The sequence below is a fragment of the Caballeronia sp. AZ7_KS35 genome, assembly GCF_023631045.1.
GTDB lineage: Bacteria > Pseudomonadota > Gammaproteobacteria > Burkholderiales > Burkholderiaceae > Caballeronia > Caballeronia zhejiangensis.
In genome coordinates this window covers 1-41,277 of the sequence record NZ_JALQDV010000005.1, presented here as the reverse complement: position 1 = coordinate 41,277, position 41,277 = coordinate 1, and the positions used below count along the sequence as shown (strand labels likewise).

Sequence of the window (41,277 nt, the reverse complement as noted above, 5' to 3'; positions counted from 1 at the left end):
TTCGTGCTGACCTGCCAGTGCCATCCGGTGAGCGAGCGCGTGGTTGTGAGCTTCGACGAGCGGTAAGCGACGTCCCGATTCATTAGAAAGTCGCGCATCGCAACGATGCGCGTGAAGCCGAAGCGATTCCAAATCTATTCAAGCGCCGAAGTCGTTAGCAATGCAACTATTGCGCGGCTTCGCTGCGATCGATCATTCTCCACATCGAGACTTGTCATGACTGAAGCCTTCATTTGCGACGCGATTCGTACTCCATTCGGCCGCTACGGCGGCGTTTTCAAGGACGTCCGCGCCGACGATCTCGGCGCCGTGCCCATCACCGCGCTCATGAAGCGCAACGCGTCGGTGGACTGGACGCAGATCGACGATGTGATCTACGGCTGCGCGAATCAGGCTGGCGAAGATAACCGCAACGTCGCGCGCATGTCGAGCTTGCTCGCGGGTTTGCCTATCGACGTGCCGGGCTCGACGATCAACCGTCTGTGCGGCTCGGGCATGGACGCGGTCGGCAGTGCCGCGCGCGCGATCAAGGCCGGCGACGGTTCGCTGTATCTTGCGGGTGGCGTCGAGAGCATGACGCGTGCGCCTTTCGTGATGGGTAAAGCATCGAGCGCATTCTCGCGTTCGGCTGATATCTTCGATACGACCATCGGCTGGCGTTTCATCAATCGCGCGATGCGTGTGCGATATGGCGTCGACTCGATGCCGGAGACCGCGGAGAACGTCGCGGTCGATTTCAACATTTCGCGCGATGCGCAAGATCGCTTCGCGCTGCGCAGCCAGCAGCGTGCGGCACGCGCACAGGCCGATGGCACGCTCGCACAGGAAATCGTCGCGGTGAATGTGCCGCAAAAGAAGGGCGAAGCGATCGCGATCGATCGCGACGAGCATCCGCGCGAGACCTCGCTCGAATCGCTCGCGAAGCTGAAGGGCGTCGTGCGTCCCGACGGCAGCGTGACCGCGGGCAACGCATCGGGCGTGAACGATGGCGCATGCGCGCTCATCATCTCGAACGAGGATGCTGCGAGGCGTCATGGACTCACGCCGCGAGCGCGCATCATCGGCATGGCGACGGCGGGTGTCGAGCCGCGCATCATGGGCATCGGTCCCGCGCCCGCGACGAAGAAGCTGCTTGCACGTACAGGCCTCACGCTCGATCAGTTCGACGTCATCGAACTCAACGAGGCCTTCGCATCGCAAGGCATCGCGGTGCTTCGTCAACTGGGCCTTGCCGAGGACGATCCGCGCGTGAATCCGAATGGCGGCGCCATCGCGCTCGGTCATCCGCTCGGCGCATCGGGTGCGCGCCTCGTCACCACCGCAATGTACGAACTCGAGCGCCGCAACGGGCGCTATGCGCTATGCACGATGTGCATCGGCGTGGGTCAGGGCATCGCGATCGCAATCGAGCGCGTCTGAGGGACCTGGCGACATGACACAGGCCATTCAGACATCGGCGATCGTCGGCGTGATCGGCGCCGGCGCGATGGGCGCGGGCATTGCCCAGGTCGCAGCGCTCGCGGGGCACACCGTGCTGCTTTACGATCTCGATGCGAAAGCGCTCGACAAGGCGCGCAATGCAATCGCGGCGAACGTGCAGCGCCTGATCGACAAGAAGAAGCTCGAAGAGTCCGCAGGACAGCAAGCCATCGATCGCGTGCGCGTCGTTACGAGTCTCGCTGACTTGCGCACGGCATCGCTTGTCATCGAAGCCATTGCGGAACGTCTCGAGCTCAAGCGCGCGCTGTTCATCGAGCTCGAAAGCATCGTGACGCACGAGTGCATGCTCGCGACCAACACGTCATCCATTTCGATCACGGCGATCGCGGCGCCCTTGAAGCATCCGTCGCGCGTGGTCGGGATGCACTTCTTCAATCCGGCACCGCTGATGGCCCTCGTCGAAGTCGTGCACGGACTCGCAACATCCGATGCGGTCGCACAAACCGTGCATGCCACAGCCGCGGCATGGGGCAAGACGCCGGTACATGCAAAATCGACGCCGGGATTCATCGTCAATCGCGTGGCTCGGCCGTTCTATGCGGAAGGCTTGCGCGTGCTCAACGAGCAGGGCGCTGACGCCGCTTCCATCGATGCCGTCATGCGCGATTCGGGCGGCTTCAGAATGGGTCCATTCGAGTTGATGGACTTGATCGGCCACGACGTGAATTTCGCCGTGACGCAATCGGTGTTCAACGCGTACTTCAACGATCCGCGCTTCACGCCTTCGCTGATTCAACAGGAATTGGTGAACGCGGGCTTTCTTGGTCGCAAGACCGGCCGTGGCTTTTATGACTATGGCGCTGATGCCGCGAAGCCTGTCGCGCGCATCGAAACGAATGCTCATACGCCTTCGAAGATCGTGCTCGGAGAAAGCGTGCCTTTATACGAACGCCTGCAAGCGCGCATCGCGCCGGCGAGCGTCGCTAGAAACGACATGCCCGGGCTGATCGCACAAATCGATGATGCGTATCTTTTCCTTACCGATGGACGCACGGCGACGGAACGCGCGCATGCGCTTGGCATCGACAACATCGTGCTGATCGATCTCGCGCTGGACTATGCGAACGCGCAAAGCGTGGCGCTCACGCACGCGCGTCAATGCTCCGGCGAAGCCTACGCTGCGGCAGCCGGCGCATTGGCGCAAGCCGGTTATGCAGTCGTGCCATTGAACGATGTCGCCGGAATGACCGTGATGCGAACCGTCGCGATGCTCGTCAACGAAGCGGCCGACGCCGTGAATCAAGGCGTTTGCACGAGCGCCGATCTCGACCTCGCGATGGAGAAGGGCGTGAACTATCCGCTCGGACCGCTCGCGTGGGGCGAACGCATCGGCATCGGCCGCGTTCACGACGTGCTGCTTCATCTCGCTGCGCATTACGGCGAAGACCGTTATCGCGCATCGCCGCTCATCGCGGCATTGCGTTATTCGGGCCAGCGCTTTCACTGAAGCGAAGACGCATCATTCATTCATCGAGCATTCATGCAGGAGACAACCGTGGTTCAATCCATTGCACAGCAAAGCGAACTGGAACCGATCGAGCGCGCGAGCCGGGACGAGCTTCAGGCACTGCAACTCGAACGCCTGAAGTGGACGTTGCGTCACGCCTATGAAAACGTCGCACACTATCGCCGTGCTTTCGACGCTGCGGGCGTGCATCCAGACGACCTGCGCGAGCTATCCGATCTCGCGCGTTTTCCGACCACGACGAAAACCGACCTACGCGACAACTATCCCTTCGGGCTCTTCGCCGTGCCGCGCGATCAGGTCGTGCGCGTGCATGCATCGAGCGGCACGACGGGCAAGCCGACGGTGGTCGGCTATACCGCGAAAGACATCGACACGTGGGCCAACGTCACGGCGCGTTCAATCAGAGCTGCTGGTGGGCGCAGAGGCGACACGCTGCACAATGCGTTCGGCTATGGTCTCTTCACCGGCGGTCTCGGCATTCACTACGGCGCCGAACGTCTGGGCTGCATGGTGGTGCCGATGTCAGGCGGTCAGACCGAAAAGCAGGTTCAACTGATCCGCGATTTCGCGCCGAAGATCATTCTCGTCACGCCGTCGTACATGCTGAATCTGCTCGATGAAATGACACGACAGGGCATGGACCCGGCGAACACGTCGCTCAAGATCGGCATCTTCGGCGCCGAGCCATGGAGCCAGGGATTGCGCAGCGAGATCGAAACGCGTGCGGGCATACAGGCACTCGACATCTACGGCCTCTCGGAAATCATGGGGCCGGGCGTTGCGTGTGAATGCATCGAGACGAAGGATGGCCCGACGATCTGGGAAGATCATTTCTATCCCGAGATTATCGATCCCGTGACGGGCGAAGTGCTTCCGGAAGGCAGCACGGGCGAACTGGTCTTCACTTCGCTCACGAAGGAAGCGATGCCGATGATCCGTTACCGCACGCGCGATCTCACTTCGTTGCTGCCGCCGAGCGCGCGCTCGATGCGTCGCCTCGCGAAGATCACGGGCCGCTCGGATGACATGCTCATCATTCGCGGCGTCAATGTGTTCCCGAGCCAGATCGAAGAGTTGATCCTTGCGATTCCGCGCCTGAGCGGCCAGTATCAGTTGTGCGTGTCGCGCGACGGCCACATGGATTCGCTGTCCGTCTCAGTCGAAGCACGCCCGGAAGTCTGCGCAACGCTGAACGAGAGCGACCGCGCCGGTCTCTCGCGCGAACTTCAGCATCGCGTCAAGACGATGGTCGGCGTATCGACGCAAGTGCGCGTGCTCGATTCCGGCGAACTGCCGACGACGGCAACCGGCAAGGCCAAGCGCGTACTCGATCTTCGTCCCGTAGCGGCATAACTTTCCGCATCGCCAAGCGCCTCGCGCTCTGCGAGGCGCAATTCATTTCCAACAATTGGAACGCGCGTTCCGTTTTCGGTGCGGCCCCGCATTCTTCTGCAGAAATCATTCCGCAAAAACCCTCGCAACCGTTTGCGAAAATTGTTTTGTAAGCTTCAGTTGTGTCATCGTATCGAGTGCATTTGCGTCTGCGGGCGCAGTGTCGTCGCATAGCATTCGAATAACGAACAACGAACGGGGCAGGCGAAACCTAGATGTGGATTGTCAGACTCGCGCTGAAGCGCCCGTACACATTCATCGTCCTGTCGTTGCTCTTGCTGATCATCGGTCCGCTCGTCATCGTGCGGACGCCGACCGATATCTTTCCGAATATCGATATTCCGGTTGTCAGCGTCATCTGGTCTTATACGGGCCTGCCGCCCGATCAAATGGAGCGCCGCATCACGCTCAACTACGAGCGCGGGTTGTCGGTGGCGGTCAACGACATCGAGCACATCGAGTCGGAATCGCTGCCGGGCATTGCGGTCATTCGCATCTACTTTCAGCCTAATGCGAATGTCGATGAAGCTATCGCCGAGATTACCGCGCTCTCGCAAACGCAATTGCGCTCGCTGCCGCCCGGCATCACGCCGCCGAATATCTTGCGCTTCAATGCATCGACGGTGCCGATTCTGCGGCTCGCGTTGTCGTCGTCGGAACTCAGCGAACAGCAGCTCTACGACTTCGGCAATAGCTTTCTGAAGACGCAGCTCGCGACCGTGCAAGGCGCTTCGGTGCCATTGCCTTATGGCGGCAAGCAGCGGCAGATCATGGTCGATATCGATTCGCGCAAGCTGCAGGCGAAGAACCTCGCGCCGACCGACGTGGTCAATGCAATCAGCGCGCAGAATCTGATTCTGCCGACGGGCACGACGAAGATCGGCGCAACGGAATACTCGGTCGGCCTGAACGCGAGTCCGGGCTCGATCGAAGGACTCAACGACATACCGATCCGCACCGGTCCTGGCGGCACGATCTATATCAAGGACGTCGCGCATGTGCGCGACGGCTTCCAGCCGCAAACCAATATCGTGCGGGTGGACGGCACCCGCGCTTCCTTACTCACGATCAACAAGAGCGGCAATGCATCGACGCTCGATATCGTCGCGCGCGTGAAGAACCTGTTGCCGACCTTGCGCGGCATGGTGCCCGAGTCGCTGAAGATCGAGCCCGTTGCGGATCAATCGCTCTTCGTGCGCGCGTCGGTGTCGGGCGTGCTGCGTGAAGCGGTGATCGCAGCGGGCCTGACTGCGCTGATGGTGCTGCTGTTTCTGGGAAGCTGGCGTGCGACGCTCATCATCGCGATCTCGATACCGCTTTCGATGCTGACGTCGATCGTCGCGCTCTCCGCGATCGGGCAGACGATCAACATCATGACGCTCGGCGGCCTCGCGCTCGCGGTCGGTATCCTCGTCGACGACGCGACAGTTGCAATCGAAAACATCAGCCAGAATCTGGAGCAGGGCAAGGAACTGGAGCATGCGATTCTCGATGGCGCGCAGCAGATCGCCGTGCCGACGCTCGTGTCGACGCTCTCTATCTGCATCGTGTTCATTCCGATGTTCCTGCTGACGGGCGTCGCGCATTACCTGTTCGTGCCGATGGCCGAAGCCGTCGTGTTCGCGATGCTCGCGTCGTACTTCTTCTCGCGCACGCTGATCCCGACGCTTGCGAAGTATCTGTTGCGTCATCACGAGCACATGGGCGGCGATGTCGAATCGATGAAAGGCTCGCGCAATCCGTTCGTGCGGATTCATCTCGCATTCGAGCGTCATTTCGAGTCCGTGCGCCATCGCTATCGACGCTTTCTCGAAGCGCAGCTCGCGCAACCGGGTCGCTTCGCTTCGTTGTTTTTGCTGTGCTGCCTGCTGTCGCTCGGGCTTGCGCCGTTCCTCGGGCGCGACTTCTTTCCGTCGATCGATTCAGGCGTGATCGCGCTGCATATGCGCGCGAAGACGGGCACGCGCATCGAGGAAACGGCGGCGCTGACGGATCGCGTCGATGCACGCATCAGGCAACTGATTCCGCGCGGCGAGATTCGCTCGATCATCGACAACATGGGCTTGCCGGTATCGGGTATCAATCTCTCGTACAACAACACGGGCACGGTCAGTTCCGCCGATGCCGACGTGCTCATCAGCCTCAACGAAGATCACGCGCCGACAGAAGGCTATATCCACGAGTTGCGAAAGCGCCTGCCGCAGGAGTTTCCCGGCGTGACGTTTTCATTCCTGCCCGCCGATATCGTGAGTCAGATTCTCAACTTCGGCGTGCCCGCGCCGATCGATATAGCGATCACCGGACGCGATGTGCGCGGCAATCGCGCGCTGGCGAATCGCATGCTGGAAAAGATTCGCCGCGTGCCGGGTCTCGTCGATGCGCGCATCCAGCAGCCATCCGATCTGCCTGCGATCAACGTCGAGGTCGATCGCACGAAGGCGTTGCAAGCGGGCTTCACGCAGCGCGATGTCGCGAACAACCTGCTCATCACGCTGTCGGGCAGTCAGCAGACGACGCCCACGTTCTGGCTCAATCCGGTGAATGGCGTGAGCTATAACGTCATCACGACGGCGCCGCAATACGACATGAACTCGCTGCAATCGGTGGCGAACATTCCGGTGACATCGTCGAGCGGCAAGACCAATATTCTCGGCGCGCTCGCAACGCTTTCGCGCAGCGCGCGCGATGCGGTCGTCTATCACTACAACGCGCAGACCACCATCAATCTCTATGCGACCACCGAGCGGCGCGATCTCGGCGCAGTGGCGGACGACGTGCAACGCATCATCGACGAAGCGCGCGGCGAGTTGCCCAAAGGCTCGACGATCGAAATGCGCGGCCAGGTCGAGACGATGAACGGATCGTTTTCGGGTCTCGCACTCGGCCTCATTCTCGCGGTTGTGCTGGTGTACTTGCTGATCGTCGTGAACTTCCAGTCGTGGCTCGATCCGTTCATCATCATCACCGCATTGCCGGGCGCGCTCGCGGGCATCGTGTGGACGTTGTTCCTGACGCATACGACGTTGTCGATTCCCGCATTGACCGGCGCGATCATGTGCATAGGCATCGCGACGGCAAACAGCATTCTCGTGGTGAGCTTCGCGCGCGCCGCGCTCGCCGAACATGGCGACGCAGTGCGCTCCGCGCTGGAAGCGGGCTATACGCGTTTCAGGCCGGTGCTGATGACCGCGCTCGCGATGATGATCGGCATGGTGCCGATGGCGATCGGGCTCGGTGAAGGCGGCGAGCAGAATGCGCCGCTCGGGCGGGCGGTGATCGGCGGCCTGATGGTCGGCACCATCGCAACGCTGTTCTTCGTGCCGGTCGTGTTTTCGATCGTCTATCGGCGCATGGAAGCACGCGGCAAGGGACCGGGCGCGGCGGCACGGAAAGCGGCGCAATAAAACAATCGAACAGCGGGCGGAGCAAGAATGGAAGAGCAGTTGTCGCAACGATCGGGCAACAGGCGGCGAGGGCGCTTATGGCTCGTGATCGCGCTCGTGGTCGTCGTCGCGCTCATCGCGCAGGGAATCCTGTCGCGCCGCGCTGCGCACGCGGAACTCGAACGCGATGCGAACGAGCACGGCTTGCAGACGGTCGAGGTCATCAAGCCGACGCGCATGAAGGCCTCGCAGGATCTCGTGCTCGCAGGCGATATCCGCGCGTTCTCCGATGCGCCGATCTTCGCGCGCACCAATGGGTATCTGAAGCGCTGGACCGTCGATATCGGCACGAAGGTGAAGAAGGGCCAGTTGCTCGCGGAGATCGATGCGCCCGAAATCAACGATCAGCTTCGTCAGGCGCGCGCCGATGCGCAAACCGCGCGCGCGAACTATCTGCTTGCGAAGACGACTGCGGAGCGCTGGGCGCAGATGCTGAAGAACAACTCGGTGTCGCGCCAGGAGACCGATGAAAAGAACGGCGACATGCTCGCGAAGGAAGCGGCGCTGAACGCGGCGCAGGCGAACGTGTCGCGGCTCGAACAACTCGTGTCGTTCCAGAAGATCTATGCACCCTTCGATGGCGTCGTCACCGCGCGCAACACCGATGTCGGTCAGTTGATCGACGCCGGCAGCGGCGCCGCCGGCCGCGAGCTCTTCCACATTCAGGATGCGTCGACGTTGCGTGTGTTCGTCGATGTGCCGCAAGCGTATGCGCGGATGATCACGGTGGGTTTGCCCGCGGAGTTGCTGCTCAACGAAGAGCGCAATCGCAAGTTCGACGGCGTCACGGTGCGTACCGCGGGCGCGGTCGATCCCGTCGCGCGCACGATGCGCGTCGAAGTCGATGTGAAGAATCCGGCGGGCGAATTGCTTGCGGGCGCGTATGCGCAAGTGCGCTTTCGTCTCACGAGCGCGAGTCCTTCATACACGCTGCCCGGCAATGCGCTGTTGTTCCGTCCGGATGGCGTGCATGCCGCGAGCGTCGATGCGAACAACCGCGTGAAGCTTCTGCCGATCACGCTCGGCACCGACTACGGCACGCGTGTGTCGATCGCCTCCGGATTGAATGGCGATGAGCGCGTGATCGTCAATCCGCCCGATTCGATCATCGATGGCGCGGCGGTGCGTATCGGCCGCGCGGGTTCGAGCGACGCCGCGAGCGGTGGTGCAGCGAAGGCTGAAGGAAGCGAGTCGTGATGAGGCGCGCATCGCTCGAATTAGTTGCATACCTAACTATCGCGGCATTGGGCGGCTGCGCCGTCGGGCCGGATTACGTGCGGCCCGAAACTTCTACGCCTGCTGCGTACAAGTCGCAGATGCCGCTCGATGCGCCTGCGTCGGCATCGCAAGACTGGAAGCCTGCGCAACCCGCCGATGCGAAGCCGCGCGCGCCGTGGTGGGAAGTCTATGGCGATCCGCAATTGAACGCGCTCGAAGAACGTGTCGCGACAGCGAATCAGACCGTGGCCGCGGCCGCCGCGCGTTTTCGTGGAGCGCGTGCGGCGGCCGCGCAGGCGCGTTCGGCGTACTTTCCGACCATCACGGCGAATGCCGCATTCAATCAGTCGCGGGTATCGTCGAACGTCCTGTACAAGTCGAGCGCGGGCGTGACCGTGCCCGACTATCTGATCGACGCACAGATCTCGTGGGAGCCGGATCTCTGGGGCCGCATCTCGCGTGCTGTCGAAGGTGGCCGCGCAGAAGCGCAGGCGAGCGCCGCGGATCTGCACAGCGCGATTCTGTCGATGCAGGCCGAACTCGCGACCGACTACTTCGATTTGCGCGGCATCGTCGAAGAAGAACGGCTGTTGCAGGCGACGCTGCAAGCCTATGAGAAGGCGCTCGCGCTCACACGCGATCGTTTTGCGGGCGGCGTCGCGGCGGAATCGGATGTCGCGCAGGCCGAAGAGCAACTGCGCGCGACGCAGGCGCAATTCATCGATCTGGAGACCACGCGAACGAGCCTCGTCAATGCGATCGCGATTCTCGTCGGCGAGAGTCCGTCGAGTTTTACGCTCGATGTCGCGCCGCTCAACGAAGCGCATTCGCCGCATCCGTCGGCGGCGCTCGCGGTGCTGCCGCCCGGCGTGCCGTCCGCGTTGCTCGAGCGCAGGCCGGATATCGCGGCGGCGGAGCGGCGCGTGGCCGAGGCGAATGCGCGCGTCGGCGTGGCGACGGCGGCGTTCTTTCCGAACCTTCTGCTCGCCGCGACGGGCGGTCTCGAGGCGACGCGCTTCAGCTCATGGCTCGAAGCGCCGAGCCGATTCTGGTCGCTCGGGCCACAGCTCGCATTCACGGTGCTGGACTTCGGCGGTCGCGCGGCGGCTCGCGATGCGGCGCGCGCTGACTACGACGAGAAGGTCGCCGATTATCGGCAAACCGTGCTGACCGCGTTCGGGCAAGTGGAAGACAACCTGAATGCGCTGGAAGTGCTGCGCCGCGAAAGCGAAGCACAACGCGATGCCGTCGATGCCGCCCAGCGCGCGCTCGGCAAGGTCAGCAATCGCTACGAGAACGGCGCGATCACGTATCTGAGCGTGGTGGTGACGCAGGCAATCGTGCTGTCGGATCAACGCACGGCGGTGCGTATCGAGCGGCGCCGCATGGCGGCGAGCGTCGCTCTCGTGAAGGCGCTGGGCGGAGGGTGGACCACCGCCGAATTGCCGAGTCCGGAGGAAGTGTCGCGCCGCGATTGAATTCTGTGCTATGCGCGATGCATGCAAAATGCCATCGCGCATAACGTATGCAAAATGCAATTCGGCGCGCAGCACTCCGCGTCAGACGAATAGAAATAAGCCGCACGCGATCAATGCCGCGCTCCAGATCCAGTCGACGTTGATCCATCCGCTGCGTAGAAAGCCGAGTCCGCCGCGTTCCTGAAGGGACATCGCGAACATGGAGATCGTCGCGATGACGGCGAGCATCGCGCCGGTATGCACGGTCAACGCGAGTGCGCTGGCTTCGAAAGCCGTCTTTGGCATCGCGCCCGTGCACAACGGCAAGAGCGCCGGCACCAGCATCAAACCTGCGCCGTGCGCGCTCGACATCATGAAGGACCATAACGCGAGACCGGCCAGCCCGGTACGCATGCCGACGGTCGGGCGTCCGCGATGCCCGCGCCACGCGCTCCACACGCCCCAGCCGATCAGCAGCGCCCCGCAGCCGCGTGCGAACAGGTCATGGCCGATCGCCGCGCCGAGCGTGAGCGCGCCCGCGAGCACGAGCGCGACCGACGCCGCGTGGCCGAGCGCGATCGGCACGAGCGATACGAGCGCGACGCGGCGGCTTCGCGCATACAGGCCGAGCGCGACGGCGAAGAGCCATCCCATCGCGGGATTGAGACCGTGAAACGCGCCCAGGCCCGCGGCGGTGAGGAGGAGCGCGGGCGATGCGGCGTCCATGCGAAGTGTCTCGCGGCGGATCAGGGATAGCAGTACGAATCCGACGAGCAATCGCCCCCTTGCAGCCGGATCTGATGCGGCCGATGTCCCTTGGGCCAGTCGATGAAAAACTTGTCGTCGACGGCGAGGCCGCCGTTGGGATCGGCATCGAGCTTTACCATCCAGCCGTCGATGCCTTCGGGATAGAACTGCGCATCGACCGCGCCGTACAGCGAATTCGTGAAGTAGACGCGGCGGCCGTCGCGGCTCACTTCGACCATCTGCGGGCCGCCATTCAGCGCGCCGTTCTTCGCGCCCGGATGCGTCGCGCGCGCGACCACGCCGCCGATACGCACCTTGCCCGTCAGTTTCGGCGCGAAGGGATCGGAGACGTCGTATTGCAGCATGTCGCCGGTGCCCCAGCACGACACGTACAGAAAGCGGTCGTCCATCGACAGATCGATATCGGAGACGAGCGGCGGCACCGCATTGAAGCCCTTCAATAACGGCGGCAGCTTGTCGGCATCGGCGGGTTCGGCGGGAATGTCGATGATCTTTTTCACCGCCCACTTGTCCTTGTCGCGATACCAGGTCCAGATCGACGACGACAGATCCTTCAGACTGATCACGCAGTTCACGAAACCATATGCCTTGGTCGGATCGTGCGCGGGACGCAGTTCGAAGACGAGCTGATATTCGTCGCCGAAATCGATCTCCTGAATGTGCTTGCGCTTCGTGAAGTCCCAGAAATGCAGCTTGCGCCCGTACTTCGCGCCGAGCAGCAGATCGGGCACGAGGCCTTCCTCGAAGGTATCGGGCGTGCCCCATTCGCTCGTGACCATCGTGTCGTAGCCGAGATGCCACCAGCCGTCGTACGCGAGCTGTTGCGGTCCGCGATCGACTTCCCATCGGCCGAGCGGATCGAAGCTCTGCTGATCGAGCATCAGCACGCCGCCGGGCGCCTTGCCTTCGGCGTTGCCGAGCGCGGTGATATAGATGCCGCCCGGCCCGCAATGCACGGTATGCGGCCGCGTATAGCCGGTCTTTTCCGCGAGTTCCGCGGGCTCGATCGTCTTCACGATCACCGGCTTCTTCGGATCGGGCTTCGTGTCGATGATATGCACGCGCGACGAACGCAGCCCCGGCACGACGAGATAGCGCCGCTCCATGTGCGGATGCGGCGCATTCGGGCACAGGCACGACGAGCATGCGTTCCAACCGAAGTGATGCAACTCGTCGCCGACATCGGGCATCGCGATTTCGCCGACGATCTTCGTATAGTCCGGCGAATCCGGATCGACATCGACGACGGCGATCTTGTCCGGCGACTTGCGCTCGGGATCGAACGTCGCGACATAAGCCAGCGTTTCGCGCGGCGCTTTCGCTGCGAGCCGCGGGGAAGGATAGAAGCTCGGATCGGGTTTCCACGTCGCCATCTGCGTCTCCCGGTTGATTTCGTGGATCTTCAAACCAAACGTGCTAAAGCACTATAGGACATGGGAACACGTCATGCTTTCGATGACTTAGCTGCTTTCATGCGAAGCATGCGCGCGCGGGGCGTGATTCGTCGCGCGAAACAGCGCCTAAAATACAGGCATCGCCTGTCGAAGAAAGGAGGTAGCGATGGCCGAGCCAATGATCAGCCTGATGGCGGGACTCGTCCTGGTGCTATGCGTCGCGGTGGTTATCGTGATGCATCACCGGCATCCGCATATCCATACTCCGAAAGCACGTTGGCTGGATACGCATCCGCCGCGCGACTGGCGGCACAGGCATTGAACGTGCAGTGAGATGCGAAGTGTGAAGCGCGAAATGTGAAGCGCGAAGTGGAGGGATGAAGCGCCGGCATCGACCGGCGCTTTCTTTTTTGCGCGGCGCGAGAAACGCGTTAGCGTCGTGGCCCTTTCATCGCTTCGGCTTCCATCGCGGCGTGCCATTCCTCGCTGTTCTCGATCGGGTCCATGCCTTCGTCGATGAACGCGGACGCGCGCTCTGCCGCCGAACGCGTTTCCTCGTCGGTTTCGTCGTCGGCGGGGCCGTCTTCGTCGCCTGGCGGCTCCAGCATGTCCTGCAGCATCGCCTCGAGTTCCGGCGTGTCCCACGGCTCGTCGCGCTGCTTTTTCTTCTTGATGTAATGCCGCACTTCGGCATCTTGCTCGGGTGTCAGCGGAAGTCCGCGGAAGGTGCGGTTGGCGTCGAAGTCACTCATGTTCGCTCCTCGCGCGCATAGCTGTGATGCGGTTTCAGGCGACTCAAGTGTAACCCCGTTCTTCTGCAGGTAAAAACGCGCAGCGATCAGCCGAGCGGCGGCAGGCGTCTTTCGATCGGCGTTGCCTTGATGATGGCCGTGCTCGTCGCGGCGCGCTCGGTGACGCGCGAAAGGATGTCGTCGAGATGCTCGATCGAGCGCAGATAGAGGCGGCATACGAAGCAATCGTCGCCCGTCACCTTGTCGCATTCGACGAACTCGGGAATGCGCCTTATCGCTTCTTCGACGAGATGCAATTGCCCCGGCAGCGGCTGCACGCGCACGATCGCCTGCAGCGTGTAGCCGAGCGCGCGCGGATCGATATCGACGGTGAAGCCGCGAATCACGCCTTGCGTCTCGAGGCGCCGCATGCGCTCGGCGGTGCTCGGCGCCGACAGGCCGACGCGCTTCGCAAGCTCGCTCACGGCGATGCGTCCATCGCTCGCAAGCACGGCGATGAGTTCGCGATCGATTGCGTCGATGCCCGCGTGCGGCGGGTTGCTCAGGTGTTTTCCCATGATGGCCTTCGATTCAAAGGTCGAAAGATGCGTGAGCCTAATTTTAGGCATGGTTTCGAACGATGCGCATCGATAGACTTGAAGCCATCGAAACTTGCATGACGGGCGCGAAATGAATAGCGAAAGAATCGATGCGCGGCTTGGCGGCGCATCGCGTGCGAATGAACTGCGTCGCGGCGCGATCGAGATGTCGCTCGCGATGCTGATGTCGGGCACGATCGGCTGGCTCGTGGTGTCGTCGGGGCAGACGCCCTGGAACGTGGTGTTCTTCCGCTGCGTGTTCGGAGGCGCGACGCTCATCGCCGTGTGCGCGGCGCTCGGCTTCTTGAAGAGGCGCTATTTCTCGTGGCGCATGATCGGCCTCGTCGCGCTCGGCAGCGTGGCGATCGTCGGCAACTGGCTGTTGCTTTTCGCCGCGTATTCGCGCGCGTCGATCTCGATGGCGACGACCGTTTACAACACGCAGCCCTTCATGCTGGTCGCGTTGGGCGCGCTCGTGTTGCGCGAGCGCGTGTCGGTATCGACGATCGCATGGCTCGGCGTCGCGTTCATCGGCCTCGTGATGGTGGTGCGGGTCGAGCCGTCCGTGCTCGCGATGCCGGGGCAGTATCTCGAAGGCATTGCGTATGCGCTCGGCGCGGCTTTTCTGTACGCGATATCGTCGATCGTCACGAAGCGCCTCGCGGCCACGCCGCCGCATCTGATCGCGATGCTGCATGTGTTGTTCGGCATCGCGATGCTCGCGCCGTTCGCGCGCTTCGATGCGATGCCCGCGACGATCGGCGGCTGGACCGATCTCGTCGTGCTCGGCGTCGTCAACACGGGACTGATGTACGTGTTGCTGTACGGCGCGATCCAGAAGCTGCCGACCGCGACGACGGGCGCGCTGTCGTTCATCTATCCGGTGGTGGCGATCGTCGTCGACTGGCTCGCGTTCGGGCAACGGCTCGCGTGGCTGCAAGTGGCCGGCGCGGCGCTGATCCTGCTCGCCGCGGCGGGCGTGAATCTGCAATGGCGGATCGTGCCGCAAAAATGGCGCGCGAACGACTGACGCGCACTCGTATAGAATGGCGCCCCTTTCCGACTACATCGAAATCCCGCGCCATGTGGTTCAAGAATCTTCAGCTTCACCGTCTTCCCGCACACTGGTCCGTCACGCCGCAGCAGATGCAGCAATGGCTCGCGCCGCTCGCGTTCACCGCGGCGTCGAGCATCGAGAACGAGCGGCGCGGCTGGGTCTCGCCGCGCGGCGACGATGATCTCGTCTACACGGCGAACCGTCAGATGCTCATCGTCTATCGCGCGGAAAAGAAGCTGCTGCCCGCATCCGTCGTCACGCAGTTCGTGAAGGAACGCGCCGCCGAGCTCGAAGAGCAGCAGGGCTTCAAACCCGGCCGCAAGCAGATGAAAGAGCTCAAGGAACAGATCACCGACGAACTCCTGCCGCGCGCCTTCAGCATCCGCCGCGATACGCGCGTGTGGATCGATCCGGTGAACGGCTGGCTCGCGATCGATTCGTCGTCGGCGACGCTGTGCGACGACATCATCGGCTTGCTGGTGAAGTCCGTCACCGATCTGCCGCTCGCGAGCGTCCGCACGGCGCGCTCGCCCGTTTCGGCGATGACCGAATGGCTGCTTTCCGGCGACGCGCCCGCGGGCTTCACGCTCGATCGCGATACGGAACTGCGCTCGACCGGCGAAGGCAACGCGACCGTCCGCTACGTCGGTCACGCGCTCGAAACGGAAGACATGCGCCGCCATATCGAAGCGGGCAAGCAGTGCATGCGTCTTGCGATGACGTGGGACGATCGCGTGTCGTACGTGCTGACGCCATCGCTCACATTGAAGCGCGTGAGCGCGCTCGACGTCATCAAGGAAGCCGCCGATCCGACCGCGTCGAACGACGACGAGCGCTTCGAATCCGACTTCATCCTGATGACAGGCGAACTCGCGCGCATGCTGTCGGCGCTGACCGAGGCGCTGGGCGGCGAAGAAGACCTGCGCGCCGCCGCGTAGGAACGAGCGTCAGGCGGACGGCGCCGACGCGAACGCGTAGCCGTTCTTGCCGTTGCGCTTGACGGTGTACATCGTGTCGTCGGCAGCGGCGACGAGCCGCCAGTAATCGTCGACACGATCCGGAAAACTCGCGATGCCGACGCTCGCGCGCACGATCGACAAGCCCATCTGCGCGTCGGTTTCCGCGACGCACGCGATGATTCTCTGCGCGATCACCGCGAGCTCGCCATCGCTCGAAAACTCGCGCACGAGCAACGCGAATTCGTCGCCGCCGATACGCGCGACCAGATCGCCGCCGCGCACCGCCTGACGAAAACGCCGCGACACCGCAATCAGAAACTCATCGCCGATGCGGTGGCCGTGCGTGTCGTTGACGCGCTTGAAGCCATCGAGATCGATATACAGCACCGCGATGCGCGACGCCCCGCGCGCGCCGCTCGCGAGCGCATTCGCCGCTTCTTCCAGCGCCGCGAAGAGCTTGCGCCGGTTGGGCAGGCCCGTCATCGGATCGTGCAGCGACGCCTGCTCGAATTCATTCGAAATCCCGAGAAGCTGCCGATTGCGTTTTGCATACATGCCGAGCGCGGTGATGAGCACGCCGAATACGATCGCCGACAACGCGATCAGCGTATGCGACACGCTCAGGATGCGCTCGCGCACGTCCGCGCTCGTGCGATCGCGCTCCGCGCGCCACCAGGCGTAGGCCGAATCGAGCGCGGAGCTGGCCTCGCCGAGCGCGGCGGAAGGCGAGAGCACGGCGGAAGGCAGCGACGGCGCCGACATCGGACTCGACGACACCAGCGCATGCAGCGCCGCGAGCCGCCCGGCCAATTCGATGCGCGCCTCGCGATACGCGGCCTGGCGCTGCGTATCGCTCGCGGGCGTGTTCTGCAGGGAAAGCGCGGTCGCGCGGGCGGTATCGGCGCGCTCGACCGCTTCGAGCACGAGCCCGACGTACTCCTGCTGCAGTTGCGCCGAAAAGATCGCGCGCACCTGCAACGCCAGGAACAGCAGCCCGATCAGCAGACACAGCAAGGCCGCGCCAGCGAGCGGCGCGGGGCCGGGCACGCGCAGGCGCAAGCGCATGATCGCGTGCCGCGCACGGCTCGCCAGCGTCTCCTCAGGGACGTGAATACTCCTCTCGCTGACGGGTCGGAACATTGTGTCGATAGCTCACTCGATGGAAGAACGCGCCCACGCGCGCGAACAGTCCGCCTTCGGACTGCTGCCTTGCGTTCGCGCGCGCCTGATGCCTGCGTGCCTGCGCGTACTGATCGGCGCGATTGCTCCGATCGACGGCGGCACGCTGCGTCGCGGACGGCGTGCCGCGGCGTTGCGCCTGTTGCGCCAAAGGTTGCGCGGAAGCCGTCGCGAGCGCCGCGGCGGCGGCCGCGCCCGAGCCGTCAGCGCCAGCGTTGGCGACGGTGGTTTCGTCGGCGGGATCGGCGGTGGGTGCGTTGTCCGCGAGCGATGCCGTGTCGATGGGCGCGGCCGTCGGACCGTCGTTCGACGAGTACGGAATCGCGCTGCCGGGCGCGGCGGTCAAGGGCGTTTCGACGGCGCCGCCCGATTGCGTCTGCGCGGTAATCACCGGCTGATCGATGCCGAGCGTGCGGCGCGCGCTCGCCATCGCCTCGGCATAGACGCGCTGATCGTGGTTGAACCACATGCCGTACGCGACCGTGCCGAGCACGCCGATGCCAAGCGCGCTCGCCGACGCCATCCACAGCGCGAGACGCCCGAAGCGCAGCGGCGCGCGCATGGGGCCGGGTTCGTCGTCGTAATCGATTGCAGTCTCGGGCAAGTGAGTGACAGTGGGATCATTCGCAGGACTTGCGCGTTCCGCGATGCTCTCTTCGGGTAGCTTTGCGTGCTGAGGCATGACAGCGCTCTCCAGAACCTATTCGTCAGACAGCGGACCAGCGCGGACTTATAGCGCGCGTCGGGCCCGATGCTTCACCTCGCGCGTCCCATCATATGAACAATCAAACGCGATGCGGCTTCGTCGGACGTAACAGCCGGTTGCCGGTTCAGCATCTGCCGCCGGCCCTTTTTTGCCAAACAATGTAACTCGCGCCACATATCGCCACAATCAGGGGCGGCGAGGAGGCGTTGGAACGACGCTGCGGATCATTGCGCCCGATGCGCGGCGCGCCTGCCGTGGCACGGTCCGGCGCACCGTTGCACGGCGATTTGACCTCATTGCGCGTCGCGACGGCGAAGCAACTTCGGCCAGTACGTCAGCATTTCCCGTTCCTGCCCCGATTTGAAGTGCGGTGCATGCATCATTCTTCAGAGGAAGTTCCCGCGCGTATGTGAGGTGCCGCACATACGCGCATGGCAGCCGTTTGCGTGTGGAACGCGCGCCACAGTTCGTCATCGGGGCTTCGACGACACGACGAGCGCGATGCCGCCGAGAATCGCGACCGCGCTGGCCGCGAGCCGCATCGTCAGCGTTTCGCCGAGCAGCAGCACGCCGCCCGCCGCCGTGATGAGCGGCACGCTCAGTTGCACCGTGGCCGCCGTCGCGGGCTTCAATCCTTTCAACGCCGCGTACCAGACGACATAGCCGAGCCCCGAGGTCAACGCACCCGAGGTCATCGCGTAGGCCAGGCCCGAGACATCCGCGTCCGTACCCGCAAACGCGAGCGCGAGCGCCGACACCGCGATCGCGAACGGCAGCGCGCGCAGGAAATTGCCGGCCGTCGCGGCGACGGGATCGGACTGGCCCCGTCCGCGCAATGAATAGACGCCCCAACCGATGCCCGCCGCGATCATCAGTGCGGACGACGCGGGATCGGGCGCCGCGAGTCCCGGCAGCACGAGCCACACGAGACCGGCGAGCGCGAGCAGCAGGCCGAGCCATTGCGCCGCGGCGAGACGCTCGCCGGTCGCGATGCCGTAGCCGATCATCGTCGCCTGCACCGCGCCGAAGAGCAGCAGCGCGCCGGTGCCCGCCGCGAGCCGAACGTACGCGAAGGAGAACGCCGCCGCATACACGATCAGCGCGAATGCCGATACCCAGCTTCCGGCGCGTCGCGTGTCGTCGCCGGGCGCGCCGCGCGCGAGCAGGATGATCCACAGCACGAGCGCCGCCGACGCGACGCGTACGAGCGTGAAACTCGCCGCGTCGATGCGCGCGCCCCTGAGCGCGAGGCGGCACAGCAGCGAGTTGCCGGCGAACGCGATCATCGCGACGACGGTGAAGAGCGCGATGCGCGTGCCGTGCGAGCGTGTGGGTGTCGACATCGGCGGCGCTGGAATGAGGGCGCATCACTGTAGCGCACGCGCGTCGCGAAGACATGCTGCGGCGCGTTCAACCGGTGGTGAAGGGCTGCGGCGGCGCATCGGCCTCGGAGCCGAAGCGCTCGAATTCGGAGATGACCTGCGCGCCGAATAGAAGCAGCGTCGCGAGCGCTTCGAGGCTGAAGAGCACGACGATCGACGTCGTCAGCGATCCGTAAACGACGCTCACCTGCGAGAGCGTCGCGAAGTACCAGACGAGCACATGCCGCGTGATTTCCCAGAGCACGGCGGCCGTCACGCTGCCGAGCAGCGCGAGCCGCAGCGAAGGCCGGCCGACAGGCATCACGAGATAGATCGACGTCAGCACGAAGATCTCGCCCGCGACGCCGAGCAGATACAGCAAAAGCCGCGACACGCCCCTGAGCGACACCTCGACGCCGAGCAGGTCGACGCTGTTGCTGCCCATCGCCTGAAGGCCGTTCGACACGAGCGTGACGATCAGCATGCCGACGCCGAGAAACAGGATGTAGCAGTAAGGCAGGAGCGCCGAGAGCAGAAAATGCCGCCGCCTGACCGCGACGCGATGCACGAAGATCACCGACATCGCGTTCTCGAGCACCGTGAAGGCAAGCGAACTGAAGAAGATCATCGTGACGAGCAGCAGCCAGCCGAGCACCGCGCGATGCGCAAGAAAATTCGCGAGCTCGCCCACGACGGCGTGCGCCTGGCCCGGCACGAGCCATTCGAGCAGATGCGCGAGCGTGTCGAGCAATTGCTGTTGCCCGACGAATTTCGACAGCACGATCACGATCAGGATCAGCAGCGGGACGATGGAAAGCAGCGCGTAATACGCGACCGCGCCCGCAAGCAGCAGGCCCTGATTGGCGCGAAAAGCCTTGAACGTGCGCATCGCAAAGCCGAACGGATGACGCGCGACGCTTCTCACCTGCGGGCCCAGCACAGGGCCGAGAATCTTCGACATGGAACCTCCGCGGCGCGATCGCTGGCCATCCTTTGTGGACGAGCAAGATCCGCACCCGTAGCGAAGGTCCGCACGCTTCAGCCTGTCCGGCGCGCCTCGATGCGTGCGGCTGCTTGCTGCGCGGCTTCCTCGAATGCGAGATTGAGGAAGACATCGACTTCGCACGCGCTCAGGTCGGCGGCATCGACGTTACGCAGCCGGCAGAAGAGCGCGAGCGCCTCGGCTGCGGCGGCGAAGGCGTTGTTCATATCCCGGGAGTGAAGGCGTTTTTTTCTCATGGCCAGCATAACGGCAGGCGCACGGACGACTTTAATGCGTCGCAACGCAACGCGCACGCCGTTTCATTTTCGCTTTTTGATGCATTAATCTAGGTTCATAACTCGAGCCCGCCGAAGGCACTGGAGGACATGATGGCCGCATCCCACGCAACCTCCGCCGCCGACGCCGCCGCGCTCGGTGCCGATGCCGAAATCGTCAACGCCGACGAGCGCCTCTACAACCACGACCTCGCGCCCGTGCCGCGCGCGAAGCGCACCTGGAACGGCTACAGCATCTTCGCGATGTGGATGTCGGACGTGCACAGCGTCGGCGGCTACACCTTCGCCGCGAGTCTCTTTCTGCTCGGCATCTCGGGCTGGCAGGTGCTGCTCGCGCTGACCATCGGCATTCTCATCGTGTATGTGCTGATGAACTGGGTCGGCAAGCCGAGCTTGAGACACGGCATTCCTTTCCCGGTGATGGCGCGCGTCTCGATGGGCGTGATGGGCGCGAATCTCGCCGCGCTGATTCGCGGCGTGGTCGGCATCGTGTGGTACGGCGTGCAGACGTATTTCGCGTCGAAGGCCGTCGCGACCTTGCTGCTGCTCTTCGTGCCGTCTGTCGCCGCGTGGCGCGATACGAGCTTTCTCAGGCTCGACACGCTCGGCTGGGTCAGCTTCCTCTTCATGTGGCTGCTGCAGCTCGTCATCTTTCAGCGCGGCATGGAGATCATCCGCAAGTTCATCGATTTTTGCGGGCCGGCCGTGTATGTCGTGATGTTCGTGCTGATGGGATGGATTCTCTATCGCGCGGGTCTCGGCAGCCTGAATCTCACGCTCTCGGGCAAGGTGCTGACCGGCGACGAGCAACTTCACGCGATGATCAACGCGATCCTGCTCGTCGTGAGCTATTTCGCCGCGCTGCTGCTGAATTTCGGCGACTTCTCGCGCTTCGCGAAAAGCGAGCGGCAGATGAAGATCGGCAACTTCCTCGGGCTGCCGTTCAACTTCGTTGCGTTTGCAATCATCACGGTGATCGTCACGGCGGGCAGCGAGAAAGTGTTCGGCACGATGATCATGGACCCGGTCGAAATCGTCTCGCGCATCGAAAACAAGGTGTGGGTGGCGATCGGCAGCGTCACGTTCGTCATCGCGACGATGGGCATCAATATCGTCGCGAACTTCGTGTCGCCCGCGTACGACATCGCCAATCTGTTTCCGAAGCATGTGGACTTCAAGAAGGGCGGCCTGATCGCGTCGATACTCGCGGTGCTCGTGTGTCCGTGGATCTTCGTCGACAGCCCGAAGGCGATCACGATCTTCGTGTCCGTGTTCGGCGCCGTGCTCGCGCCGATGTACGGCGTGATGATGTCCGACTATTACCTCGTGAAGCGCCAGCAGGTGAGGACCGCCGAACTGTATTCGATGCAGCCCGGCGGACGCTTCTATTACGACGGCGGATGGAACAAGGTCGGGCTCGCGGCGCTGATCGTATCGGGCGTGATCTCGGTCGGCTGGGAACTGTCGACGCAGTTCTTCAAGCTCCTGCCGCCGAACAATCTCGGCTGGCTGATCGGCGCGGTGGCGGGCGCGCTCCTGTACGTGCTCTTCATGCGCATGGCGAACCGCAAATAGCGCTTTATTCGAGCCACTTTCGTACGTCCTGTTCCCAATCGGGCTGGCCGCAGTTCGGCGGATTCTCCGGCCCGAGCACGGTGATGTAGCCCTTGTCCTTCATGCACGCCTCGTAGGCGCGCACCTGCGTGCAACGGCCCGCGCCGGCTCTTTTCGCGGCGCCCTTGCATGCGGACATCGCGTTGTCCATGCCGCTGAAATCGGCATCGCCGTCGTTATTCCATGAAGGCGGATTCGCGCTCGCCGAAAACTCGACAGGCGTGCTGCACGCGACGAGCGCGAATGCAGCGGCGGGAAGAAGGCACAAGCGGAAGAATCGATTCATCTGCTTTAACTCCTTGTTCTTAAGCTCTTGTTGAACGCGCAATTCGCCGCCTATTATTCCCCGCTGCCGTTGGCGCGTCGCGTTTTCTTTTCATCGCGGGCGCGAACGACGATGTGCTTGCCGATACCAACGCGCGCCGTCTCGAACAGATGATTCCGCGCGCGACACTCGATGTGGTCAGCGACGCGGGACACGCGCTGATGTTCCAGTATCCGATCGAGCTCGCGCGGCATGTCGATGCGTTCGTCGCGAAGTGAGCGACGCCGAACACGTCTATCGCTTCATAGCGCACAGAACGCACGCGTTTTAGCTTGTCGGCGCATTTCCCGGCCCTTCATACTGTCGCGCAACCGCGATGCGAAAGCGCGCGCCGATAACAAGAAGAGCCGGGAAAACCACCATGAAGTCACGCTTCACTGCCGTTCACCTGCGTCCCGTCGAACTTGCCGATCCGCATCTCGCGCATCTCTACATGGAATGCGCCGATGCCGAGGCGCGTCTGTCGGGCGCGAGCAGAGTCGCGGCGGTCGCCGTGTACGAAGCCCGTGAGAAGACGCTCGATCGTCTGTGGTCGCGTCTCGATGCGCTCGATCCGAGACTGTGCCGCGAGCTGAAACACGCGGTAGAGGACTGGCACGAAATCGCGGTGAAGCTGCGCGGCGGCGACTGATTGAGACGCGCGCGCAGCGCAATGAGACGCTGCGGCATTCGCGCGGAAGGCCGTCGCCACTAACCTTTCTCCAACGACGCAAATCAAGGAGAAGGGCAATGAACAGCAACAACGGTACGAACAATCGCGCGCCGATGCCGGCTGCGTTCTTCGGCATCGCGGTCGGCGGGCTCGCGCTCGCGGGCGCATGGCGCGCGGCGGCTCGCGTGTGGGCGATTCCCGATGCGGTGCCCGCATGGCTGACGGCGGGCGCGCTCGTCGTCTGGATCGCGGTGCTCGTCGCATACGGGCGCAAGTGGCTCGTCCAGCGCGATGCGGCCATCGCGGAAATGCGTCATCCGGTGCAGTCTTCGTTCGCGGCGCTCGTGCCGGTATCGGCGATGCTCGTCGCACAAGCCGTGCAGCCTTATTCGCGGCCGCTCGCGATCGCGCTCTTCGCGATCGGCGTCGCGAGTTCGCTCGCGCTCGGCGCGTATCTGCATGGCCGGTTCTGGCAGGGCGGCCGCAAGCCCGAGCTGACGACGCCCGCCATCTACCTTCCGACGGTCGCGCCCAGCTTCGTCGCGGCGACGGCGGCGGCCGGGCTCGGTTTCACGCAAATCGGCATGTTGCTGTTCGGCGCGGGCGTGTTCTCGTGGCTCGCGATCGAATCGATCGTGCTGCATCGCGCCGCCGTGCATGAACCGCTGCCCGAAGCATTGCGCCCTACGCTCGGCATCCAGCTTGCGCCGCCGGTCGTCGGAGGCGTGTCGTATCTCGCGATCACGCACGGCGTACCCGATACGTTCGCATACATGCTGCTCGGCTACGGTCTCTATCAGGCGCTGATGCTCGCGCGCCTCGTGCCCTGGATTCGCCAACGCGCGTTCACGCCTTCGTACTGGGCCTTCAGCTTCGGTGCCGCCGCATTGCCGACGATGGCTATTCGCATGCTCGAACGCGGCGCCGCCGGCCCGATGACGTGGATCGCACCGGCTGTGTTCGTCGTGGCCAACGTGGTGATCGGTCTCATGATCGCGGGAACGGTGCGGGCGATCGTGCGAGGCGAGTTGCTGCCGGCCGCGGTTACATCGGCGCCGGCGAACGTCACGCCGATCAGCATCGAGCGTCGTGCGGCAGCGGGTTCGCGTTGAACATCACAACGTCAGCACTTCGCCCGCGCGCAACGCACGCAGCGACACATCGGGCAACGCGGCGCGCAGTTCTTCCAGAATCTGCGCGCCGTGCGGCGGTTTCAGATGCGAAATCAGCAATTCGGCTTTCATCGCGCGGCCACGCAGATCATCGGCGATGAGCTTCGGGCAATAGTGATGCGCCGCACGCGCCAACGCGATCTGCGCATCCGGATACGCGGTCTCGACGATCACATGGCGCAGTCCCGGCAACGCGCACACGGCGGCCCAGAACTCGGGATTGCTCGTCGTATCGCCGCTGAACGCGATGCACGCCGTTGCGTTCGACACCGCCAGCCCCATCGACGGCACCGTATGCCGCGCGGGCAATGCCGTCACGGTGCGCCCGTTCAGCATGAAGCATTCGCCGACCTCCAGCGCTTCGAAGCGCACGCCCGGCGCATCGGGGGAAGGAATGCGCGTGAAGTCCGGCCAGATCAGATTGTTGAAGATGTGCGCCTGAAGTATGTCGAGCGTCGCGCGGCTCGCGTGAACGACGAGCGGCCTATCGCGCGCGTCGCCTACGGCATCGATCATGAGCGGCAGATACGCAATGTGATCCAGATGCGAGTGCGTGAGAAACACATGATCGATACGCGCGAGTTCGTCGTCGGTAAGCACGGCGACGCCCGTGCCGGCATCGATCATGATGTCGCCGTCGACGAGCAGCGCCGTCGTGCCGCCGCGATCGCCCGCATCGTCGCCGCCGCTCCTGATCGCGCCGCTACAGCCGAGTACCCGAACGTTCATGATGATTCATTTCGTGTCGAATTCGCTTACGCAATCCCAGTCCTCGGGCAACGCAATGCCGCGCAGCGCATCGATGCGCCTGCGATACATCGCGTACACCTGTCGCTCAGGATACTGCGCCGCGAGCGTCGCGAGTAGCGTTTGCGCTTCGTCCCACTCGCGCGCGCGATAGTGCGCGAGCGCCGCGTGCCAGCGCGTGAGCGCATCGCCGTGTTCGTGCGCGGGCTGCGGCTCGAACACCGCAATCGGCGCGACGCGTCCTTTCACGCGCACGCGATCGATCTCGCGGAACGCGATATCCGTCACCCGTTCGCGCGTCGCTTCGCCCACGATGATGTCGATATCGAAGCGCCGCGTGAGGCCTTCGAGCCGCGCCGCGACATTCACGGCATCGCCCATCACGGTGTAGGCGCGGCGCACGTGCGAGCCCATGTCGCCGACGGTCATCGGCCCCGTATTGATGCCGATGCCGATCCACAGCGTCGGCCAGCCGCGCGCCGTGAGCGTGCGGTTCAGCTCGACGAGCGCCGCGCGCATGCCGAGCGCCGCCGCGACGGCGTTGCGCGCGTGATCCGGATCGTCGACGGGCGCACCCCAGAAACCCATGATCGCATCGCCGATGTACTTGTCGAGCGTGCCGCGATGCGCGCGGATCACTTCGGTCATCGTGCCGAGATACTCGTTCATCAGACGCGCGAGCGCTTCCGGCTCCAGCGTCTCCGCGATGGCCGTGAAGCCGAGCACGTCGCAGAACAGCACGGTCAACTCGGCGCGCCGCCCGGCCATGCTGTAGTCCTCCGGATGACTGCTCATTTCCTCGACGAGCTCGGGCGGCACGTATTGCCCGAACAGCGCGGTGAAATGGCGTTTCGCGCGCGCCTCGACGAAGTAGCCGTACGACATGTTGAGCACGTAGAGCGCGAGCGCGGCGAGCAGCGGCGACGCCACCGGGATCGACCAGCGAAGCCGCGCGAACGCGAAGAGATCCGCCGCGACGACGAGCGCGAGCAACATCGCGGTGAAGATCGTCGCGCGCGCGGGCATGTGCCACGGCCAGAGGAAGATCATCGCGAGTCCGATGAGCGCAAGCATCGACGCCTGCAACGCCGACGCGAACGGGGGTTCGAAGCGGATCGTATCGTCGAGCATGCCGCCGATCAGATTCGCGTTCACCTCGACGCCCGGATAAACCTCGCCGACGGGCGTCGTGCGCTGATCCATCAGGCCCGGCGCCGTCGTGCCGACGAGCGCGATCTTGCCCGCGAGCGCGTTGGCGGGAATGCGCTCTCCGAGCACGTCGGCGATGGAGTAATACGGGAAGCTGCCGGTCCGGCCGCGATAGGGCACGAGCGCCGCGCCGTTTTCATCGACGGGAATCGTGCGCGTGCCGCGCGGCGTCGTGAGCGCGAGTCCCGCGAGCGGCGCGGCGGGATCGGTTGCGTCGTCGAAGACCGGCGTCACCGCGGCGTCGCCGAACAGCGCGCGGATCACTTCGAGCGACAGCGCGCCGTACACGCCGTCGCGATAGGCCGCGATGAGCGGCACGCGGCGCACGGAGCCGTCGAAATCGATCACGGGATTGAAGTATCCGGCGCGCTTCGCCGCCTGTTGCAGCGCGGGCAGATTGCCGCCGTAGCTCGTCCAGTCGAAGAGCATGAGCGGATGCGTGCCGAACGCGCGCGCGCTCATCAAGGGCGATGGAATCGCGCCGCTCGATGCATCGCGATTCGAAAAGTAAAAGCCGAGCACCACGGGATGACCGGCAAGGGCATCGGCGAAACGGCGGTCGTAATCGAGGCGCGGAGCAAGCGCATCGAGCGTCTTGCGGTACGCGGCGTCCTCGGCGAGCGGGCCGCGCGCGAGTTCGTCGAGCACGGCAAGGCCCGAACTCGCGTCGGCTTCCGCGAACACCATGTCGAAGCCGAGCACCGCGATGCGCTCGCGCGAAAACAGCGTATCGACGAGCGCCGCCATGCGCGCGCGATCCCACGGCCAGCGGCCCAGTTCGGCGAGGCTTTTCTCGTCGATATCGAGAATCGCGATGCGCGCGTCCGTCGTGCGCGGCATGAAGAGACGCACTTTCGCGTCGTAGATCATCGCGTCGAGCGAATCGATGAAGCGGATGTCATAGCGCGACAGCGCATGTCCCGCGAGCGCGACGACGATCGCGAGCCCGAGCGCCCAGCGCGCGCCCGAGCGTTTGAACGTGAACGCGAGCGGTTGGCGCACCCTCATTGCGCGGCCCGGATCTGCTCGTTCGCGACGACGAGCCGCGCCGCCAGCACGCGCGCGTGCGCATCGACGCCGAAAGACATGAGCGCCGCGTGCAACTGCGCTGCGCGCATGACGTCCGTATCGCGGCTCGTGTTTTCGCTCATCGTGGGCTCGCTAACGGCACGCCGCCGACGGCACCACCGGCGTCACGCGCGATGCCGGCAGCACGCCGAACGGCAGCCGCGGACTCACGACGATCGCGCCTTCGCCCGCGCGCACGATCTGCCTGTCGACCTGATTGATGACGACGATCTGACCGTCGTAGACGACGATCTGATCGCCCTTGCAATCCGCGTTCGCGCCCGGTTCGAGATTCGCGCAATCGGTGACGGAATATTCGGTGCCGCGTATGCCGATGGTCGACGTCGGCGTCTTCACGCGATAGTTCTCCGGCTTGCCTTCCTTCGCGACGAGCCCGTCGAGCGCGCGCAATCCGCCTTTCACGAGCGACAGAAAGCTGCGGTCTTCCTGCGGCGCGTTCGCCGCGTAATGAAAATCGTCGACGCGAAACACCGAGCCGGGCTTCAGATACACGCGCTGCTTGTCGGTGAAGATCATCACGATTTCAGAGCCGACGCCGGTCTGCACGGTGTCGCCGTTGTCGATGTCGCCGCCGACCGCCGCCACGCGTTGCGCGCCGCCCGCCGATTGAATCGCGACATTGCCGACGAGCGCGGTGATCGTCGCGACCGCTTCGGCGCACGCCGCGCGCGCGGTCATCGCCAGGAAGAGGAAGAGAAGAAGGTGTCGGGCGCGCGTCATGTTCGGTCTCAGAAGGACTTCGTGAGCGCGATCCAGAAGCGGTTCGCGTGTCCGGTGCCGAGCGTCGAAGGCACGTAGCCGAGCGTGTGCGCGTACGACATCGACAGCAGAAAGTCGTGCGGCGCGGCGAACGTCGCGCCGACGCCCAGCCCGGAAAGCCGGACGTGATCGCTGCCCGGCGCGACCGGATGCGCGACGATCTTCCCGTCGGCGGTATCGATGAAGCCCGATAGCGTCACGAGCACCGGCACGAGCGATTGCCTGATCGTCTGCCGTAGTTCGATGGTCGCGATATACGCTTCGTCGACGGGCGCGTCGCCGGTCGCATAGGCGCGCACGGCATACGGGCCGCCGAGCGAGATCTGCTCGGACGAATCGAGATTGCGCGAAGTCGCCTGGCCGTTGAGCGAAAGGTAGAGCTGCGTGCCGTTGGCCTGATCGCCGATCACCTGCGTGTGCGTCACGGCGAACACGAACTTCGTGAACGCACCGGCGATCTGCGCGGCGATCTGTTCCGGCTGCGGCGTCTTATAGCGCAGGTTGCCTTGCTGGATAGCCGTGTCGAACGTCGTGATGCTCTTTTCGAGCGTCAGATTGCCCGAGAGCCCGAGCCGGCCGACATCGCTCGTCTTGTCGCTGACGGAATCGAACGCGCCGAGGTGATCCGACAGCAGCTTGTGGTCGTAGCCGAGCGTCGCGAATACGTTCGCCGACGGCGAGCGCAGCAGCGCGTAGCTCAGGAACGTCGAGAAGACATTGGCGCTGCCGTAGGCGTCGAGTTCGTCGAACTGACCGCCGACCGAATACGTCGAGCGCGTGTAGCCGACGCCCCACGCGAACCCGCTGCCGCCGACCGGCACCGTGTAGCCGATGTTGCCGTAGAACTGCCCGGTGATCGAGCCGAGCAGCCGCGCGCCCAACTGATCGCCGATGCCGAGCGGATTGTTCCATTGCAGCGCGCCGATGAGACGCGCGGTGCCGGTCGTCGTCTGGCCGTAGTTGTCGGCCTGCACGCTGCCGGAGACGGGCCGCGCGGTCGGCACGGCGAGCGTCATGTCGGAGGTGCCGGGAAGAAGGCCCGGCGAGATCGTCGCGTTCGCGCCCGTCGTGCCGGCCGCGTCCTGCGCGAGCAACGTGGCGCGGGTGAGGGCGCGCTCGTCGATCACGTCGCCCGGTTTGAGCGCGCCGAAAAATCGCGCGATGACGGGGTCGCGCGTGCGCGACTGGTTGTCGATGTCGATGCGACCGTAACGTCCCTCGCTCACCGCGATACGCACGATGCCGTCATCGATCTGCTGCGGCGGCACATAGGCGCGCGCGACCAGATAGCCGTGCCGCCGATAGAACGCGCTCACGCGATCGGCGGCGCTTTCGAGATCGTCGAGCGAACGCCCCGCACCGATGAACGGCCGCACGGCGTCGAGCAGTTCCGGCGTCGGGAAAAGCGTGTTGCCGGTGAACGCGAAACCTTTCACTTCGAAGCGGATGCCTCCTGTTTCGCCGGAGACGGGCGGCGGTTCGGGCGCGGGCGTCACGTTCAGACGCAGATCGGAAGGCGGGACGGGCGCGGGCGCTTGCTGCTGCTGTTCGCGCAGGATGCTGCCCGCGTTCGGCAGCGTCTGGGCGTGCGTTTCGCGCATGTCGCGCGCCGTCGCCGCGACGAGCGTCGCGATGAGCACGGCGAGCCGGCGCGACGCGACGCTGTGGCGTCGTTCGCGGGGCCCGAAGCGTCGCACGCGCCTGGGCCTCACATGCGGCATACGTGACCGGGCCATGCGTCGTCCGGCAGACGGCTGCCGTCGCTCGTCGAATCGGTGCGCTGCTGCACGAGCGGCGCGGACTCCGGCTGACGGCCCGGCGTCGCGTTGTAGAGCGGCGCGGGATTGGCCGCGTCGGTACGCACGGAATCGAGAATGCCGGGCAGCGCCGCGACGGTCGTGACGGGCGTTTCCGGTTCTTGCGGCATCACCGGCTGTACGGGGACGGACGGCGGCGCAGGCGGCGGCGTGCCCGCGATGCGCAGCGTGCCGCCTTGCGTCGTGATCGTGTAGCCGGTCGGGCCGCCCGTCGCGGTGACCGTGATCGCGTACGTGCCGATCGCCGCGCCCGGCGTCGCGCCGGTGCTCGTCACCGTGAAGACGAACGGCTCGTGGTTCGCCGGGCTGTCGGCGAATGCGTTGCCGTAGTTCGCGCCGTTGTAGCGCAGCGCGATCGTCACGTCGTTCGGACCGAGCGTGCGCGGCGTCTCGAACGGCACGTCGATGTTGATCGCCGTCAACGTGACCTGCTGCCGCGCATTGAACGCGAACCGGTTGCCCGATGCCGATGCCGCGCGCGCATCGGCGCCGCCGGTGTAGGCATCGCCCCAGAGCGCGAGATTGCCGCTTTGCAGTCCGCCGAAGGCGTCCGCCTCGGGTGCGTCGGAGTAGACGAGCCAGCGGCCGTTCGGCGCGGAAAGCGCGTTCGCTCCCGCGCGGTTCGCGAAGGTCGCCGCGGCGAGCGTGATCGCCGTGCCGCTCGCGCGGCTCGCAATGGGGGCGGCGAGCGTGAGCGCGGGCGCCGTGAGCGTGACCGCGCCGCTCGCCGAAACGCCCGACAAACCCGCGACGCGGCCGATCGTGAGCGGCGCGCTATCGGCGATGTCGACGGAACCGGCGTTCGCCGCCAGCGTGCCGATGCGATTGCCCGCGTTCGTCAGCCGGTACGCGCCCGCGCCGCCTTGCAGGGCGACATTGGCCGCCTGGATGGGCGCCTGTTGTGTCGCGGTGCCGGCGGTCGTCATCGCGAGCGTGCCGCGCGGCGCGCTGATCGACGCGTCGACGTGGACGCCGCTCTGCGCCGCGAGCGAAAGCGTGTTGACGCCGCTCCACGCGACGGGGCCGTCGATCAGCACGAGGCCGAACGGCGCAAAGCCCGCCGGCGACGCGGCGCTGATCGACACATTGGTCGATTCGAGCACGCGCGAAAGCGTCGCGCTCTGAATCGTGCCGAAGCGCTGTCCGAATGCATCGCCGCCGACGACGAGCGCGGCGAAGTCGCTTGCAATGCGCCACGTTCCGGTTTGTCCCGATGCCGCCGCCGTCGTGACCTGCGCGTCCGGCGCGACGCGCACCTGCGTGCCCGCCGTTTCGATGGCGCCGCCGTTGCCGCCATCCGGCGCGGATGCGTCGAGCGTGCCGCCGGCCTGCACGACGCCTTTGTCCGCGACGAGGCGGATCACGCCGTTCTGGTTCACGGCGCTTCTCGCGCGGATGACGCCCGTGTTGTTCACGACATTGGCGAGGAGCGCGTCCTCGGCGCTCGCGACGAGCCACGCCTGACCGCCATCGGCCTGAATCAGACCGTGATTGGCGGCGAGCGCACGCAACGCGCCGCGCTCCACCGACAAGCCGATCATGCTGTGATCGCCGAGCGTGACCGCGATGCGCTCGCCCGCCGCGAGCGCCGCGAAACCGCCGGGCGAGTCGATCGTGCCGGCGTTGATCGCGCGCGCGCCGATCAGCGCGACATAACCGCCGGGCGCGCTCGTGAGCGTGCCGAGATTGACGACCGCCGCGCCGTCCTCGTGATGATGATGATGCCGATGCCAGCGCCCGTCGCCCGAAAAGGTGTAGTGGCCGCTCATGAAATCGCTTGTCGACAGATTGAGCGTCGATGCCAGCAATCCACCGACGTTCACCTGCGCGCCCGGCCCGAAGATCACGCCGTTCGGATTGACGATGAACACCTGGCCGTTCGCGTCGAGCTTGCCGAAGAAGGTCGTCGGGCGCGGTCCGACGACGCGGTTCAGCGCGATCGAATTCGCGCCCGGCTGATTGAACGTGACCGCTTCGCCAGGGCGCGTGCTGAACGAATTCCAGTCGATGGCGAGGCGGCCGCTATTCTGCTGAATGATCGTGCTGGCGCCCGCGCTCGTCACCGAGCCGGAACCGGCGACGACGCGCGCGCCGCTCGGTTCCGCGCGCGCGGACATGCACGCCATGACGATGAGCGTGGCGATGCAGAGCCATCGCGCGGGGAACGCGGTGCTCGCGCGCAGAGTCTTGTTCATGTCGGCCGACTCCTTTCTGTTGCGGCGCATCGTCGTGACGAGATGCAGGCGCACCATCAAGCAGTTTAGTGTTCCGAAGCATGCTTGCAACTACGCGTTTAGAGAACCTTCGCATACGCGCTGTTCTTCGCCATTCGTATTAGGAACGCGGCGTTTTATCCGACGATCACGCGGCCTGGCTCGCGAGCGTCTCTTCGACGAACTCGCGCAGGAACGTGACCCACGTGCGGATCTTCGCATCGAGATACTGGCGGGAGGCGTACATCGCGTAGATGGTCATTGTCTGAAGTTCGCACTCGGGCAGCACGCGCACGAGCGCGCCGCTGTCGAGCCACGGCAGCGCGGCGAGCATCGGCAGCGGCGCGATGCCGAGACCGTTCGACAGCGCGACCGCGAGCGCATCGGCGGAATTGACGCGCAGGCGGCCCGGGTCGAGCTCCACTTCGACGTGGCCGCGCGGGCCTTCGAAGACCCATCGGTCGACGGGGAAAAACGTCGTCACGAGTTGCAGGCACGCGTGGTTCTTCAGATCGCCGATGCGCTGGGGCGTGCCCGCCCGTTTGAGATAGCCCGGCGACGCGCACAGCACGCTCGGCATCGAGCAGATTTTCGTGGAGACGAGCGCGGAGTCGGGCAGTGCGGACGTGGTGACTTGCAGGAAGACGTCGAAGCCTTCGTCGAGCATGTCGGGGATATGTTGCGAAAGCGTAAGCTCGACGCGCACCTGCGGATGCTGCTCGAGATAGCGCGTGAGCGCGGGCACCACGTAGTGCTGGCCGAAGGTGATCGGGGCATGCATGCGCAGCACGCCCGTCGGCGAAACCTGGGCGTTGCTCGCCTCGGCCTCGGAGAGATCGACGAGTTCGAGCACTTCCTTGCAGCGCGTGAGATAACGGTTGCCGGCATCGGTGAGGGCGACGCGGCGCGTCGTGCGATTCAGAAGCCGCGTGCGCAGATGCGTTTCGAGTTCGGTGACCGCGCGCGAGGCCTGCGCCGTCGTGATGTCCATCTGCTGCGCCGCGACGGTGAAGCTGGCCGCTTCAGCCACGCGCGCAAAGATTCTCATGCTCCGCAACAAGTCCATCGTCCAGGCATCCGTTTGACGAAGCCGGAACTATCCCACGTCGGCGCAACAGCGCGCAACCTGCGCGGGCGAAGCGGCGTCGCATCGGCTTTTCGCACATTCGTTTCAGGATTCACATCTGTTACAGGCGTTGTAACGCAGCCCGCACGCGGCGCGGCTACGATGGATTCATGGCTGCATAAGAATCCAGGATCGCATCGCGGTCTGCTTGTCGGCCTTCTCAGACGAGGACGAAATGAACATCAAGGGCTTGGTCGGGATCGGTATCGCGTTGTCGGCGGGACTCGCTTGCGAAGCCGCCGTGGCGGGCGTGAGCCTGGGCATCAATCTCGGGGTTCCGGTTGCGCCGGTTTATGCGGCGCCGGTGTACGTCGCGCCCGCGCCCGTCTATGCGCCGCCTCCGCCGCCCATGTACGCGCCGCCGCCTCCGCCCGTCGCCTATCAGCCCGCGCCGGTCATGGTTGCGCCCGCGCCGGCGATCGTCGTCGGCTGGCACGGCGACCGCTATTGGGATGGCTATCGCTACTGGGGACGCCGCGACTGGTACGCGCATCACGGCGGCTATTACGGCTATCGGCACTGGTAAGCCGGAAGCCGGCGGCAACGGGGCATCATCATGAAAAATTCAACTCGAACTCGAACCCGGTCGCGCCTCGCGCGCTCGCTGATCGTGCCCGTCGCGCTCGTGGCGGCGGCGGGGCTCGGCGGCTGCGTTTATGCGCCGCCTTATGGCTATGCGCCCGCGCCCGCTTATGGCTACGCGCCTGCCTATGGCTATGCGTATGGACCGGGCTACTACGCGGCGCCATCGGTGTCGCTCGGCATCGGCTTCTCGAGCGGCGGCGGCGGTCACTGGCACGGCCGCTGACGCGCGGTCCATTCCGACTGGAACGTGCGTTGCTGCGATTTCTCTGACTCTTTCGGAGAAAGCGCAACATGACCGAGCAAACTGCAAGCTTGCTGTCGCAACACGCCCGCTGCGAGCATTTCATGCTGCCGCCGAACGGCTGGGTGCCAAATAACACGCGGCTGCCCGTCCTGGTGTGGCGCGGCGCGATCGACCCGAAAGCCACCGATTGCGCCGAGCGCTTCGAAGCGCTTTTCGCGCAGAACGGCTGGCCGCCGCAGTGGCGCGACAGTGTCTTCGACTATCACCACTTCCATTCGACCGCGCATGAGGCGCTCGGCGTCGCATCGGGCGACGCCGAACTGATTCTCGGCGGCCCGCATGGCCGCGTGATCGCGGTCAGCGCCGGCGACGCGCTCGTCCTGCCTGCCGGCACCGGCCATTGCCTGCTGACGGCCGGACGGCGCTTTCAGGTCGTCGGGGCTTATCCGCCGGGGCAGCAATGGGATATCCGCCGCGAAGCGATCAGCGAGCAGGAACGCATCGCGATGGAAGAACTGCCGTTCCCGCGAAGCGATCCCGTCGCCGGAGAGGACGGGCCGCTCGCGCGTCACTGGCATTAGCCGATCACGCTTTGCTTTCCTTCACGCATTGAGACCGGCGCGCGCCGACGAGCGGCACGCGCTTGATCACGCCCGTCGCGAGCGCCGTGCCGACCAGCACGATCGCGCAGGCGGCCGCCATGCCCATCGACACGCGCTCGGCAAGAAAGAGCGCGCCCCACAGAATCCCGAAGATCGGAATCAGGAACGTGACGGTAATCGCGCGTGCCGGCCCGGCGACCGCGATCAGACGGAAGAACATCATGTAGGCGAGGCCCGTGCACGCGACGCCCAGCCCGAGCACCGCGCCCCACGCGTGCAACGATACGGCGCCGGCCGGCCAGAAAAAGAGCGCGAAGGGCAGAAGCACGATCGTCGCCGCGCTCATCGTGCCGGCGGCGACCGTCAGCGAATCGACGCCCATCAGATGCTTTTTCGTGTAACTCGCGGCGACGCCGTACGAAGCCGATGCGGCGAGCGCGGCGAGTGCGGCCAGCGCGGTCGCCATCGGGGCGGCGGCGGCGCTCGCGTCGTGCGCGAACATCTGATCCCAGACGAGCGCGAGCACGCCCGCGAAGCCGATCGCAAGTCCCGCCACGCGCATGCGCGTCAGCCGGTCGCTCAACCACAGATACGCGACGATCGCGCCCCAGAGCGGCGTCGTCGCGTTGATGACCGACGTGACGCCCGCCGACAGCGTCAGCTCGGCATACGCGAAGAGACAAAACGGCGCGGCGGAATTGAGGACGCCGACGACGAGGAGCGGCCACGCGCGTTCGCGCATCGTCGAGAAGGCTGGCCGCGCCTTGCCGCGCAGCGCGAGCATCAGAAGCAGAAACAGCGCGCCGATGCCCACGCGCAACGCCATCAGCGGCGCGACGCCGAGATCGGTCACGCCGACGCGGATGAACAGGAACGAGCCGCCCCAGAGCGCGGCGAGAACGAACAGTTGAGCGAGATTGACGGGATTCATGGCGGCTTGGCGATAGAAGTTGGGAGCGAAACCATCGTATCGGCGTGCGTCGTGCCGACGTTTCGGCGCGGCGTGAAACGAAAGATGCGGCGCGATGCACCCGCTCGCCCAGCTCCCGGAATCCCGCATCGTAGGCGCGCGCCGATGCCGCCGCAAACGAGCATTTCTCACCGTTATGTGAGAAAAATTGCCAAGCGCCGCGCGGCTCGACCGGCCGCGGACGCCGAGGTTGCTGGCAGGCCCGATCGGTGCGACTCTTGCATGATCGAAAGATGGACGATGGTTCTTGCAGCGCGATGGACGCAGTCAACGGGAGAGAAGCCATGGACAATGCAAACGGCAACGCATCCACGATTCAGTCGATGCAAAACAGCGACCGGGGCGATCCGGCCGATCCGCCGCTCTCGCGCCGCACGGTCGCGAGCGCGATGGACGCGGCGCTCGCGCCCGGCATGGCACACGGACAGGCCGCGAGCGTGACGCCGCTCACGCCGGGCGAGGCGCACAAGCCCGCAAGGTATTCGCCGTATCACGTGCACGGCGATGTGCTCGAAGGCGGCGACAGTCCGACGGTGCTCGCGCAGCCCGCCGCGACGCACGCCGCGGGACAGGGCAGTCAGTACCATCCGTCGCGACCGATGCCGCGGCGCGCGCGCGACGTGCTGGCGGGCGCGCAGGACGTCATCGCGACGCAGTACAGGCAGGCGAAGGAGGGCACGGACGATTACGTGCACGACAATCCGTGGAAATCGATTGCGCTGGCGGCGGTCGGCGGGCTCATCGTCGGTCTGCTGGCCGCACGCTGAAGCGCGGCGGGCCTCAACCTTGCTGGGTTGCTGATATCGGCAGAGGCTTATCGCCGTGCCGGACCGACATGGAAGAACGATCGTACGACCTCTGCACCGACCGGTGCGAAATCTGGAATCCGCTGACGATGGCGCTCGCCAGTCCGCGGCGCGTCTTGATCGTGCATTCGGAATCGAACGTCGGCGATTCGTTCGCGCTGCTCCTCGCGATGCGCGGTTTCGAGGCCGTGCAGATCGGCGATGCGGCGGCCGCGTCGCAATTCATCCGCAACTGGCGGCCGCAGGTGTTGTTCGTGGATACGCTCATCGGCGACGCGCACGACCACGCGCCGGCGCGCACGCTGCGCGAAGCGCTGACCGTCGATCGGACGGAGGGCGAAGTGGAGTTGCTGATTGCGCTCGCCGCCGATGCCAAGCAGGATCCGCGCGATGCATTGCACGCCGCGGGCTACGACGGCTTTTGCAGAACGCCGTGCCCGGTCTGGTGGATGTTCGACGTATTGAAGTGTTTCTACGTCCACTGATGCGGGCGGTGCACTGCGCCGCCGCCCGCCGCTTGAGACCTAAACCGCTCGCGATGCCTTGAAATCGTTGGTTTCCAGTTCGACCGACTGGCCGCCGTTGCGCTCGAGCGCGCGCCGGGCGGCGTCTTCGATTTGCACGCGTCCGCCTTCGAACGCGGAGAGGAGATCGTGCGACGACGTCCCGCTATTGCCGAAGTGATCGTTGAGCGCATCGAGGGAAATGCTGCACCACACCTCGCGGCCGTCCACCTTCGCCTCGAACGCGACACGCGCTGCCGCCACGACGTGACGGCGCCCGCTGAACTCTATCGTCATCCTTATCACCTCCTGTTTTTCGTTCGGAACACGGTTGAGCGCGATCATCGCGAGACTTGCAACGACGCGCCCGCGATGTCGATGCCTACGACTGCGTGCGGCCTTGCGCGCCGCGCACGTCGTCTTGCATGATACGCCCGCGCTGCGCGGGGCGTACGGGAGGTGACTTTGCAATGACCGTGCCCGCGCGGTACAAAGCGCCCTATCCGCAGCAGAGGCAGCCGCCGCGATGCCTCATGCCGTAACTGCCGGCTTCTTCGGCGGCGCCGGCGGATGCGCTCGAACCGCCCACGCTCGGCGCGCCGATCGTCACGCGCGCAGCGGCCGCGCCGCATTGTGGACAGGCCGCGGGATCGTCGCGCTCGGCGATGCGGCGGACGGCTTCGAACGCGCCGCAATCCGCGCATTGGTAATCGTAGACAGGCATGACGTTTTCACTCGGAGAAAGAGGGCATCGATCACGGTAGCAAGCGCTATGCAACGCCTCGCCGCGAAGCCGGGCGTGCCGATGTCAACGCCCGTCCTTGCGCAACAGGCGCAGACGCGCTTCTTCGAGCGACTCGAACTTGCTGTCGGCCTCGTCGTAGATCGACACCTTGCCGCGCCCGATGTCGTACACCCAGCCCTGCACCTGCAGCTTGCCGAGCGCGAGCCGGCCCGCGACCGCCGGATGCGTGCGCAGATGCGTCAGTTGCAGGCGGATGTTCTCCTCGACCATCGCCTGGACGATGCGTTCTTCTTCCAGCTTGCGCGCCATCACGACGCTGCGCGCGGCTTCGGCGTTGCGCAGCCATGCGTGAACCGTCGGCATTTCATCGGCGATGGCCGCGCCTGACGCAAGGCCTTTCATCGCGCCGCAATCCGAGTGGCCGCAAATCACGATCTGCCGGACGTTGAGCGCGAGCACCGCGAATTCCACCACCGCCGACACGCCGCCGAGCATCTCGCCATAAGCCGGCACGATGTTGCCGATGTTGCGGCACACGAAAAGCTCGCCGGGGCGCGTCTGCGTGATCATTTCCGGCGATACGCGCGAATCCGCGCAGGTAATGAAGAGCGTATGCGGCGCCTGCTGGCGCGCGAGGCTCTTGAACAGCGCTTCGCTGTCGGGGAACACGAAACGGCTGAAGTCGTCGGCGCCTTGCAGCAGGTACAGCAGGTCGCCGGTTTCGGCGCCGTGGCGTTCTTCGCTCATCGATTTGTCGGACATGGTGTCGCCTTTGTTGTGCGGTTCCGACGCGCGTGCGTGCGCGTCACGTCAAGGCGAAAGCTTGCGGGGTTTTGAGATGGATCGCAAGTCGCTCCGATTCAAGACCTTCACGGGCGCACCAATTCGGTGCGAGGGCATCATCCGGTTCGGTTTTCCCGAAGTGACGCGCTCAAAATCTCCTATTTTTCGACGCGTACCATTCCGCTAGATTGTTTTCATTGAAAGCAATCAGAAAGGAACCGACATGAAATGCCCGGTATGTCCCGCGACCGAACTACTGATGACCCTGCGCGAGGGCATCGAAATCGACTATTGCCCGCACTGTCGCGGCGTGTGGCTCGACCGCGGCGAGCTCGATCAGATCATCCGGCGCGCGGCGCAGGCGTCGCTCGCGGAGGCGCAAGCGTCCGGGCGCGACGAATGGGACGAGCGCGGACACGATCGCGAGCGCCGCACGCATCGGCAGGACGGTTACCACTACGGCGATTCGCGCGGCAAGCGCGAACATGCGCGGCGCAAAAAATCCTTTCTCGGCGATCTGTTCGACTTCGACTGATCGGCGAGCGTCACGCGCATCGGCAGTAATTCGGCGGCGAAACAGCAAGGAGAACGGCAAATGTCAACGGTTAAGCAAGTCCTGAAGGCAAAGCGCGACACGACGGTTCACACCATCGACGCGGAGGCGAGCGTGTACGAAGCGATCGCGCTGATGTCGCGGGCGGAAGTGGGCGCGCTCGTCGTCGTGGTGGGCGACGCGGTGTGCGGCATCGTCACCGAACGCGACTATGCGCGCAAGGTGATCCTGCAGGACAAAGTCTCGCGGACGACCACCGTATGCGAGATCATGACCGCGCCGGTGATGTCGGTCAGCCTCAGAACGAGCGCCGACGAATGCATGACGCTAATGACGCGGCAGCGGATTCGCCATCTGCCGGTGATCGAGGGCGGCCGGCTCGTCGGGATGATTTCGATCGGCGATATGGTGCGGCATCTGATCGAGGAGCAGCAGTTCGCCATCGACCAGCTCGAAAGCTATGTGCGCGGCCCGCGCCACGATGCACCGACGTGCGCGCTCACGCGGCGTAGCGAGATTCCGCAGACACTCGCACTGCGTATCGTGTAGCGCGTCAGCGCGCTTGCGCGGTCAGAAGCGCCTGCAGGTTGCGCACGACATCGTTCCAGTCGCCGAGGCCGCGGGCGCGAACCAGGCGCATCGAGGCATACCAGGGCGTGACATGCGGATCGCGCTCGTAACGCCATTCCGCGACCTGATTGAGAAACAAGTAGCACGGCTTGCCGAGCGCCCCTGCGATGTGCGACAGCGCGCCATCATTGCCGACGAACGCATCGAGCCTGTCGATGATGCTCACGCTTTGCGTCAGCGTGACGTCGGAGGCGAGGGTGGTGAAGCGGTCGAGGTCATTCGAACGCGGGGCGTTCAGCCAGCGCTTGCGCTCGAAGCCGCGCTGCATGACGACCCAGTGGATGTCGGGCGTGCTGTCGAAAAGCGGGACGAGATCAGGCAGGGCGAGGCTGCGGCTGGCGAAATTGTTCGCCGATTCGCACGACGACCAGAAAATGCCGACGCAGCGCCGGCCCTGCGCGCGCTGGCGGATCTCATCGACGATTGCATCGGCGGCGCAAGGATCGGCGGGCTCGATATAGCGTGCCGACGACGCATAACCGAGCACCGGGAAAAGCGCGGTAAAGAGCGCGAAAGGATCGGTCCACAGCGCGCCGTCCGTTGCGACGGCGAAGCCGGCCGCGCGCATGGCTTCGGCGTCTCGGGCGGATTCGGCATCGGGCATCGCGAAGCGATAGTTCCGGTCCGAGCCGTCGGCGTAGGCGATCTGCACGCCCAGCGCCTGAAGCGCGCCGGCGTAGCGCACCCAGTTCACTTGATCGCCGTGGCCCGACGCGATCGACGTCATCGTCAGATGCGCCGGCAGGACCCGCTGTCCGCACCAGTAATGCTCGATATCGACATCGGGAAACAGCACGCGGCGCGCTTCGTGCGATGACCAATAGCGATGCAACAGTTCGACGCCGCTCGCGATGCCGTTCAGGCGCATCGCGCTGCGTCCCTGATGATGTCCGAGCACATAGGCGGAATGTTCGTCGACGTCTTGCGCGCTCAGTTCCAGAACCCGGTCGTCGCAGCCGAGATAATGCCAGCCGTAGACGCGCCACAGGAATGCGAAGATCGGTGCGACATCGGGCTTGCATCCCACGTACTCGATCATGCTGAGCGCGACTTCCTTCAATCCGAGATGCGCGCACGCGTCGCACAGGCTGTGAAGCTGGAAGCCGAAGGTGTTCGATCGGCGCGTGAGCTCGCAGCCGATATCGACGGCGCGCAGAAATTCGCCCCCTCGCAGATGCGCGAGCGCGCGCGCGTGCAAGTACTCCGAGGTGTGTCCGTCGGCGGCGAAGCGACCATCGAGAAAACGGAAACATGCCTCGATTTCGCCTGCATACAGGCTGGAATGGAACTGTTGGTAACTGTCGATCATGGGAGCTTGCCGAGTCAGGTGGCGGCATTATTGCGTGCGCCGGAGCGTCGGGCGCGCAGGCGGCAAGCCTTTTCACAAAAATTTCGGATTCTTGATTAATGCGTTGATGTTCCGACAATTTTTGAAAAATAGCGGCGCGTCTCGTTCGATTATAGGTGGCGTGCCGGCGGGGAAACTCGCTCGAGTCGGTCCCGGCGCGATGACCAAAACACGACATTCCAATTCGGCGTAACATCAAATGTCAAAGCAAAATTGAAATGTCGTACCACCGGCTAAATACAGATGTCGTGTTTTTGATGTGTGATTGGCTCTGT

42 protein-coding genes are annotated in these 41,277 nt (G+C 64.8%); 20 read left to right on the top strand and 22 right to left on the bottom strand.

Translation table 11 applies throughout. The features are described from left to right. Positions 1 to 216: 216 nt before the first annotated feature. From pcaF to NCT05_RS09020, 6 genes are all read left to right on the top strand, one after another. Positions 217 to 1,419, top strand: coding sequence for a 3-oxoadipyl-CoA thiolase (gene pcaF, locus NCT05_RS09045; RefSeq protein WP_250502151.1), 1,203 nt, complete (start codon positions 217 to 219; stop codon positions 1,417 to 1,419). 13 nt (positions 1,420 to 1,432) lie between these two features. Continuing rightward, on the top strand, positions 1,433 to 2,947 hold the full coding sequence (locus NCT05_RS09040; RefSeq protein WP_250502150.1) for a 3-hydroxyacyl-CoA dehydrogenase: 1,515 nt from the start codon (positions 1,433 to 1,435) through the stop codon (positions 2,945 to 2,947). 33 nt (positions 2,948 to 2,980) lie between these two features. Beyond that, entirely contained in the window at positions 2,981 to 4,321 is a 1,341-nt protein-coding gene (gene paaK / locus NCT05_RS09035; protein WP_008349558.1) for a phenylacetate--CoA ligase PaaK, read from the top strand. A gap of 254 nt (positions 4,322 to 4,575) precedes the next feature. Continuing rightward, entirely contained in the window at positions 4,576 to 7,764 is a 3,189-nt protein-coding gene (locus NCT05_RS09030) for an efflux RND transporter permease subunit (RefSeq protein WP_250434744.1), read from the top strand. Between the two features lie 27 nt (positions 7,765 to 7,791). Beyond that, a complete protein-coding gene (locus NCT05_RS09025; protein ID WP_250502149.1) occupies positions 7,792 to 9,000 on the top strand; it encodes an efflux RND transporter periplasmic adaptor subunit in 1,209 nt (402 codons plus the stop codon). After that, positions 9,000 to 10,499: an efflux transporter outer membrane subunit gene (locus NCT05_RS09020; protein WP_250502148.1), complete on the top strand. Its 1,500-nt coding sequence runs from the start codon at positions 9,000 to 9,002 to the stop codon at positions 10,497 to 10,499. Before NCT05_RS09025 ends, NCT05_RS09020 begins: the two co-directional genes overlap by 1 nt. Before the next feature lie 81 nt (positions 10,500 to 10,580). On the opposite strand, the gene NCT05_RS09015 is transcribed toward NCT05_RS09020, so the two are convergent. Then, positions 10,581 to 11,204: a hypothetical protein gene (locus NCT05_RS09015; RefSeq protein WP_250502147.1), complete on the bottom strand. Its 624-nt coding sequence runs from the start codon at positions 11,202 to 11,204 to the stop codon at positions 10,581 to 10,583. Between the two features lie 20 nt (positions 11,205 to 11,224). Next, entirely contained in the window at positions 11,225 to 12,619 is a 1,395-nt protein-coding gene (locus NCT05_RS09010) for a selenium-binding family protein (protein WP_034474191.1), read from the bottom strand. Between the two features lie 187 nt (positions 12,620 to 12,806). On the opposite strand from NCT05_RS09010, the gene NCT05_RS09005 reads away from it, so the two are divergent. Further along, positions 12,807 to 12,962: a hypothetical protein gene (locus tag NCT05_RS09005; RefSeq protein ID WP_167354197.1), complete on the top strand. Its 156-nt coding sequence runs from the start codon at positions 12,807 to 12,809 to the stop codon at positions 12,960 to 12,962. Between the two features lie 109 nt (positions 12,963 to 13,071). On the opposite strand, the gene NCT05_RS09000 is transcribed toward NCT05_RS09005, so the two are convergent. Together NCT05_RS09000 and NCT05_RS08995 are read right to left on the bottom strand one after the other, a co-directional pair. Next, entirely contained in the window at positions 13,072 to 13,392 is a 321-nt protein-coding gene (locus NCT05_RS09000) for a hypothetical protein (RefSeq protein ID WP_008349571.1), read from the bottom strand. Between the two features lie 86 nt (positions 13,393 to 13,478). Next, positions 13,479 to 13,949: an Lrp/AsnC family transcriptional regulator gene (locus tag NCT05_RS08995; protein ID WP_250439771.1), complete on the bottom strand. Its 471-nt coding sequence runs from the start codon at positions 13,947 to 13,949 to the stop codon at positions 13,479 to 13,481. A 112-nt stretch (positions 13,950 to 14,061) separates the two neighbouring features. Here NCT05_RS08995 and NCT05_RS08990 point away from each other — a divergent pair, with 112 nt between their 5' ends. Both NCT05_RS08990 and NCT05_RS08985 read left to right on the top strand, forming a co-directional pair. Next, complete coding sequence (locus NCT05_RS08990; RefSeq protein WP_250439770.1) at positions 14,062 to 15,000, top strand: DMT family transporter; 939 nt, start codon at positions 14,062 to 14,064, stop codon at positions 14,998 to 15,000. A gap of 53 nt (positions 15,001 to 15,053) precedes the next feature. Continuing rightward, the gene (locus NCT05_RS08985; protein WP_033537178.1) at positions 15,054 to 15,965 is read left to right on the top strand and encodes a recombination-associated protein RdgC; all 912 of its coding nucleotides are present in this window, start codon (positions 15,054 to 15,056) and stop codon (positions 15,963 to 15,965) included. Between the two features lie 9 nt (positions 15,966 to 15,974). Here NCT05_RS08985 and NCT05_RS08980 read toward each other — a convergent pair whose 3' ends face one another. The 5 genes from NCT05_RS08980 to NCT05_RS08960 form a co-directional block, all read right to left on the bottom strand. Further along, a complete protein-coding gene (locus NCT05_RS08980; protein WP_034474195.1) occupies positions 15,975 to 17,051 on the bottom strand; it encodes a GGDEF domain-containing protein in 1,077 nt (358 codons plus the stop codon). Between the two features lie 34 nt (positions 17,052 to 17,085). Further along, complete coding sequence (locus tag NCT05_RS08975; protein ID WP_034474198.1) at positions 17,086 to 17,847, bottom strand: hypothetical protein; 762 nt, start codon at positions 17,845 to 17,847, stop codon at positions 17,086 to 17,088. Between the two features lie 494 nt (positions 17,848 to 18,341). Further along, positions 18,342 to 19,214, bottom strand: coding sequence for a DMT family transporter (locus NCT05_RS08970; RefSeq protein WP_034474200.1), 873 nt, complete (start codon positions 19,212 to 19,214; stop codon positions 18,342 to 18,344). Between the two features lie 67 nt (positions 19,215 to 19,281). Further along, positions 19,282 to 20,193, bottom strand: coding sequence for a YihY/virulence factor BrkB family protein (locus NCT05_RS08965; protein ID WP_008349578.1), 912 nt, complete (start codon positions 20,191 to 20,193; stop codon positions 19,282 to 19,284). Positions 20,194 to 20,270: 77 nt separating this feature from the next. Then, a complete protein-coding gene (locus NCT05_RS08960) occupies positions 20,271 to 20,441 on the bottom strand; it encodes a hypothetical protein (protein WP_160172930.1) in 171 nt (56 codons plus the stop codon). A gap of 162 nt (positions 20,442 to 20,603) precedes the next feature. Here NCT05_RS08960 and NCT05_RS08955 point away from each other — a divergent pair, with 162 nt between their 5' ends. Further along, positions 20,604 to 22,085 (top strand): NCS1 family nucleobase:cation symporter-1, encoded by a 1,482-nt coding sequence (locus tag NCT05_RS08955; protein ID WP_350030078.1) that lies wholly within the window; start codon positions 20,604 to 20,606, stop codon positions 22,083 to 22,085. A gap of 4 nt (positions 22,086 to 22,089) precedes the next feature. Here the strand turns inward: NCT05_RS08955 and NCT05_RS08950 are convergent, their stop codons facing one another. After that, entirely contained in the window at positions 22,090 to 22,410 is a 321-nt protein-coding gene (locus NCT05_RS08950) for a hypothetical protein (protein WP_034474202.1), read from the bottom strand. 113 nt (positions 22,411 to 22,523) lie between these two features. On the opposite strand from NCT05_RS08950, the gene NCT05_RS08945 reads away from it, so the two are divergent. The 3 genes from NCT05_RS08945 (at position 22,524) to tehA (ending at position 24,213) form a co-directional block, all read left to right on the top strand. Then, complete coding sequence (locus tag NCT05_RS08945) at positions 22,524 to 22,667, top strand: alpha/beta fold hydrolase (protein ID WP_250502145.1); 144 nt, start codon at positions 22,524 to 22,526, stop codon at positions 22,665 to 22,667. 143 nt (positions 22,668 to 22,810) lie between these two features. Beyond that, positions 22,811 to 23,080, top strand: a complete 270-nt coding sequence (locus tag NCT05_RS08940; RefSeq protein ID WP_008349582.1) for a hypothetical protein — start codon at positions 22,811 to 22,813, stop codon at positions 23,078 to 23,080. Positions 23,081 to 23,178: 98 nt separating this feature from the next. Then, the gene (gene tehA, locus NCT05_RS08935) at positions 23,179 to 24,213 is read left to right on the top strand and encodes a dicarboxylate transporter/tellurite-resistance protein TehA (protein ID WP_008349583.1); all 1,035 of its coding nucleotides are present in this window, start codon (positions 23,179 to 23,181) and stop codon (positions 24,211 to 24,213) included. A 3-nt stretch (positions 24,214 to 24,216) separates the two neighbouring features. On the opposite strand, the gene NCT05_RS08930 is transcribed toward tehA, so the two are convergent. From NCT05_RS08930 to NCT05_RS08900, 7 genes are all read right to left on the bottom strand, one after another. Beyond that, complete coding sequence (locus tag NCT05_RS08930) at positions 24,217 to 25,002, bottom strand: 3',5'-cyclic-nucleotide phosphodiesterase (protein ID WP_008349584.1); 786 nt, start codon at positions 25,000 to 25,002, stop codon at positions 24,217 to 24,219. 6 nt (positions 25,003 to 25,008) lie between these two features. Beyond that, positions 25,009 to 27,237 (bottom strand): CHASE2 domain-containing protein, encoded by a 2,229-nt coding sequence (locus NCT05_RS08925; RefSeq protein WP_250502144.1) that lies wholly within the window; start codon positions 27,235 to 27,237, stop codon positions 25,009 to 25,011. Continuing rightward, entirely contained in the window at positions 27,234 to 27,380 is a 147-nt protein-coding gene (locus NCT05_RS08920) for a hypothetical protein (RefSeq protein WP_160297415.1), read from the bottom strand. Before NCT05_RS08920 ends, NCT05_RS08925 begins: the two co-directional genes overlap by 4 nt. 10 nt (positions 27,381 to 27,390) lie before the next feature. After that, a complete protein-coding gene (locus NCT05_RS08915) occupies positions 27,391 to 28,038 on the bottom strand; it encodes a FecR family protein (RefSeq protein ID WP_008349588.1) in 648 nt (215 codons plus the stop codon). An 8-nt stretch (positions 28,039 to 28,046) separates the two neighbouring features. Then, on the bottom strand, positions 28,047 to 29,813 hold the full coding sequence (locus tag NCT05_RS08910) for a ShlB/FhaC/HecB family hemolysin secretion/activation protein (protein ID WP_250502143.1): 1,767 nt from the start codon (positions 29,811 to 29,813) through the stop codon (positions 28,047 to 28,049). Then, on the bottom strand, positions 29,786 to 32,089 hold the full coding sequence (locus NCT05_RS08905; RefSeq protein WP_250502142.1) for a two-partner secretion domain-containing protein: 2,304 nt from the start codon (positions 32,087 to 32,089) through the stop codon (positions 29,786 to 29,788). Before NCT05_RS08905 ends, NCT05_RS08910 begins: the two co-directional genes overlap by 28 nt. Positions 32,090 to 32,255: 166 nt before the next feature. Continuing rightward, the gene (locus tag NCT05_RS08900) at positions 32,256 to 33,173 is read right to left on the bottom strand and encodes a LysR family transcriptional regulator (RefSeq protein ID WP_250502141.1); all 918 of its coding nucleotides are present in this window, start codon (positions 33,171 to 33,173) and stop codon (positions 32,256 to 32,258) included. Between the two features lie 235 nt (positions 33,174 to 33,408). Between NCT05_RS08900 and NCT05_RS08895 the strand changes: the two genes are divergently transcribed. The 3 genes from NCT05_RS08895 to NCT05_RS08885 all read left to right on the top strand — a co-directional run bounded on the left by NCT05_RS08895 (position 33,409) and on the right by NCT05_RS08885 (position 34,643). Beyond that, a complete protein-coding gene (locus NCT05_RS08895) occupies positions 33,409 to 33,759 on the top strand; it encodes a hypothetical protein (protein ID WP_008349595.1) in 351 nt (116 codons plus the stop codon). A 30-nt stretch (positions 33,760 to 33,789) separates the two neighbouring features. After that, complete coding sequence (locus tag NCT05_RS08890; protein ID WP_235366340.1) at positions 33,790 to 34,041, top strand: hypothetical protein; 252 nt, start codon at positions 33,790 to 33,792, stop codon at positions 34,039 to 34,041. Positions 34,042 to 34,109: 68 nt separating this feature from the next. Continuing rightward, positions 34,110 to 34,643 (top strand): cupin domain-containing protein, encoded by a 534-nt coding sequence (locus tag NCT05_RS08885; protein WP_008349599.1) that lies wholly within the window; start codon positions 34,110 to 34,112, stop codon positions 34,641 to 34,643. 4 nt (positions 34,644 to 34,647) lie between these two features. Here the strand turns inward: NCT05_RS08885 and NCT05_RS08880 are convergent, their stop codons facing one another. Beyond that, positions 34,648 to 35,595, bottom strand: a complete 948-nt coding sequence (locus tag NCT05_RS08880; protein WP_250502140.1) for a DMT family transporter — start codon at positions 35,593 to 35,595, stop codon at positions 34,648 to 34,650. A gap of 323 nt (positions 35,596 to 35,918) precedes the next feature. On the opposite strand from NCT05_RS08880, the gene NCT05_RS08875 reads away from it, so the two are divergent. Further along, a complete protein-coding gene (locus NCT05_RS08875; protein WP_250439758.1) occupies positions 35,919 to 36,401 on the top strand; it encodes an ElaB/YgaM/YqjD family protein in 483 nt (160 codons plus the stop codon). Positions 36,402 to 36,469: 68 nt separating this feature from the next. Further along, the gene (locus NCT05_RS08870; protein ID WP_008349604.1) at positions 36,470 to 36,925 is read left to right on the top strand and encodes a response regulator; all 456 of its coding nucleotides are present in this window, start codon (positions 36,470 to 36,472) and stop codon (positions 36,923 to 36,925) included. 39 nt (positions 36,926 to 36,964) lie between these two features. On the opposite strand, the gene NCT05_RS08865 is transcribed toward NCT05_RS08870, so the two are convergent. The 3 genes from NCT05_RS08865 to NCT05_RS08855 form a co-directional block, all read right to left on the bottom strand. Then, the gene (locus tag NCT05_RS08865; RefSeq protein ID WP_008349606.1) at positions 36,965 to 37,240 is read right to left on the bottom strand and encodes a DUF1488 family protein; all 276 of its coding nucleotides are present in this window, start codon (positions 37,238 to 37,240) and stop codon (positions 36,965 to 36,967) included. A 202-nt stretch (positions 37,241 to 37,442) separates the two neighbouring features. Continuing rightward, entirely contained in the window at positions 37,443 to 37,667 is a 225-nt protein-coding gene (locus NCT05_RS08860) for an FmdB family zinc ribbon protein (protein ID WP_250439756.1), read from the bottom strand. An 84-nt stretch (positions 37,668 to 37,751) separates the two neighbouring features. Beyond that, positions 37,752 to 38,450, bottom strand: coding sequence for a carbonic anhydrase (locus NCT05_RS08855; RefSeq protein ID WP_008349610.1), 699 nt, complete (start codon positions 38,448 to 38,450; stop codon positions 37,752 to 37,754). A 244-nt stretch (positions 38,451 to 38,694) separates the two neighbouring features. Here NCT05_RS08855 and NCT05_RS08850 point away from each other — a divergent pair, with 244 nt between their 5' ends. After that, on the top strand, positions 38,695 to 39,006 hold the full coding sequence (locus NCT05_RS08850) for a TFIIB-type zinc ribbon-containing protein (protein ID WP_250502139.1): 312 nt from the start codon (positions 38,695 to 38,697) through the stop codon (positions 39,004 to 39,006). A gap of 60 nt (positions 39,007 to 39,066) precedes the next feature. Then, complete coding sequence (locus NCT05_RS08845) at positions 39,067 to 39,573, top strand: CBS domain-containing protein (protein ID WP_250502138.1); 507 nt, start codon at positions 39,067 to 39,069, stop codon at positions 39,571 to 39,573. A 4-nt stretch (positions 39,574 to 39,577) separates the two neighbouring features. Here the strand turns inward: NCT05_RS08845 and NCT05_RS08840 are convergent, their stop codons facing one another. Continuing rightward, complete coding sequence (locus tag NCT05_RS08840; RefSeq protein WP_244808087.1) at positions 39,578 to 40,963, bottom strand: glycosyltransferase family 9 protein; 1,386 nt, start codon at positions 40,961 to 40,963, stop codon at positions 39,578 to 39,580. Positions 40,964 to 41,277: the final 314 nt, after the last annotated feature.

Excerpts from the sequence above, each read along its gene's own strand:
- NCT05_RS09020 (WP_250502148.1), top strand. The coding sequence starts at position 9,000 with ATGAGGCGCGCATCGCTCGAATTAGTTGCATACCTAACTATCGCGGCA.
- NCT05_RS08960 (WP_160172930.1), bottom strand. The coding sequence starts at position 20,441 with ATGAACAACGCCTTCGCCGCCGCAGCCGAGGCGCTCGCGCTCTTCTGC.
- NCT05_RS08920 (WP_160297415.1), bottom strand. The coding sequence starts at position 27,380 with ATGAGCGAAAACACGAGCCGCGATACGGACGTCATGCGCGCAGCGCAG.
- NCT05_RS08865 (WP_008349606.1), bottom strand. The coding sequence starts at position 37,240 with ATGACGATAGAGTTCAGCGGGCGCCGTCACGTCGTGGCGGCAGCGCGT.
- NCT05_RS08975 (WP_034474198.1), bottom strand. The coding sequence starts at position 17,847 with ATGCCTCAGCACGCAAAGCTACCCGAAGAGAGCATCGCGGAACGCGCA.
- NCT05_RS08895 (WP_008349595.1), top strand. The coding sequence starts at position 33,409 with ATGAACATCAAGGGCTTGGTCGGGATCGGTATCGCGTTGTCGGCGGGA.
- NCT05_RS08850 (WP_250502139.1), top strand. The coding sequence starts at position 38,695 with ATGAAATGCCCGGTATGTCCCGCGACCGAACTACTGATGACCCTGCGC.
- NCT05_RS09025 (WP_250502149.1), top strand. The coding sequence starts at position 7,792 with ATGGAAGAGCAGTTGTCGCAACGATCGGGCAACAGGCGGCGAGGGCGC.
- NCT05_RS09000 (WP_008349571.1), bottom strand. The coding sequence starts at position 13,392 with ATGAGTGACTTCGACGCCAACCGCACCTTCCGCGGACTTCCGCTGACA.
- NCT05_RS08905 (WP_250502142.1), bottom strand. The coding sequence starts at position 32,089 with ATGAACAAGACTCTGCGCGCGAGCACCGCGTTCCCCGCGCGATGGCTC.
- NCT05_RS08860 (WP_250439756.1), bottom strand. The coding sequence starts at position 37,667 with ATGCCTGTCTACGATTACCAATGCGCGGATTGCGGCGCGTTCGAAGCC.
- NCT05_RS08910 (WP_250502143.1), bottom strand. The coding sequence starts at position 29,813 with ATGGCCCGGTCACGTATGCCGCATGTGAGGCCCAGGCGCGTGCGACGC.
- NCT05_RS08915 (WP_008349588.1), bottom strand. The coding sequence starts at position 28,038 with ATGACGCGCGCCCGACACCTTCTTCTCTTCCTCTTCCTGGCGATGACC.
- NCT05_RS09005 (WP_167354197.1), top strand. The coding sequence starts at position 12,807 with ATGGCCGAGCCAATGATCAGCCTGATGGCGGGACTCGTCCTGGTGCTA.
- NCT05_RS08985 (WP_033537178.1), top strand. The coding sequence starts at position 15,054 with ATGTGGTTCAAGAATCTTCAGCTTCACCGTCTTCCCGCACACTGGTCC.
- NCT05_RS08965 (WP_008349578.1), bottom strand. The coding sequence starts at position 20,193 with ATGTCGAAGATTCTCGGCCCTGTGCTGGGCCCGCAGGTGAGAAGCGTC.
- paaK (WP_008349558.1), top strand. The coding sequence starts at position 2,981 with ATGCAGGAGACAACCGTGGTTCAATCCATTGCACAGCAAAGCGAACTG.
- tehA (WP_008349583.1), top strand. The coding sequence starts at position 23,179 with ATGAACAGCAACAACGGTACGAACAATCGCGCGCCGATGCCGGCTGCG.
- NCT05_RS08940 (WP_008349582.1), top strand. The coding sequence starts at position 22,811 with ATGAAGTCACGCTTCACTGCCGTTCACCTGCGTCCCGTCGAACTTGCC.
- NCT05_RS08955 (WP_350030078.1), top strand. The coding sequence starts at position 20,604 with ATGGCCGCATCCCACGCAACCTCCGCCGCCGACGCCGCCGCGCTCGGT.
- NCT05_RS08885 (WP_008349599.1), top strand. The coding sequence starts at position 34,110 with ATGACCGAGCAAACTGCAAGCTTGCTGTCGCAACACGCCCGCTGCGAG.
- NCT05_RS08890 (WP_235366340.1), top strand. The coding sequence starts at position 33,790 with ATGAAAAATTCAACTCGAACTCGAACCCGGTCGCGCCTCGCGCGCTCG.
- pcaF (WP_250502151.1), top strand. The coding sequence starts at position 217 with ATGACTGAAGCCTTCATTTGCGACGCGATTCGTACTCCATTCGGCCGC.
- NCT05_RS08880 (WP_250502140.1), bottom strand. The coding sequence starts at position 35,595 with ATGAATCCCGTCAATCTCGCTCAACTGTTCGTTCTCGCCGCGCTCTGG.
- NCT05_RS09015 (WP_250502147.1), bottom strand. The coding sequence starts at position 11,204 with ATGGACGCCGCATCGCCCGCGCTCCTCCTCACCGCCGCGGGCCTGGGC.
- NCT05_RS08970 (WP_034474200.1), bottom strand. The coding sequence starts at position 19,214 with ATGTCGACACCCACACGCTCGCACGGCACGCGCATCGCGCTCTTCACC.
- NCT05_RS09030 (WP_250434744.1), top strand. The coding sequence starts at position 4,576 with ATGTGGATTGTCAGACTCGCGCTGAAGCGCCCGTACACATTCATCGTC.
- NCT05_RS08995 (WP_250439771.1), bottom strand. The coding sequence starts at position 13,949 with ATGGGAAAACACCTGAGCAACCCGCCGCACGCGGGCATCGACGCAATC.
- NCT05_RS08925 (WP_250502144.1), bottom strand. The coding sequence starts at position 27,237 with ATGAGGGTGCGCCAACCGCTCGCGTTCACGTTCAAACGCTCGGGCGCG.
- NCT05_RS08845 (WP_250502138.1), top strand. The coding sequence starts at position 39,067 with ATGTCAACGGTTAAGCAAGTCCTGAAGGCAAAGCGCGACACGACGGTT.
- NCT05_RS08930 (WP_008349584.1), bottom strand. The coding sequence starts at position 25,002 with ATGAACGTTCGGGTACTCGGCTGTAGCGGCGCGATCAGGAGCGGCGGC.
- NCT05_RS08980 (WP_034474195.1), bottom strand. The coding sequence starts at position 17,051 with ATGCGCTTGCGCCTGCGCGTGCCCGGCCCCGCGCCGCTCGCTGGCGCG.
- NCT05_RS08840 (WP_244808087.1), bottom strand. The coding sequence starts at position 40,963 with ATGATCGACAGTTACCAACAGTTCCATTCCAGCCTGTATGCAGGCGAA.
- NCT05_RS08870 (WP_008349604.1), top strand. The coding sequence starts at position 36,470 with ATGGAAGAACGATCGTACGACCTCTGCACCGACCGGTGCGAAATCTGG.
- NCT05_RS09040 (WP_250502150.1), top strand. The coding sequence starts at position 1,433 with ATGACACAGGCCATTCAGACATCGGCGATCGTCGGCGTGATCGGCGCC.
- NCT05_RS08875 (WP_250439758.1), top strand. The coding sequence starts at position 35,919 with ATGGACAATGCAAACGGCAACGCATCCACGATTCAGTCGATGCAAAAC.
- NCT05_RS08855 (WP_008349610.1), bottom strand. The coding sequence starts at position 38,450 with ATGTCCGACAAATCGATGAGCGAAGAACGCCACGGCGCCGAAACCGGC.
- NCT05_RS09010 (WP_034474191.1), bottom strand. The coding sequence starts at position 12,619 with ATGGCGACGTGGAAACCCGATCCGAGCTTCTATCCTTCCCCGCGGCTC.
- NCT05_RS08900 (WP_250502141.1), bottom strand. The coding sequence starts at position 33,173 with ATGGACTTGTTGCGGAGCATGAGAATCTTTGCGCGCGTGGCTGAAGCG.
- NCT05_RS08950 (WP_034474202.1), bottom strand. The coding sequence starts at position 22,410 with ATGAATCGATTCTTCCGCTTGTGCCTTCTTCCCGCCGCTGCATTCGCG.
- NCT05_RS08990 (WP_250439770.1), top strand. The coding sequence starts at position 14,062 with ATGAATAGCGAAAGAATCGATGCGCGGCTTGGCGGCGCATCGCGTGCG.